This is a genomic window from Marinococcus sp. LNHM4E3-1, from assembly GCF_056034405.1.
Window position 1 is genome coordinate 113442 of sequence record NZ_JBQLID010000005.1, and the last position, 56978, is coordinate 170419.

At 48.5% G+C, this 56978-nt stretch carries 60 protein-coding genes and 5 tRNA genes (2 of these 65 cut by a window edge); 53 read left to right on the forward strand and 12 right to left on the reverse strand.

The window, feature by feature from the left end:
* From dnaJ to ACTRXI_RS07305, 25 genes are all read left to right on the forward strand, one after another.
* On the forward strand, positions 1-993 hold the 3' portion of the coding sequence (gene dnaJ, locus ACTRXI_RS07185) for a molecular chaperone DnaJ (RefSeq protein ID WP_322525752.1). The gene continues 132 nt to the left of window position 1, outside the view; 993 of the gene's 1125 nt are visible here — the last part of the coding sequence; the start codon falls outside the window, past its left edge; the stop codon is at positions 991-993.
* A gap of 18 nt (positions 994-1011) precedes the next feature.
* A complete protein-coding gene (prmA, locus tag ACTRXI_RS07190; protein ID WP_474261771.1) occupies positions 1012-1956 on the forward strand; it encodes a 50S ribosomal protein L11 methyltransferase in 945 nt (314 codons plus the stop codon).
* A gap of 11 nt (positions 1957-1967) precedes the next feature.
* On the forward strand, positions 1968-2723 hold the full coding sequence (locus tag ACTRXI_RS07195) for an RsmE family RNA methyltransferase (RefSeq protein ID WP_474261772.1): 756 nt from the start codon (positions 1968-1970) through the stop codon (positions 2721-2723).
* The gene (gene mtaB, locus ACTRXI_RS07200; protein WP_322525755.1) at positions 2723-4057 is read left to right on the forward strand and encodes a tRNA (N(6)-L-threonylcarbamoyladenosine(37)-C(2))-methylthiotransferase MtaB; all 1335 of its coding nucleotides are present in this window, start codon (positions 2723-2725) and stop codon (positions 4055-4057) included. Before ACTRXI_RS07195 ends, mtaB begins: the two co-directional genes overlap by 1 nt.
* Before the next feature lie 28 nt (positions 4058-4085).
* A complete protein-coding gene (gene deoC / locus ACTRXI_RS07205) occupies positions 4086-4754 on the forward strand; it encodes a deoxyribose-phosphate aldolase (RefSeq protein ID WP_474261773.1) in 669 nt (222 codons plus the stop codon).
* A gap of 130 nt (positions 4755-4884) precedes the next feature.
* Entirely contained in the window at positions 4885-5058 is a 174-nt protein-coding gene (gene rpsU, locus ACTRXI_RS07210; RefSeq protein ID WP_022794945.1) for a 30S ribosomal protein S21, read from the forward strand.
* Positions 5059-5078: 20 nt separating this feature from the next.
* A complete protein-coding gene (locus tag ACTRXI_RS07215; protein WP_022794946.1) occupies positions 5079-5525 on the forward strand; it encodes a GatB/YqeY domain-containing protein in 447 nt (148 codons plus the stop codon).
* Between the two features lie 172 nt (positions 5526-5697).
* Positions 5698-7050 (forward strand): NfeD family protein, encoded by a 1353-nt coding sequence (locus ACTRXI_RS07220; protein ID WP_474261774.1) that lies wholly within the window; start codon positions 5698-5700, stop codon positions 7048-7050.
* A gap of 1 nt (position 7051) precedes the next feature.
* Entirely contained in the window at positions 7052-8062 is a 1011-nt protein-coding gene (gene floA / locus ACTRXI_RS07225; RefSeq protein ID WP_022794948.1) for a flotillin-like protein FloA, read from the forward strand.
* Between the two features lie 34 nt (positions 8063-8096).
* Positions 8097-8723 carry a hypothetical protein gene (locus ACTRXI_RS07230; RefSeq protein ID WP_474261775.1) on the forward strand — a complete coding sequence of 209 codons (627 nt, stop codon included), beginning with the start codon at positions 8097-8099 and terminating at the stop codon, positions 8721-8723.
* A 159-nt stretch (positions 8724-8882) separates the two neighbouring features.
* Positions 8883-9887, forward strand: coding sequence for a PhoH family protein (locus ACTRXI_RS07235; RefSeq protein WP_322525760.1), 1005 nt, complete (start codon positions 8883-8885; stop codon positions 9885-9887).
* A gap of 16 nt (positions 9888-9903) precedes the next feature.
* Positions 9904-10365 (forward strand): rRNA maturation RNase YbeY, encoded by a 462-nt coding sequence (ybeY, locus tag ACTRXI_RS07240; RefSeq protein ID WP_474261776.1) that lies wholly within the window; start codon positions 9904-9906, stop codon positions 10363-10365.
* Positions 10349-10732: a diacylglycerol kinase family protein gene (locus ACTRXI_RS07245; RefSeq protein WP_474261876.1), complete on the forward strand. Its 384-nt coding sequence runs from the start codon at positions 10349-10351 to the stop codon at positions 10730-10732. Before ybeY ends, ACTRXI_RS07245 begins: the two co-directional genes overlap by 17 nt.
* A gap of 16 nt (positions 10733-10748) precedes the next feature.
* Positions 10749-11144 carry a cytidine deaminase gene (locus ACTRXI_RS07250; RefSeq protein WP_474261777.1) on the forward strand — a complete coding sequence of 132 codons (396 nt, stop codon included), beginning with the start codon at positions 10749-10751 and terminating at the stop codon, positions 11142-11144.
* Positions 11145-11173: 29 nt separating this feature from the next.
* Positions 11174-12076, forward strand: a complete 903-nt coding sequence (gene era / locus ACTRXI_RS07255; protein WP_091611883.1) for a GTPase Era — start codon at positions 11174-11176, stop codon at positions 12074-12076.
* Positions 12077-12103: 27 nt separating this feature from the next.
* On the forward strand, positions 12104-12853 hold the full coding sequence (gene recO, locus ACTRXI_RS07260; protein WP_474261778.1) for a DNA repair protein RecO: 750 nt from the start codon (positions 12104-12106) through the stop codon (positions 12851-12853).
* A gap of 299 nt (positions 12854-13152) precedes the next feature.
* Positions 13153-14043: a glycine--tRNA ligase subunit alpha gene (gene glyQ, locus ACTRXI_RS07265; protein ID WP_474261877.1), complete on the forward strand. Its 891-nt coding sequence runs from the start codon at positions 13153-13155 to the stop codon at positions 14041-14043.
* Entirely contained in the window at positions 14033-16117 is a 2085-nt protein-coding gene (gene glyS, locus ACTRXI_RS07270; protein WP_474261779.1) for a glycine--tRNA ligase subunit beta, read from the forward strand. The genes glyQ and glyS overlap by 11 nt, the downstream gene beginning before the upstream one ends.
* Before the next feature lie 44 nt (positions 16118-16161).
* Positions 16162-16794: a transcriptional regulator CcpN gene (gene ccpN / locus ACTRXI_RS07275; protein WP_322525943.1), complete on the forward strand. Its 633-nt coding sequence runs from the start codon at positions 16162-16164 to the stop codon at positions 16792-16794.
* A gap of 15 nt (positions 16795-16809) precedes the next feature.
* Complete coding sequence (locus tag ACTRXI_RS07280; protein WP_322525764.1) at positions 16810-17625, forward strand: pyruvate, water dikinase regulatory protein; 816 nt, start codon at positions 16810-16812, stop codon at positions 17623-17625.
* A gap of 12 nt (positions 17626-17637) precedes the next feature.
* On the forward strand, positions 17638-18105 hold the full coding sequence (locus ACTRXI_RS07285; RefSeq protein WP_474261780.1) for a DUF188 domain-containing protein: 468 nt from the start codon (positions 17638-17640) through the stop codon (positions 18103-18105).
* Between the two features lie 24 nt (positions 18106-18129).
* The gene (gene dnaG, locus ACTRXI_RS07290; RefSeq protein WP_474261781.1) at positions 18130-19956 is read left to right on the forward strand and encodes a DNA primase; all 1827 of its coding nucleotides are present in this window, start codon (positions 18130-18132) and stop codon (positions 19954-19956) included.
* Positions 19957-20178: 222 nt separating this feature from the next.
* Positions 20179-21294, forward strand: coding sequence for an RNA polymerase sigma factor RpoD (gene rpoD, locus ACTRXI_RS07295; RefSeq protein WP_022794962.1), 1116 nt, complete (start codon positions 20179-20181; stop codon positions 21292-21294).
* A gap of 85 nt (positions 21295-21379) precedes the next feature.
* Entirely contained in the window at positions 21380-22099 is a 720-nt protein-coding gene (locus ACTRXI_RS07300; RefSeq protein ID WP_474261782.1) for a tRNA (adenine(22)-N(1))-methyltransferase, read from the forward strand.
* On the forward strand, positions 22096-23205 hold the full coding sequence (locus ACTRXI_RS07305) for a Nif3-like dinuclear metal center hexameric protein (RefSeq protein WP_474261783.1): 1110 nt from the start codon (positions 22096-22098) through the stop codon (positions 23203-23205). The genes ACTRXI_RS07300 and ACTRXI_RS07305 overlap by 4 nt, the downstream gene beginning before the upstream one ends.
* 38 nt (positions 23206-23243) lie before the next feature.
* Here the strand turns inward: ACTRXI_RS07305 and ACTRXI_RS07310 are convergent, their stop codons facing one another.
* A complete protein-coding gene (locus ACTRXI_RS07310; protein ID WP_474261784.1) occupies positions 23244-24188 on the reverse strand; it encodes a 4-hydroxy-3-methylbut-2-enyl diphosphate reductase in 945 nt (314 codons plus the stop codon).
* A 248-nt stretch (positions 24189-24436) separates the two neighbouring features.
* Here ACTRXI_RS07310 and ACTRXI_RS07315 point away from each other — a divergent pair, with 248 nt between their 5' ends.
* Positions 24437-25735, forward strand: coding sequence for a DEAD/DEAH box helicase (locus ACTRXI_RS07315; RefSeq protein ID WP_474261785.1), 1299 nt, complete (start codon positions 24437-24439; stop codon positions 25733-25735).
* 11 nt (positions 25736-25746) lie between these two features.
* Positions 25747-26649 (forward strand): deoxyribonuclease IV, encoded by a 903-nt coding sequence (locus tag ACTRXI_RS07320; protein ID WP_474261786.1) that lies wholly within the window; start codon positions 25747-25749, stop codon positions 26647-26649.
* A 126-nt stretch (positions 26650-26775) separates the two neighbouring features.
* Here the strand turns inward: ACTRXI_RS07320 and ACTRXI_RS07325 are convergent, their stop codons facing one another.
* Positions 26776-28884 carry an RNA degradosome polyphosphate kinase gene (locus ACTRXI_RS07325; RefSeq protein WP_474261787.1) on the reverse strand — a complete coding sequence of 703 codons (2109 nt, stop codon included), beginning with the start codon at positions 28882-28884 and terminating at the stop codon, positions 26776-26778.
* Positions 28885-28980: 96 nt separating this feature from the next.
* On the reverse strand, positions 28981-30558 hold the full coding sequence (gene ppx / locus ACTRXI_RS07330) for an exopolyphosphatase (RefSeq protein WP_474261788.1): 1578 nt from the start codon (positions 30556-30558) through the stop codon (positions 28981-28983).
* A 192-nt stretch (positions 30559-30750) separates the two neighbouring features.
* Between ppx and ACTRXI_RS07335 the strand changes: the two genes are divergently transcribed.
* Genes ACTRXI_RS07335 through ACTRXI_RS07350 form a run of 4 tightly spaced genes read left to right on the forward strand, consistent with a single transcriptional unit; the run spans position 30751 to position 33735 of the window.
* A complete protein-coding gene (locus tag ACTRXI_RS07335; RefSeq protein ID WP_474261790.1) occupies positions 30751-31527 on the forward strand; it encodes a metal ABC transporter ATP-binding protein in 777 nt (258 codons plus the stop codon).
* Positions 31527-32405 (forward strand): metal ABC transporter permease, encoded by an 879-nt coding sequence (locus ACTRXI_RS07340; protein WP_474261791.1) that lies wholly within the window; start codon positions 31527-31529, stop codon positions 32403-32405. The genes ACTRXI_RS07335 and ACTRXI_RS07340 overlap by 1 nt, the downstream gene beginning before the upstream one ends.
* 48 nt (positions 32406-32453) lie before the next feature.
* On the forward strand, positions 32454-33314 hold the full coding sequence (locus ACTRXI_RS07345; protein WP_474261792.1) for a metal ABC transporter permease: 861 nt from the start codon (positions 32454-32456) through the stop codon (positions 33312-33314).
* On the forward strand, positions 33292-33735 hold the full coding sequence (locus ACTRXI_RS07350; protein ID WP_462868963.1) for a Fur family transcriptional regulator: 444 nt from the start codon (positions 33292-33294) through the stop codon (positions 33733-33735). The genes ACTRXI_RS07345 and ACTRXI_RS07350 overlap by 23 nt, the downstream gene beginning before the upstream one ends.
* A 76-nt stretch (positions 33736-33811) precedes the next feature.
* Here the strand turns inward: ACTRXI_RS07350 and ispG are convergent, their stop codons facing one another.
* Positions 33812-34939: a flavodoxin-dependent (E)-4-hydroxy-3-methylbut-2-enyl-diphosphate synthase gene (gene ispG, locus ACTRXI_RS07355; protein WP_079476828.1), complete on the reverse strand. Its 1128-nt coding sequence runs from the start codon at positions 34937-34939 to the stop codon at positions 33812-33814.
* Positions 34940-35254: 315 nt separating this feature from the next.
* On the opposite strand from ispG, the gene ACTRXI_RS07360 reads away from it, so the two are divergent.
* The 20 genes from ACTRXI_RS07360 (at position 35255) to ACTRXI_RS07455 (ending at position 50642) form a co-directional block, all read left to right on the forward strand.
* Entirely contained in the window at positions 35255-36154 is a 900-nt protein-coding gene (locus tag ACTRXI_RS07360) for a DUF1002 domain-containing protein (protein ID WP_474261793.1), read from the forward strand.
* A gap of 194 nt (positions 36155-36348) precedes the next feature.
* On the forward strand, positions 36349-36996 hold the full coding sequence (locus ACTRXI_RS07365; RefSeq protein ID WP_474261795.1) for an NfeD family protein: 648 nt from the start codon (positions 36349-36351) through the stop codon (positions 36994-36996).
* Between the two features lie 193 nt (positions 36997-37189).
* A complete protein-coding gene (locus ACTRXI_RS07370) occupies positions 37190-38821 on the forward strand; it encodes a Na/Pi cotransporter family protein (protein ID WP_474261796.1) in 1632 nt (543 codons plus the stop codon).
* Between the two features lie 94 nt (positions 38822-38915).
* Positions 38916-39398 carry a DUF456 domain-containing protein gene (locus ACTRXI_RS07375; RefSeq protein ID WP_474261797.1) on the forward strand — a complete coding sequence of 161 codons (483 nt, stop codon included), beginning with the start codon at positions 38916-38918 and terminating at the stop codon, positions 39396-39398.
* Positions 39399-39476: 78 nt separating this feature from the next.
* Positions 39477-39551, forward strand: a tRNA-Asn gene (locus tag ACTRXI_RS07380).
* 1 nt (position 39552) lies between these two features.
* Positions 39553-39629 (forward strand) — tRNA-Met (locus ACTRXI_RS07385).
* Positions 39630-39650: 21 nt separating this feature from the next.
* Positions 39651-39726, forward strand: a tRNA-His gene (locus tag ACTRXI_RS07390).
* A gap of 24 nt (positions 39727-39750) precedes the next feature.
* A tRNA-Ile gene (locus ACTRXI_RS07395) sits at positions 39751-39827 on the forward strand.
* 30 nt (positions 39828-39857) lie between these two features.
* Positions 39858-39950 (forward strand) — tRNA-Ser (locus ACTRXI_RS07400).
* A gap of 361 nt (positions 39951-40311) precedes the next feature.
* Positions 40312-40923: a superoxide dismutase gene (locus tag ACTRXI_RS07405; protein WP_091611828.1), complete on the forward strand. Its 612-nt coding sequence runs from the start codon at positions 40312-40314 to the stop codon at positions 40921-40923.
* A 142-nt stretch (positions 40924-41065) separates the two neighbouring features.
* On the forward strand, positions 41066-43192 hold the full coding sequence (locus tag ACTRXI_RS07410) for a peptidoglycan D,D-transpeptidase FtsI family protein (RefSeq protein ID WP_474261798.1): 2127 nt from the start codon (positions 41066-41068) through the stop codon (positions 43190-43192).
* A 184-nt stretch (positions 43193-43376) separates the two neighbouring features.
* Positions 43377-43526 (forward strand): 50S ribosomal protein L33, encoded by a 150-nt coding sequence (rpmG, locus tag ACTRXI_RS07415; protein WP_298787882.1) that lies wholly within the window; start codon positions 43377-43379, stop codon positions 43524-43526.
* Between the two features lie 83 nt (positions 43527-43609).
* Complete coding sequence (locus tag ACTRXI_RS07420; protein WP_474261799.1) at positions 43610-44173, forward strand: 5-formyltetrahydrofolate cyclo-ligase; 564 nt, start codon at positions 43610-43612, stop codon at positions 44171-44173.
* A complete protein-coding gene (locus ACTRXI_RS07425; protein WP_474261800.1) occupies positions 44163-44933 on the forward strand; it encodes a DUF92 domain-containing protein in 771 nt (256 codons plus the stop codon). Before ACTRXI_RS07420 ends, ACTRXI_RS07425 begins: the two co-directional genes overlap by 11 nt.
* Positions 44934-44988: 55 nt before the next feature.
* Positions 44989-45744: an HAD family hydrolase gene (locus tag ACTRXI_RS07430; RefSeq protein ID WP_474261801.1), complete on the forward strand. Its 756-nt coding sequence runs from the start codon at positions 44989-44991 to the stop codon at positions 45742-45744.
* Entirely contained in the window at positions 45737-46918 is a 1182-nt protein-coding gene (locus ACTRXI_RS07435) for a rhomboid family intramembrane serine protease (RefSeq protein WP_474261802.1), read from the forward strand. The genes ACTRXI_RS07430 and ACTRXI_RS07435 overlap by 8 nt, the downstream gene beginning before the upstream one ends.
* A 60-nt stretch (positions 46919-46978) precedes the next feature.
* Positions 46979-47179, forward strand: a complete 201-nt coding sequence (locus ACTRXI_RS07440) for a YqgQ family protein (RefSeq protein WP_298787873.1) — start codon at positions 46979-46981, stop codon at positions 47177-47179.
* 4 nt (positions 47180-47183) lie between these two features.
* Positions 47184-48155, forward strand: a complete 972-nt coding sequence (locus ACTRXI_RS07445) for an ROK family glucokinase (protein WP_474261803.1) — start codon at positions 47184-47186, stop codon at positions 48153-48155.
* A gap of 36 nt (positions 48156-48191) precedes the next feature.
* Positions 48192-49610, forward strand: a complete 1419-nt coding sequence (aspA, locus tag ACTRXI_RS07450) for an aspartate ammonia-lyase (RefSeq protein WP_474261804.1) — start codon at positions 48192-48194, stop codon at positions 49608-49610.
* Between the two features lie 9 nt (positions 49611-49619).
* Positions 49620-50642: an MTH1187 family thiamine-binding protein gene (locus ACTRXI_RS07455; RefSeq protein ID WP_474261806.1), complete on the forward strand. Its 1023-nt coding sequence runs from the start codon at positions 49620-49622 to the stop codon at positions 50640-50642.
* Between the two features lie 37 nt (positions 50643-50679).
* Here the strand turns inward: ACTRXI_RS07455 and ACTRXI_RS07460 are convergent, their stop codons facing one another.
* From ACTRXI_RS07460 to comGA, 8 genes are read right to left on the reverse strand one after another with little or no spacing between them, the layout of a single operon-like run.
* Positions 50680-51096: a hypothetical protein gene (locus tag ACTRXI_RS07460; RefSeq protein WP_474261881.1), complete on the reverse strand. Its 417-nt coding sequence runs from the start codon at positions 51094-51096 to the stop codon at positions 50680-50682.
* On the reverse strand, positions 51029-51541 hold the full coding sequence (locus tag ACTRXI_RS07465; protein ID WP_474261807.1) for a competence type IV pilus minor pilin ComGF: 513 nt from the start codon (positions 51539-51541) through the stop codon (positions 51029-51031). Before ACTRXI_RS07465 ends, ACTRXI_RS07460 begins: the two co-directional genes overlap by 68 nt.
* On the reverse strand, positions 51444-51770 hold the full coding sequence (locus ACTRXI_RS07470; protein ID WP_474261808.1) for a hypothetical protein: 327 nt from the start codon (positions 51768-51770) through the stop codon (positions 51444-51446). Before ACTRXI_RS07470 ends, ACTRXI_RS07465 begins: the two co-directional genes overlap by 98 nt.
* Positions 51754-52206, reverse strand: coding sequence for a competence type IV pilus minor pilin ComGD (gene comGD / locus ACTRXI_RS07475; protein ID WP_474261809.1), 453 nt, complete (start codon positions 52204-52206; stop codon positions 51754-51756). Before comGD ends, ACTRXI_RS07470 begins: the two co-directional genes overlap by 17 nt.
* Complete coding sequence (comGC, locus tag ACTRXI_RS07480; RefSeq protein ID WP_091611794.1) at positions 52206-52505, reverse strand: competence type IV pilus major pilin ComGC; 300 nt, start codon at positions 52503-52505, stop codon at positions 52206-52208. The genes comGD and comGC overlap by 1 nt, the downstream gene beginning before the upstream one ends.
* Complete coding sequence (locus tag ACTRXI_RS07485; protein ID WP_474261811.1) at positions 52498-52650, reverse strand: hypothetical protein; 153 nt, start codon at positions 52648-52650, stop codon at positions 52498-52500. Before ACTRXI_RS07485 ends, comGC begins: the two co-directional genes overlap by 8 nt.
* 15 nt (positions 52651-52665) lie before the next feature.
* Positions 52666-53706, reverse strand: coding sequence for a competence type IV pilus assembly protein ComGB (gene comGB, locus ACTRXI_RS07490; RefSeq protein WP_474261813.1), 1041 nt, complete (start codon positions 53704-53706; stop codon positions 52666-52668).
* Positions 53703-54707 (reverse strand): competence type IV pilus ATPase ComGA, encoded by a 1005-nt coding sequence (comGA, locus tag ACTRXI_RS07495; RefSeq protein WP_474261814.1) that lies wholly within the window; start codon positions 54705-54707, stop codon positions 53703-53705. Before comGA ends, comGB begins: the two co-directional genes overlap by 4 nt.
* Positions 54708-55014: 307 nt before the next feature.
* Here comGA and ACTRXI_RS07500 point away from each other — a divergent pair, with 307 nt between their 5' ends.
* On the forward strand, positions 55015-56868 hold the full coding sequence (locus ACTRXI_RS07500; RefSeq protein ID WP_474261815.1) for an assimilatory sulfite reductase (NADPH) flavoprotein subunit: 1854 nt from the start codon (positions 55015-55017) through the stop codon (positions 56866-56868).
* Positions 56869-56895: 27 nt separating this feature from the next.
* On the forward strand, positions 56896-56978 hold the beginning of the coding sequence (cysI, locus tag ACTRXI_RS07505) for an assimilatory sulfite reductase (NADPH) hemoprotein subunit (RefSeq protein ID WP_474261816.1). The gene runs 1636 nt beyond the window's last position; 83 of the gene's 1719 nt are visible here — the first part of the coding sequence; it begins with the start codon at positions 56896-56898; its stop codon lies beyond the right edge, outside the window.

Consider the following 56978-nt stretch of genomic DNA (forward strand, 5'->3'; position numbering starts at 1 on the left):
AAATTTATTGAAATCAAAGATGCCTATGATACATTAAGCGATCCCCAGAAGCGTTCGAATTACGATCGTTTCGGCCATGAAGATCCAAACCAGGGCTTTGGCGGCGGCGGAGCCGGAGCAGGCGGCTTCGGCGGCGGCTTTGGCGACATTTTCGATATGTTTTTCGGCGGCGGTGCTTCAAGAGATCCAAATGCTCCACGGCAGGGGGCGGATCTGCAGTATACGATGACGCTCACCTTTAAGGAAGCAGCCTTCGGCAAAGATACAGAGATCGAAATTCCAAAAGAAGAAAATTGTGAAACGTGCGGCGGCGACGGCGCAAAGCCAGGCACAGAAAAAAGAACGTGCCGCCAGTGCGGCGGGCAGGGTCAGATGAACGTAGAACAGAATACGCCGTTTGGCCGTGTCGTGAACCGTCGTGTGTGTGACCGCTGCAGCGGCTCAGGCGTTGAAGTCGAAGAAAAATGTCCTACATGTAACGGAAACGGCCGCATCCGCCGGAACAAAAAGATCAATATTCATATTCCGGAGGGCGTCGACCACGGCCAGCAGATCCGCGTGAGCGGTCAGGGCGAGCCGGGTGCAAATGGTGGACCACCGGGCGACCTGTTTGTCGTTTTCAACGTACAGCCGCATGAATTCTTTGAACGTGACGGAGATGACGTCTACTGCGAAATGCCGCTGACATTTGTTCAGGTAACGCTTGGCGATGAAATTGAAGTGCCGACACTGCGAGGTAAAGTTAAATTGAAAATACCGGCTGGCACCCAATCGGGAACAAAATTCCGTCTCCGGAATAAAGGCATTAATAACGTCCACGGACGCGGCCAGGGCGATCAGCATGTGAAAGTCCAGGTAGTGACACCGAAGAAACTGACGGACCGGCAGAAGGAACTGCTGCGGGAATTCGCAGAAATCAGCGGCGATGAAGAAACCGATGAACAGCACGGAAATTTCTTTGACCGTGTGAAACGGGCGTTTCGCGGAGAGTAAAAAGGGAGGAGCAGACATATGAATTGGATTGAAATTTCTGTCCATACTACCCAGGAGGCCATTGACCCTGTATCGTTTGTGCTTCAGGAAGCAGGAGCAAGCGGGGTCGTGATTGAAGATTCGGCCGACCTGGAGCGGGAATGGGAAGAGGCAGAAGACGAATGGTTCATGCTTTCTGAAGATAATTATCCGGATGAAGGCACGCTTGTGAAAGCCTATCTTCCGATGACAAGCTACGTCACCGATACTGTGGAGGAAATTAAGCAATCCATTAATGAACTGCTCCTTTACGATATTGATTTAGGACGAAACCAGGTAGTGCTCAAAGAAATCGCCGAGGAAGACTGGGCAGAGGCCTGGAAAAAGTATTACAAGCCTGTCCAGATCACGAATAAAGTTACTATTGTGCCTTCCTGGGAAGAGTATGAAAAAAAGAGCGGGGAAAAAATCATTACGCTGGATCCGGGCATGGCGTTTGGCACCGGCACCCACCCGACAACCGTGCTCAGCATGCAGGCGCTTGAAGAGTACACACGTCCGGGTAATGCAGTGCTGGATGTCGGCACCGGGTCCGGCGTGCTCGCTATAGGGGCATGCTTATTCGAAGCAGGAGAAATTCTTGCGCTCGATCTTGATGAAGTAGCCGTCAGGAGTGCTGAAGAAAATATCAGCCGAAACGGGATGGCAGATAAAATCACCGTGGCCCAATCGGATCTGTTGGAATACCGGTCGATGCAGGCAGATATCATTGTGGCTAATATTTTGGCACCTATCATTATCCGCCTTGCAGAGGATGCGTTTAGTTCCCTTCAGCCGGATGGTGTGTTTATTACTTCAGGCATCATTGAAAGCAAACGTACGGATGTCGAACAGGCTCTGACGGAAGCGGGTTTTGTTATTGAAGATGTGCGGGCAGTCGAAGACTGGCTGTGCATTATCGCCCGCCGGCCGCAGACACTTTAAAGGAGAGGAATATGCAGCATTATTTTGTGGATCCCTCCTCCATACAGCATGAATATATACAAATCACGGGTAATGATGCAAAGCACATTGCCCGTGTTATGCGTATGGGCCCGGGAGAAAAAATTGTATGTAAAGACAATCAGGGACATGCCTTTGTGACTGAAATTGAAAGCGTGGAAGAAAAAAGTGTCCACGCAAAAATAATCAGCGAGTGGACAGGAGGAGCAGAGCTTCCTGTAAATATTATCGCTGCCCAGGCTCTGATTAAAGGAGAAAAAATGGACACTGTCGTGCAAAAAGCAACAGAGCTTGGAGCCTCGGCGATTTATTTTTATGAAGGGGACCATTCTGTGGTAAAATGGGATGCGAATAAACGGCAAAAGAAAATTGATCGTTTAAACCGAATTGCTAAAGAAGCAGCAGAGCAGTCAGAGCGGATGTATATACCGGAAATTGTTTATTTTCCCTCGGCACGTAAGGTTATAGAAAACACGGCTTCTGTCGGGAGCCGGATCGTTTTATCAGAAGCAGAAGCGAGAGCAGAACTGCCCGCAAAGCTTCCTGAGGTGTTTGCCGGGCATCCGGAAACGCTGCTTGCATTTATCGGGCCGGAGGGCGGATTTTCCCGTAGCGAGCTTGCCCTGTTTGAGGAACAGCACATTCCTGCGACGTCCCTGGGGAAGAGAATTGTTCGAAGCGAAACCGCTTCTTTGCTGCTGCTTGGAGCAGTGACATATTATTATGAAATTCAGGAGGGGAACATATAATGAGATCAGTGGCGTTTCATACTCTTGGCTGTAAAGTAAACCATTACGAAACGGAAGCCATATGGCAGCTGTTTAAAAACGACGGCTATGAAAAAAAGGAATTTGATCAGACCGCGGATGTCTATGTTATCAATACCTGTACGGTAACAAACACCGGAGATAAAAAAAGCCGCCAGGTAATCCGGCGCGCAGTACGTAAAAATCCGGAAGCCATTATATGCGTCACCGGCTGTTATGCCCAGACCTCTCCGGGAGAGATTATGGATATTCCCGGCGTCGATATTGTCGTTGGCACGCAGGACCGCAAAAAAATGCTCGACTATATTGAAGAGTACACGGTGTCCCGGGAACCAATTAACGGTGTAAGCAATATTATGAAAAACCGTGTGTACGAAGAACTCGATGTACCGGAGTTTACCGACCGTACGAGAGCGTCGCTGAAGATTCAGGAAGGGTGCAATAACTTCTGTACCTTCTGTATCATCCCGTGGGCCCGTGGTCTGCTCCGTTCGAGAAACCCGGAAGAGGTTATGCATCAGGCCGAACAGCTGGTTAACAAAGGCTACAAGGAACTGGTGCTGACAGGCATTCATACAGGAGGCTACGGTGAAGACCTGAAAGACTATAATCTCGCGGGGCTGCTCCGGGATCTTGAAACCATCGATGGGCTAAAACGGATCCGTATTTCTTCCATAGAAGCAAGTCAGATCACCGATGAAGTGATTGATGTGCTCCGCAGGTCAAACAAAGTAGTAAATCATCTGCACGTGCCGCTTCAGGCTGGCTCAAACACCGTGCTTAAAAGAATGAGAAGAAAATACAGTGTGGAATTTTATGCGGACCGCCTCGAAAAACTGCGCGAAGCGCTTCCGGAATGCGCCATCACCACAGATGTGATTGTAGGCTTCCCGGGGGAAACGAAAGAAGAATTTCAGCAGACGTACGACTTTATCCGGGACCAGCGTTTCTCAGAACTGCACGTGTTTCCATATTCGAAGAGAACCGGTACCCCGGCTGCTAAAATGAGCGATCAGGTTGAGGATGAAGAAAAAAATGACCGGGTGCACCGTCTGATTGAACTATCCAATCAACTGGCAAAAGAATATGCTTCGCGTTTTGAAAATGAAGTCGTGGAAGTAATTCCGGAAGAAGAAGATAAAGAAAAACCAGGTTACTTTGTCGGCTACTCGACAAATTATATAAAGGTACGTTTCCCTGCGAACCCGGAATGGCGTGGTGAAATTGTGCGCGTGAAAATTACGAATGCAGGCTATCCATTGAATGAAGGGGAATTTGTACGCGTGCTTGACCATGATACAGCAACGCTTGTATAACTATAACAGCTAAACTGGAGGAGAAAGTATGGCAGATCTCGCGCAATATATTGATCACACACTGCTGAAGCCGGAAACCACATTTGAAGATATAAAACGTATCACAGCGGAAGCGAAAGACAATCATTTCAAATCTGTCTGCATTAATCCGGCGATGGTGCCTTTTGCAGCGGAAGAGCTAAAAGGCTCCGGCGTGCTTGTCTGTACAGTGATCGGTTTTCCACTCGGTGCCACAAATCCGGAAACAAAAGCATTTGAAGTGAAAAATGCCATCGCCAACGGAGCGAAGGAAGTTGATATGGTTATCAATATCGGCGCCTTAAAAAGCGGGGAAGACGATCTGGTCCGCGCGGACATTGAAGCGGTCGTGCAGGCTGCAAATCAGGAGGCACTGGTGAAAGTGATAATAGAAACAGCGCTGTTAACTGATGAAGAGAAGAAGAAGGCCTGCAGTCTTGCAGTTGAAGCTGGAGCGGATTTTGTAAAAACATCCACCGGGTTTAACGGAGGAGGAGCAACGATCGAAGATGTGCGTCTGATGAAAGAGACGGTGGGCGACCGTGCCGGCGTAAAAGCGAGCGGCGGGGTCAAAGACCGTCAGACTGCTCTTGCATTAATTGAAGCCGGAGCGTCCAGGCTCGGTGCAAGCTCTGGCGTGAAAATACTGCAGGGTGAAACCTCAAGCGAAAACTACTAACAATCTCTGCCTGCCAGCTCGTTGATTTTTTGGCACAGATGCTTTATACTATTTACCAAATGGCTAGTATTTGAGTAATAGTCTTTATTCATATATTAGTTAGATTGGTTGTTCGGAGGGAGGGAATCACATGGCAGAGACAAGAAAGAAAAAGAATGAAGATATTGATGCCGCTCTTCGCCGTTTTAAGCGTAGCCTTTCCAAAGAAGGAACAATGGCTGAAGTGAAAAAACGCAAACACTACGAAAAACCTAGTGTTCGTCGTAAGAAGAAAAGCGAAGAAGCTAGAAAACGTAAGTTTTAAGTAAAGAAGGTGCTGCATCCTTGGAACTCATGGACCGTTTAAGCAGTGACATGAAGTCAGCAATGAAAAACAAGGAAAAACAGCGTTTAAATGTTATCAGAGGCCTGCGGGCTTCGATGCAGAATGAAGCTATCAAGCTCAATAAAGAGCTTGATGAAAGCGAAGCAACAGCGGTTTTAAACCGCGAAATGAAACAAAGAAAAGATTCCCTCCATGAGTTTGAAAACGCAGGACGGGAAGATTTAGCAGAACAGACCAGGTTTGAAATGGACGTCATATCTGAATATCTTCCTGCTCCTTTATCGAATGAAGAATTGGAATCCATTGTGAAAGAAACTATTCAGGAGGAGAATGCCTCTTCGATGAAAGATATGGGAACAGTGATGTCTGCGGTGATGCCTAAAATCAGTGGAAAAGCGGACGGTTCCCAGGTAAATCAATTAGTGAAAAAGCATTTATCTTCTTGATAATAAGAAAGCTAGAGATCGAATCAGGGTTCAGTTCCGGTTCGGTCTCTTTTTTTAAAACATATGCCAGTCTTCCTCCCGAAATAAACGGGAAAAAATTGAAACGCTTTTATCTTTATCCTCGTACATAAGAGTATAGACATATAACTAATGAACGGGAGGGGGGATAGAGGTGGAGCAGAGAAAAAACAGATGGCTGTCCGTTCTTCTTGCCATACTTTTCATGACAGCCGCCTGGCTTCCGGCATCTGTACAGGGGGCCGGTGAAAATCAGACCGTATATGTTATCCCGGTTGAACAGACCGTTGAACAGGGAATGGCTGCATTTTTGGAACGATCGGTGGAAGAAGCGGAAGAAGCTGATGCCGACAGGATTATTTTTGAACTGGACACGCCCGGAGGCGCGGTGGATGCCGCAGGTGAGATTGCCTCGATTATCAATGGTACATCTATTCCAACTACCGCATATGTAACGGACCAGGCTATGTCAGCAGGAGCGTTTCTGGCTTTGAGCGCTGACGAAATTGCCATGGCGCCTGAAACAGAAATGGGAGCAGCCCAGGTTATTGACGGCTCGGGCAATGCAGCATCTGACAAGGCTCAGTCAGCCTGGGTGTCTAATATGGTCAATGCAGCTGAATCCAATGACAGAGATCCAGTGTATGCAGAAGCAATGGCTGACCCTGGAGTTGAACTGCCGGATTATCGTGCCGGAGAAGGTGAACTGTTAACGCTTACGGCGTCGGAAGCAGCTTCTGAAGAAGTGGGCTATGCAGAATACATTGCCGACAGCAGAGATGATCTTCTCAGTCAGATGAACCTGGGCGATGCTGCAGTGGAAGAAGCAGATATCAGCGCAGCTGAGCAGATCGCAAGATGGGTGACCAGTCCGTATGTGATTCCTATTTTATTGAGCGTCGGCATGATCGGCCTAATACTTGAAGTATTTTCACCGGGATTTGGAATTTTTGGAGGCATCGGTCTCGCATCCTTAGGACTATTCTTTTTCGGTCATATGATTGCCGGGTTTGCCGGCTTCGAAGGACTGCTGCTGTTTGGCGTCGGTTTAATATTACTGCTGATAGAATTCTTTGTTCCTGGTTTTGGAATTTTTGGTATATTAGGTATAGGGGCAGTCGTTGGCAGCCTGTTTATGTCGTCGTTTTCTGTTTCCGTTATGGCGATCTCCGTCGTTCTGGCAGCAGTAGCTGCCATCATCGCAGCAGTAGTTATGGTGGTCGGGTTCGGAAAACGGGGGCCAATGAAAAAGCTGGTGCTTCAGGATACGTTTTCTTCGAAGGAAGGATATGTGTCAAATGAAGGAAGAACGGACTTATTAGGCAGAGAAGGAACGGCATTGACTCCGCTGCATCCGACCGGTGCAGTAGATATTGACGGGGAAAAAATCGATGTCGTTTCAGACGGCCGCTATCTCGACCGCGGAGACGCTGTGCAGGTAGTGCGTGTAGAAGGCACGCGTGTTGTAGTAAAGCCATACTCTAACAAAGAAAGAAGGGAATCATGACATGGGAATTGATATAGGTCTCGTTATTGTATTAGCTATTATTTTAATAGCGCTCGTCATTTTATTCACTTTTGTACCAGTTGCGCTTTGGATTTCGGCGCTTGCTGCAGGGGTGAAAGTAGGTATTTTCCAGCTGGTCGGTATGCGGCTCCGGAGGGTTATTCCGTCGAGAGTAGTAAACCCGATGATCAAGGCAGAAAAAGCTGGTCTTGATATTGAACTGAACAAGCTCGAAGGCCACTATCTGGCTGGCGGTAACGTGGACCGGGTGGTCAATGCACTAATCGCCGCCCAGCGTGCAAATATTGAACTTACATTTGAACGTTGTGCCGCTATCGACCTTGCCGGCCGTGACGTATTGGAAGCTGTACAGATGAGTGTTAACCCGAAGGTTATTGAAACGCCGTTTATTGCCGGTGTCGCAATGGACGGTATCGAAGTGAAAGCAAAAGCAAGAATCACCGTACGCGCAAACATAGACCGTCTGGTCGGGGGTGCCGGTGAAGATACCGTTATCGCCCGTGTTGGTGAAGGTATTGTTTCGACGATCGGTTCTTCGCAGAATCATAAAAAAGTATTGGAAAACCCGGACAGCATCTCACAGACTGTTCTTTCCAAAGGGCTGGATTCAGGTACGGCTTTTGAGATTTTATCCATTGATATAGCCGATATTGACATTGGCAAAAACATTGGTGCAGAACTGCAGACAGACCAGGCGGAAGCAGATAAAAACATCGCCCAGGCGAAAGCCGAAGAACGTCGCGCCATGGCTGTTGCTCAGGAGCAGGAAATGAAAGCACGGGTAGAAGAAATGCGTGCGAAAGTTACCGAGTCCGAAGCAGAAGTGCCAATGGCAATGGCAGAAGCCCTGCGTTCCGGAAACCTTGGCGTCATGGATTATATGAATATCCAGAACGTTATGTCTGATACGGATATGCGTGAATCCATCAGTAAATCCGGTAAAGACGACGACCAAAACGGTCCATATAACCGCCCGCACACCGATAAATAAGGGACTTTGTCCGTAGAAGAAGGTGAATGAAGCGATGGAGCAGCTGTTTGAACTAGTTTTTGAAAATCTGTGGATTTTACTGCTGCTCTTCGGCGGTTTGATTACGTTTATGGGCCGGGGAGACAGCAGCCAGCAGCAGGACAGCGGTGACGGTGATTCAAGGCGGCGCGGGGCTTTCGGAAAACTCGAAGACATATTCGAAGAGTTTGAAAATGCCCGCAAAGAAAATACGCCGAACCGTCCTCAGAATGATCCTTCCGGAAGTCCCGGCAATCATCCAACGCGCCGGGTGCCGGAAGCTGAGGCAGAGCTGTACAAAGAAGAGACAGATAATCCACAGAATAAAAGCAGTGCTTTAAAAGAATACGAAAAACGCCGTGAAGAGCTTCAGCAGCAAAAGAAAAACGCAAGCCAGCGCCTTGAGCGTGCTTCGCGCCAGTCTGCTGAACGCGGAGGCGTTATGTCAGACGGGGAAATCGGCGGAGCGCGGAGAAATCCACGGTCGATAAATAAAAAAGAAGCAGCAAACGGACTCGTGTGGGCGGAGGTCCTCAGCCCGCCGGTCACGAGGCGCAGCGGTTATCCTTACCAGCGGCAGTCAACAATGTCACGTGAAAAAGTGACGCCGCACCGTTCCGCTAAAAAAAGCAGTAATGAGTGAGCCTGATCCTCGGATCAGGTTCTTTTTTTCCTGAAAATCGTAAAATGTCTGCTATTTTTTGCAACACCCTCAGCGTGGTGGTAGAGTAGAGTTAGCATACTAACGAAAAAACTGATAACAGCAAGGATATGATATTATACTCAAGGAGACTGAGCTATATTGACCGAAAAGAAAACGTTAGAATTACAAGTGAATGAAATGAACGACATACAGCAGCTGTTTGGTCCAAACGATGTGCACATTGAGCGGCTTGAAGAAAAGCTGGACGTTTCGATTATTACCCGGGGCGGCTCGCTGATCGTAGAAGGAAACGAAAAGCAGGCAGCGCTAGTCGAAGAAGTGATTGAAGCTTTGGCGAGGCTGCTGAAAAAACGGGTGCGGATTTCAGAACGGGACGTTGTCTATGCCGCGCAGCTTGCCGAGGAAGGAAAGCTTGAAAAGCTTGAAGATCTTTTCCAGGAGCAGATTGCTGTAAATGCTGAAGGCAAGCCAGTGATGATTAAAACCTTGGGGCAAAAGGAATATATTGATCAGATCCGTCGTAAAGATATGATATTTGGCGTTGGCCCGGCTGGTACAGGCAAAACCTATCTGGCGGTCGTAATGGCGATAAATGCTTTAAAAGAGGGGCGGGTGAAGCGGATTGTACTAACCCGTCCGGCGGTGGAGGCTGGAGAAAGCCTCGGATTTCTTCCGGGAGACCTGAAAGAAAAGGTGGATCCATATCTGCGTCCGCTGTATGACGCCCTGCATAATATCTTTGGAGCGGAGCATACACAGCGGTTAATGGAGAGAGGGACGATCGAAGTAGCTCCCCTCGCGTATATGAGAGGCCGGACGCTGGACGATGCTTTTGTTATTCTCGATGAAGCCCAGAACACCACGAAAGAACAAATCAAGATGTTTTTAACACGGCTCGGCTTTGGTTCAAAAATGATCGTTAACGGGGACCTCACCCAGATTGATCTTCCCAAAGGCCAGCAGTCAGGGCTGAAGGTGGCGGCACGCATTTTAAAAAACATCGATCATATTGGGTTCGTTTACCTTGAAGCCACGGATGTCGTACGGCATACACTCGTGCAGCAGATTCTTGATGCTTACGAACAGGAGGAAGGCGATCCAAAGCGTACGCTGAACCGGCCGGACAAACCAACAAACAACTAGTCAGGGGTGGACAGGTGTGAGTATTGAAGTAGATATGGTGGATGAAACGGAACGAGTAGAACCGAAGCACTGGGAGCTGGTGAAAAACATCCTGCAGTTCGCATGTGAAAAAGAAGGAGTCGTAGACGGCTCGGAGGTCTCTGTAAGTTTTGTGGATAATGAAATGATTCAGGCGGTCAACAGAGAATACAGGGAGATCGACCGGCCGACTGATGTAATTTCATTTGCCCTGAATGACGACGAAATTCAGCCCCAGGCTGAAGGCATACCGAACCTGCTCGGAGACATTATTATCAGCGTTCCCAAGGCGCAGGAGCAGGCCGGGGAATACGGTCACTCGTTTGAAAGAGAACTGGGCTTTTTGGCCGTTCACGGCCTGCTTCATTTGCTTGGATACGATCATATGGACAAAGAGGAAGAAGATAAAATGTTTTCGCGTCAGGAAAGGATTCTTGAAGCGTATGGATTACCGCGATAAATCGGTGCCTAAACGCTGGAAGGACGGCTTTATATTTGCTGGAAAAGGTATCCTCCTTGCCTTCCGGGAAGAGCGTCATATGCGCTTTCACGTCTTTTTCGGTCTGGCAGCCGTTCTTTTGGGATGGGTGTGCGGCATCGCTTTATGGCAGTGGGCCGTTCTTTTGCTGGCAATTGCCGGCATGCTTGTGCTCGAAATGGTTAATTCAGCGCTGGAGCGCCTGGTAAATTTAGTATCGCCGGAATGGAATAAAACCGCGGGAGATGTCAAAGACATTGCTGCCGGTGCGGTACTCATTTACGCTGTATTTGCTGTCATCATCGGTGTAATGATTTTTATGCCTTCCATATGGGAATGGCTGAACTGACAAAGGGGGAAGAACATTGGCTATAGAAAACGAACTGCTTGAACGGGCTAAACAGGCAAGAGAGCAGGCGTACGTCCCGTATTCCAAATTTCCGGTAGGAGCGGTTTTTGTAGGAGAGGACGACGAGTGGTACGAAGGGTGTAATATTGAGAACTCGTCGTACGGATTAAGCAACTGTGCAGAACGGACAGCCGTGTTCAGCGCGTTGCGTACGGGCATACGAAGCGGGAAAATGGTAGCTGTCATCGCTGATACGAAAGGGCCGGTCGCTCCATGTGGCGCCTGTCGGCAGGTGCTTTCTGAGTTTCTGCCGAAGGATGCCCGGATTGTATTGGGTAACCTGCAGGGTGAAATGAAAGTAACAACGATGGAAGAACTGCTCCCGGGAGCATTCGGCCCGGAAGATTTATAGTATGAAAGCAGGAAAGAAGAGGGAAAATAATGAGTGAATCGTATCATTCCGGATTTGCCGCTTTAATCGGGCGTCCCAATGCGGGAAAATCCACATTAATGAATCAGGTGCTTGGCCAAAAGATTGCGATCATGAGTGATAAAGCACAAACAACAAGAAATAAAATCCAGGGCGTTTACACGACGGAAGACTCCCAGATTGTTTTTATCGATACCCCTGGCATTCACAAGCCAAAGCACAAGCTGGGCGATTTTATGGTTCGTGCGGCTCTGCAGACGCTGAACGACGTTGATATCATTTTATATCTGATCGATGCGTCAGAGTCATACGGCCCCGGCGAGGAATATATTATCGAAAAACTGAAGCGGACAGACACGCCGGTATTTTTAATCGTTAATAAGATCGATAAAGTTCATCCCGACGAACTGCTCAAAGTGATTGCCAGCTATTCCGAACGGTATGATTTTGCCGAGGTAGTACCGGTTTCTGCGTTGAACGGCAATAATGTGACGACGCTTCTCGAAGAGCTTACCAAATATCTCGAGGAAGGCCCGCAGTTTTATCCGGAAGATCAGGTCACTGATCACCCGGAACGGTTTATCGTGAGTGAACTGATACGTGAAAAAGCACTGCAGCTTACTCGCGAAGAAGTTCCGCATTCGCTAGCCGTTGTTATCGATGAAATGAAAGAACGGGAAAACGGGGCGGTGTATGTGGCAGCTACGATTGTTGTCGAACGCCCGACCCAAAAAGGCATCATTATCGGTAAGCAGGGCTCAATGCTCAAGGAAATCGGACAGCGGGCCCGGGCAGATATTGAGTCGATGCTCGGCTCGAAGGTGTTCGTGGAGCTTTGGGTGAAGGTGGAAAAGGACTGGAGAAACAGCGCATATCTGCTTCGTGAGAACGGGTACCGCGAAGACGAATATTAAGAAATCGCCTGGGAGCGGAGGAACAGCATGATTCAGAAAACAGAAGGAATTGTTTTGCGGACTGCTTCCTACGGGGAATCCAATGTAGTGTTAACGGTTTATACAAGAGAGCACGGGAAAATGGCGATGATGGCCAAAGGGGCAAAGAAGCCAAGCAGCCGTCTGCGCTCGATCTCCCAGCCGTTTGTCTATGGAACGTTTGTGTACTATCCGGGCAAAGGAATGAGAACGCTCAGTCAGGGAGACGTAACGGATTCATTTCGCAGCGTGCGTGAAGACATCGTTCTTACTTCCTACGCTTCCTATTTGTCCGAACTTCTTGATAAAGTTACCGTGGATCAGGAGCGAAATCCTTATCTATTTGAGCTGTTTTGGCAGCTTCTGCGGCGTATCGATGAAGGCGAGGATGCCGAAGTGCTTATCCGTCTGTTTGAAGTGAAAATGACCGCAGTGGCAGGAATCCAGCCCGTGATCGACCGCTGTGTGAACTGCGGGCGGCAGGAGGGAACATTTCATTTTTCCATCCGCGAAGCGGGCTTTCTCTGCCATCTTTGCTGGGAGATCGATCCGTACCGTTTCCGCATTCAGCCGAAAACGGTGAGGCTTTTGCGGACGTTTTTCTACATTGATGTGCACCGGGTAGGCTCTGTTTCTGTATCGGCCGAAACGAAAAAAGAGCTGAAGGATGTGCTGAACAGCTATTATGATGCTTATGCAGGTATTTATTTAAAGGCAAGGCGTTTTCTGGAACAGATGGAAAAGTGGAACGTTGAATGAGTGCTTGACACACTCGTAAATGTTAAGTACTATTTCAATACAATCATAATGATGCGCAGGGAAAGAAAGTAGTAGCAATCTTCTTCAGTTTTAGCGAGTGCAGGATAGTGAAAGCTGCACGCTGACCGGTTGTGAAGGCGTTCTGGAGCGTAGAATGGATAAAGCGGCTTTTCGGCTGTAATGCCGAAATAGCAAGTAGGGTGGAACCGCGGTAATAACCGTCCCTATACCTGAGTGACAGGTATAGGGGCTTTTTTAATGAAAATAACCGAAAAACAAAAGGGGTGTTTAACATGGCAATGAATATTCAGGAAATGATTTTAACATTGCAGAACTACTGGGCGGACCAGAATTGCATTATTATGCAGGCCTACGATGTGGAAAAAGGAGCGGGGACGATGAACCCGATGACATTTCTGCGCAGTATCGGACCAGAGCCGTGGAACGCAGCATATGTAGAACCGTCAAGACGGCCGGGCGACGGACGCTACGGGGAGAATCCGAACCGTTTGTATCAGCATCATCAGTTTCAGGTAGTCATGAAGCCTTCGCCGGACAACATCCAGGAGCTGTATTTAAAAAGCCTGGAAGCCATCGGTATTGACCCGCTTGCCCATGATATCCGCTTTGTGGAGGACAACTGGGAGGCTCCGACGCTGAGTGCCTGGGGCCTTGGATGGGAAGTCTGGATCGACGGCATGGAAATTACCCAGTTTACGTATTTCCAGCATGTTGGCGGCATGGATGCCCACCCGGTGACAGCTGAAATTACATACGGCATTGAACGGCTGGCGTCGTATATTCAGGATAAGGAAAACGTATTTGACCTGGAATGGGTGCAGGGCGTTTCATACGGAGATATGTTTTTGCAGGCGGAATACGAGCATTCAAAGTATTCGTTTGAAATTGCGGATAAAGAGCTTCTTTTGAATCAGTTTGCCGCAAGTGAAAAGGAAGCAGAGCGGGCTATTGAGGAAAAGCTGGTGCTCCCTGCCTACGACCACGTGCTGAAATGCTCGCATTTGTTTAACCTGCTCGATGCCCGCGGGGCGATTTCAGTGACGGAGAGAACCGGATATATTGCACGTGTGCGCAATCTGGCAAGAAAGTGCGGAAAAGCGTATTACGACGAACGGGAAAAACTAGGATTTCCGCTACGGAAGCAGGAGGCGATGAACGATGACAACTAATCATTTTTTACTCGAAATCGGCGTGGAAGAAATGCCCGCCCGCTTTGTGGAGGGTGCGGTCAAGCAGCTGAAGGAAAAAACGGAAACCTGGCTGCAGGAGCAGCGGCTCAGCTATAGTACTGTTCACATGTTTTCTACTCCGAGACGGCTAGCGCTCCGGATTGAAGACCTGGCTGATTATCAGGAGGATATGGTCGAAGAGGCCCGTGGACCGGCCAAAAAGATCGCACTCACAGAAGACGGGGAATGGAGCAAGGCTGCTTTAGGCTTTGCCAGAGGCCAGCAGGTCGATACAAAGGATCTGTACTTTAAAGAGGTGAAAGGCACTGAGTACATTTTTGTGGAAAAAGAACACAAGGGCCGGCCGACCTCAGAGCTGCTGCAGGAGATGGAAACAATTATTACGTCTCTCGCTTTTCCGAAAAATATGCGCTGGGGAAGTCACGAACTCCGCTTTGTGCGCCCGGTTCAATGGCTCGTGGCGTTGTACGGAGAGACAGTGATCCCATTTACGATTACAGACCGCACAGCCGGCAATATTTCTTACGGACACCGGTTTTTGGGGGATGCCATTACTATTCATAAGCCGGAAACATACGAGCAGCAGCTGAAAGAGGAGTATGTGATTGCGGATGCGTCTGAAAGATCAGAATTGATTCGCAGCCAGATCGAAGAGATTGAAGCGGAAAACAGCTGGCACATTCCGATAGATGATGAGCTGCTTGCCGAAGTGAATCAGCTCGTGGAATACCCGACCGCACTGCACGGCTCATTCGATGAAGCGTATTTGGACATTCCGCGGGAGGTGCTCGTTACATCCATGAAAGAACACCAGCGGTATTTTCCGGTAGAAAATGATGAAGGCAGTCTCCTTTCGTATTTCATTACAGTACGAAACGGTAATGCTGAGCACCTTGACCAGGTCCGGAAAGGAAATGAGAAGGTACTCCGGGCGCGTCTGGCTGATGCCCAGTTTTTCTATGACGAAGATCAGAAAATGTCGCCGGAGGAAGCGGTGGAGAAATTAAACCACGTAATTTATCAGGAAAATCTGGGTACAGTCGGTGAAAAGGTAATGAGAGTGGAGGCTGTCAGCACCCGACTCGCAGAATACCTGCAGCTGGACAGCACGAAGGTGCAAAATGTTAAGCGTGCCGCTCATATTTCCAAATTTGACCTCGTAACGTTAATGGTGGACGAGTTCACTGAGCTCCAGGGGATTATGGGAAGAGAATATGCCCGGATGGCAGGAGAAAACACCGCAGTTGCCGAAGCTATTGCAGAACATTATAAACCAAAGTCCGCCGGAGATGCTCTCCCGGAAAATGTCGAAGGCGCGGTTATCAGCGTGGTGGATAAAATGGACACTATTGTTTCGAGCTTTGGTGTAGGGATGGTGCCGACCGGGTCCCAGGACCCTCACGGGCTGAGAAGACAGGCAGCAGGTATTGTCCAGACAATCACCGGGCACCGGTTTCCGCTCACAGTTCAGCAGCTGATCGTTCTGGTGATGGATGAAATCAAAGAGCGTTCTCTTCTTCAGCGGGAAGAAGCGGATGTTCTGAAGGATCTCGAAGAATTCTTTACCCAGCGTGTCCGCCAAAAGCTGCTTGATGAGGGTGTCCGCCATGATATTGCGGATGCTGTGCTGCTTCATCTTGGCGAAAGAATTGATGTAGTGACAGAAAAAGCTGGATTTATTCAAGCGCGTGCTGAAGAAATAGACTTCAAAGAAACGGTGGAAGCACTCAGCCGGGTGACCAATATCGCAAAAAACACAGACCGTGGTTCGGATATTCAAACAGAGCTGTTCGAGGCTGAAGAGGAAAGAGAGCTTTACGAAAAAAGCAAAACCTTAAATCAGCAGCTCGATAAAACGCTTGGGCAGGCGGATGTCGCCGGTGCGTATCAAGCGCTACAGGCAGTTACGCCGGCGATTAACGCCTACTTTGATCATGTTATGGTTATGGCTGAAGACGAACAGGTAAAGCAGAACAGACTGCAGCAGATGGCACTGTTATCCAGGGAAATTGAACGGTTCGCCCGCTTTCGGAGCATTGTTTTTTCATCGTAAAGCAATGCGTCCGTGCGAAGCGCCGATGAAGGTGGGGAGTCACTATCGAATTAACAGAGCGTCAGGAAACCATCCTGCAGATTGTTAAAGACAACGGGCCGATCACCGGGGAGCATATCGCAGACAGGCTTTCACTGACGAGAGCCACTCTGCGCCCGGATCTGGCCATTCTCACAATGTCAGGATTTTTAGAAGCAAGACCAAGAGTAGGATATTATTATACTGGAAAAACAGACACCGAAGAACTGAATAATCAGCTGCAGAAGTTAACCGTCAAACATTATCAGTCGATCGCAGTGGTCGTCTCGGAATCAGACAGTGTGTACGATGCTATCTGCACCATGTTCCTTGAAGATGTCGGCACTCTCTTTGTGGTGGATAAACAAGGCTATCTGGCCGGCGTCCTTTCAAGAAAAGATCTGCTGCGGGCGAGTCTCGGCCGCCAGGATACGGAAGCAATCCCTGTAAGTATTATTATGACAAGGATGCCCAACATCACGATCTGCAAAAAGGAAGATTTGGTCGTTTATGCAGCAACCAAGCTGATCGAGCGTCAGATTGACGCTCTGCCGGTAGTAAAAGACGCCGGCGATGGAAAGTATGAAGTGGTCGGCAGGGTCACGAAAACAAATATAACTAAAGTATTGGTGGATCTGGCCAATAACCAATTATTTTAACCCGAGGAGGCAGACATGACCACAAAACAAGAGCGTCCAGTAGTATATGTAGTGTCCGATTCGGTAGGAGAAACGGCTGAACTGGTAGTAAAAGCCGCTGCGAGTCAGTTCGGGGAAGACGGAATGGAAGTACGCCGTATTCCGTACGTTGAAGACGAGGGCACGGTGGAAGAGGTCATTCAGCTTGCCAAGGAAGCCAGGGCAATGATTGCGTTCACGCTGGTGATCCCAGAGATCAATCAGTACCTCCGGGAGCACGCGGAAGAAGCCGGGGTAGACACCGTTGACATTATGGGCCCGGTACTCGATAAAATGGTGACGCTCACGAACCAGCAGCCAAGATATGAGCCTGGTCTCGTATATCGTCTGGACGAAGACTATTTCCGTAAGGTGGAGGCAATCGAATTTGCGGTCAAATATGATGACGGGCGTGACCCGCGGGGCATTGTCCGGGCAGACATTGTGCTGATCGGCGTTTCGCGAACCTCAAAAACGCCTCTTTCCCAGTATCTGGCCCATAAACGTCTGAAGGTGGCAAACGTGCCGCTGGTTCCGGAGGTGGATCCGCCGGAGGAATTGTTTAATATTCCTAGTGAAAAGTGCATCGGGCTTCGGATCAGCGCCGATAAATTGAACCGGATCCGTTCGGAACGCCTGAAGGCGCTTGGACTGAGACCGGAAGCAAACTATGCGAGTATGGAGCGTATCCAGGAAGAGCTCGACTACTCGGAAGCGCTGATGAATAAAATCGGCTGTACGGTGATTGATGTGTCCAACAAAGCTGTGGAAGAAACAGCCAATATTATCTCCAATATGTTTCAGCAGCGCTAGGAGAGAATCAGCATGACGAAAAAGGAACCCACAGTGTATGTGGACGCTGACGCATGCCCGCATAAAGAAACGATCGACACGTGGGGAGCGGGCAAAAGCATGCGGATCGTTTTTGTGGCGAGCAGCGCGCACGCCTCAAATAAAGTGTATGAAGCAGAAACCGTGATGGTGGAAAACGAGCCCGAAGCGGCGGATATGTATATTTGGAACCACGTCTCTGCCGGCGATCTGGTGATTGCCGATGATCATGGCCTGGCAGCAATTGCTCTTGAAAAAGGAGCGGCGGTTCTCTCTTTTCGGGGGAAGCGCTGGAAAAAGGGTGACGAAGAATGGCTGCTTGCCGGCCGGTATGCCGGCGTGCTGGCCAAACAGGGAAAGCACAGAGTTAAAGGGCCTAAAGCAATATCGCTTGAAGAACGCCAGCGTTTTTTTGAGGGCCTGGAGATCTTTGAAGCAGGCGGCAGTAAGTCCAAATGGTAATAGGCTCATCAGGGAGGAAACAAATTGGCAGCGTTTATTCCAGAAGAAAAAGTTGCTGAAATTCGGGAAAAAATCGATATTGTCGAAGTCATCAATGATTACGTACAGCTAAAAAAACAGGGCAGGCATTATCTCGGCCTGTGTCCTTTTCATGGGGAAAACACCCCGTCATTTTCTGTTTCGCCGGAGCGGCAGCTGTATCACTGTTTTGGCTGCGGCGCAGGCGGCAATGCCATAACTTTTTTGATGGAGCACGACGGCCTGACATTTGTGGAAGCTATTCAATCCCTTGCAGCCAAAACGGGTACCGAGTTGCCCGAGCTTGAAGATCAATACCCCGGCGAACGGGAACAGCACCAGGCTAAAAAAGATGCGCATCAAATGGCGGCCAAGTTTTATCATCATCTGCTGATGAATACAGAACAAGGGAAAGAAGCCTATGACTATTTAACGGCGCGGGGAATCAGTGAAGAGATTATTGAAGAGTTTCAGCTCGGCTATGCACCGGAGCGAAATAATATGCTTGTACAGCTGCTTGAAAAAAGAGATTATGACCTGGAAGAAATGGAAGAAGCCGGACTGATTCTCCGCCAGGAATCCAGCTGGCAGTGGAATGACCGTTTTCGCGGGCGGGTCATGTTTCCTATTCATAACCAGCGCGGGCAGGTTATCGCCTTTGGCGGCCGCGCACTCGGAGAAGGTGCGCCGAAATACTTAAATAGTCCGGAAACGCCCATCTTTTTAAAGCATGAAACGCTCTACTCGTTTTCCAAAGCCCGCCAGGCAGTCCGCAAACAGGATGAAGCCGTTCTGTTTGAAGGCTATATGGACGTTATTGCTGCCTGGAAAGCGGGAGTGAAAAACGGGGTTGCGGGTCTTGGCACGGCTTTCTCTAAACGACAGGCCGAGCAGATCCGAAAAGCAACAGACAAAGCGGTAATTGCTTATGACGGTGACAGCGCCGGACGGGCAGCGGCGTGGAAAACCGGAGATATTCTTGAAAAGCAGGACATCAATGTACGGGTGGCGCTGTTTCCGGCAGAGATGGACCCGGACGACTATATACAGGCGTACGGGGCAGAAGCATTCAAGGTACAATTGTCGGAGCGTGCGGTACCTTTTATGTCCTTTAAGGTTCAGGAGCTGCGTAAAAATAAAAACCTTCAAAATGAAGGAGACCGTCTTGCCTATATCGAAGAAGTACTCCGGGAAACATCTGTGATCAGCAGTGCTGTAGAACGTGAATTCTACATGAAGCAGCTGGCAGAAGAATTTGACCTGTCGATGGACGCTCTCCGGGAGGAAGAACGTAAAGTACAAAAAAAGGAACAGAAGGAAAAGGCAGCAAAGGCTCCTTCGTCTGTGGAAACAGGCAAACGGTGGCGGAGCGGAGCGCTTCCGAAAAAGCAGGTGTCGATGCGATCGGCCTATGAGAATGCTGAACGGTCGCTCCTCGCCTTTATGCTTCAGAACCGGGAGGTCGCCGGGGAGGTTAAAGAGCGTATTGGAGGAGAATTCAACATTGATGCCCATACAGCGCTTGCGGCATATTTATATGCTTATTATGACGACGGCCATGATCCTGATGTAAGCCGGTTTATGGAATACGTTGAAGAGCAGGAGCTTGTGAACCTGGTATCTGAGCTGATGCACCTTGACATTCCGGCAGAAATATCAGATAATGAAATGTCTGACTATGTTGAACAGATTAAAATTCGACCAAAACGGGAAGAATTACTGCAAAGGCAGAAACAGCTTAAAGACGCTGAAAGAAATGGTGATTCAGAAACAAATCAGCGACAGTTGCTGACAAGAATCATGGAATTGATGATGCAGCTGAAGAAAAACTAGCCTGAAGCAATTTGCTTGCGCTTTTCCTTTGTGGTTGATAAGATATGATCACGATAGAAGGAAAGCGTGCCAGTTTGATGTGCACGCTCTTTCTATGTGCCTGCCGTCCTTTCAACCAGCTAAGAAAATACCAGGAAAAGAAATCGTCGGCACAGACAATTGCGGGCATGTAAAGAGACAGGGTAGGATTCAAGGTGTGAAGCTTGGAAGGAGGGAGATCGAATGGCGGAAAAACCAAGCCGTCCGCTGGCGGAAGGTGAAATGTCGGTCGATCAGGTAAAAGAACAATTGCTCGAAACGGGCAAAAAACGTGGAACGTTAACGTATGCAGAAATAACAGAAAAACTCTCCAGTTACGACCAGGATTCTGAGCAAATGGATGAGTTTTTTGAATACCTTGGTGAACAAGGCGTTGATATTATCAACGAGGGAGAAGAAGTTCCAAGCATGGAACAGGTGGAAAAAGAAGACACCCTCGACTTGAATGATTTAAGCGTCCCTCCAGGCATTAAAATTAACGATCCAGTCCGGATGTATTTAAAAGAAATCGGCCGTGTGCCGCTTCTTTCTGCGGAAGAAGAAATTAATCTTGCCACTAAAATTGAAGAAGGCGACGAAGAAGCAAAACGCCGTCTCGCAGAGGCCAACCTTCGTCTGGTTGTTTCGATCGCAAAACGTTACGTCGGACGCGGCATGCTTTTCCTCGACTTAATTCAGGAAGGCAATATGGGTCTGATCAAAGCGGTGGAAAAGTTTGATCACAGCAAAGGGTTCAAGTTCAGTACGTACGCTACGTGGTGGATCCGCCAGGCAATCACCCGTGCTATTGCCGACCAGGCGAGAACGATCCGTATTCCGGTGCACATGGTGGAGACGATCAACAAGCTGATCCGCGTGCAGCGTCAGCTGCTGCAGGACCTTGGCCGTGAGCCGCTTCCGGAAGAAGTTGCCAAAGAAATGGATCTGACTCCGGATAAAGTAAGGGAGATTCTTAAAATCGCCCAGGAGCCGGTGTCGCTGGAAACTCCTATCGGTGAAGAAGATGACTCTCATCTTGGTGACTTTATTGAAGACCAGGAAGCGATGGCACCGTCGGATGCAGCTGCTTATGAACTGCTGAAAGAGCAGCTCGAAGATGTGCTTGATACGCTTACGGACCGCGAAGAAAACGTTCTCCGTCTCCGGTTTGGCCTTGATGACGGACGCACCCGCACCCTCGAAGAAGTGGGTAAAGTGTTTGGCGTCACAAGAGAGCGTATCCGTCAGATTGAAGCCAAAGCGTTAAGAAAGCTTCGTCACCCGAGCCGCAGCAAACGATTAAAAGATTTCATGGACTAATGAATTCATCATAGATACAAGGGGACGCATGCTTTAAATAAGCAGGTGTCCCCTTTTTTATTTTACATAGAAGAGAGAGGAAAACATGAAAAAAGCTGTATTGCCGGACAGACTGGCAGTTATCGTGGAACAAATTGACCAGGGAGCGGTGGTCGCAGATATTGGCACGGACCACGGGCTGGTTCCGGTCGAAGCAGTGGTGCACCGGGAGGCGGAGCATGCAGTAGCAGCTGATGTGAATGCAGGTCCGCTCCAGGCTGCATCAGACTACATTGCCTCCTGTGGATTAACAGATAAAATTGATACCCGCCTCGGGAGTGGACTCACTGTCCTGAGAGAAACTGATCGTATTGATACAGTAGTTATCGCGGGAATGGGCGGCACGCTGATCAAAGAGATTTTAGAGGAGGGAAAGACACATCTCCGCCCGGTGCAGAAGCTGATCCTGCAGCCTAACATCTCCGCGGGCCGAATTCGCCAGTGGCTGTTTGACAATGGCTGGAAGCTTACCGATGAGCGAATCCTGAAGGAGGACCGCCATGTGTATGAAGTACTGACGGCAGTGCCGGGGGAAGCGGAAGCGCCGTACCGGGAAAACCAGGAGCCGTTTGAAAAACAGCTGTTGTTCGGTCCGTATTTGCTCAAGGAGCGGAACAATGCTTTTAAGGATAAATGGATGAGGGAAAAAGATAACTGGCAGCAGATTTTACAACAGCTGGCAAACGCCGTTCCGACAGAACAGACAACGGCAAAGAAGCAAAAATTAAACCAATACATTGCATGGGCTGAGGAGGTTATTACATGAATACTGTACGTGACGTTATCCGGTTATTTGAAGAATGGGCACCGCCATCGCTTGCTGTGGAAGGCGACCGGGTGGGCCTGATGATCGGGGACTGGAACCAGCCGGTCACAAAGGTGCTTACCACCCTTGATGTATCCGAAGAGGTGGTGGATGAAGCTGTCAAAACAGGGGCGGAGTTAATCATTGCCCACCACCCGCTGCTGTTTCGTCCAATAACGTCGCTCGATGTGTCAAATGGACAGGGGCCGGTAATTGAAAAGTGCATTAAGCATGATTTAACCGTCTATGCCGCGCACACAAACCTCGATATTGCTCCCGGGGGTGTGAATGACATGATGGCAGAGGCGCTCGGTTTAACGAACACGGAGGTGCTGGCTGCGACAGGTGAAGACGAGCTGTATAAGCTAGTGGCCTTTGTACCGGAGTCCCACGCTGAAGAAGTAAGAAAGGCAGTGGGGGATGCGGGGGCCGGCTATATCGGCGGATACAGTCATTGCACATTTTCTGCTTCGGGTACTGGCACGTTTATCCCCGGCGAGGACACAAATCCTTTTTTAGGCGAGCAGGGAAAGATGGAGTTCGCGGACGAAAAGCGGATGGAAACGATTGTACCGGCCTCTCTCCGGCAAACTGTAGAAGCCGCTTTGACCGCTGCTCATCCGTATGAAGAACCGGCTTATGATGTGTATCCGCTCGCTATTCCTGGTGAGCCTTACGGGCTTGGGAGAGTGGGAGAGCTCCCGGAGGAAATGACGCTTGAAGCGTTTGTGGAGCAGGTGAAAAAAAGCTATGACGTACCGTTTGTCCGCGTGGTGGATGGAAAAACCGAGCGGGTTAAACGCGTGGCCCTGCTCGGGGGCGACGGCAACAAATACTGGAAGCAGGCGCTTTCCAGGCAGGCGGATGTGTACATTACCGGCGATATTTATTTCCATACAGCCCAGGACGCGGCGATGGATGGCCTTACGATGATAGATCCCGGCCATCACGTGGAAAAAATTATGAAAAAAGGCGTGCAGAAGGAAATGCAGCACCGCAGCCAGGGCCGGCTGCAGGTGGAATGGCTGGCTTCTGCTTTGTCTACCGAACCGTTTCGGCTGGCATAATAGAAAAAATCCCTCCGCGGTCAAGCGGAGGGATTTGTTTATGATTTTGCTTTGATTTTTGGGAGGATTTTTGATTTATCGATATGAGATTCGGTATCCCATGTGGATGAATCGTTTGGATCGTACTGGTCGATAAACAGGATGACTTCCTTTGTGATTAACGTTGGTGTGGAAGCACCTGCTGTCACACCTACAGAGTTGACATTTTCAAGCCAGCTTAAATCCAGCTCGGTTAAGTTGCTGATCCGGTAAGCTGTTGTGCCCGCGACCTGTTCAGACACCTGGGCAAGCCGGTTGGAGTTGTTGCTTTTCGGGTCGCCGACAACGAGAACGAGATCTACATCCTTCGCCTGTTCAGCTACCGCTTCCTGGCGTACCTGGGTGGCGTTGCAGATTTCATTATGGATTTCTGCATGCGGATAAATTTCTCTCGCCCGGTCCATAATGTCGGAAACGTCCCACTGGCTCATGGTCGTCTGGTTAGTCATGATAATCCGTTCCGACTTAATGTTTAAGCTTTCAAGATCGTCGAGCGTTTCCACTAAATGCACAATGTCCGGAGCGACACCGACAGCGCCTTCCGGCTCCGGGTGTCCCTTCTTGCCGACATAGATAAATTCATAGCCCTGGTCCCGTTTTTCCCGTATTAAGTCGTGCGTGACGGTAACATCGGGGCAGGTGGCATCAATGGTGGTCAGTCCTTTTTCTTCAGCGAGTTGGCGTACTTCTGGAGAAACGCCGTGAGCTGTATATACGACTGTCCCTTTATCTACCTGCCGGAGTATTTCAAGCCGGTTGGGCCCGTCGAGGGAAATGACACCTTCTTCTTCAAATGCGTCAGTCACGTGCTTATTGTGTACGATCATGCCTAAAATATAGATTGGACGCGGAAGCTCCTGGTTACCGGCGGCTTTTTTCGCCATTACCATCGCATCGACAACGCCGTAGCAGTATCCACGTGGTGAAATTTTTGTTACTTCCATAAAGGCCTCCTGTTTCATAATTTGAACCGTGAGGTCTTGCGTGTACGCGCTGACTTTACGTATGCAGTCATGTAAAACGATTCTGGATTCATTATACTACCTAAGTGTCTGGTTGAAAAGAAAGGACGGCTGAAGGGATGTATTCCTTTAATATTTTGTGAACAGAAGCAGAGGAGAAGCTATGGTTTCTATTTTAACTATGATAAAATATGGAGATGCAAAAAATGCGTAAATGAAAAGAGAGTTAGGTGAACAGCGTGGAAAACCGCTTTAAACAATACAATATTCCGGCATATGCCCTCAGGCTGCTGGATAAAAAACGAATTCAAAAACCAACGGATATTCAGGAACGGCTGATGCCCGCTGCGATTAATGGCAAGGATGTTATCGGCCAGTCGCAGACCGGATCAGGGAAAACACTTGCGTATCTGCTGCCAATTCTGAGCAGAATCGACACCTCCAAAGCGGAAGTGCAGGCAGTCATTACAGCGCCTACCCGGGAGCTCGCCGGCCAGATTTTCGGTGTTCTGAAGGAAATTACGGATGAAGATGAAACCTCTTCGGTACGTGCCAAGCAGGTATCCGGGGGAACGGACCGCTCCAGAGTGATGGAGCAGCTCCGTAACCCACCGCACATTATTGTGGCCACGCCAGGGCGGCTGAAGGACATGGTCGGAGAAAATGTTATCAATGTACACACGGTCAGCATGCTTGTCATTGACGAAGCAGACCAGATGCTTGATATGGGCTTCCTGGAAGAAATTGATCCGGTGGCCGGAAAAATGGCAGATAACCTGCAGATGATGGTATTTTCGGCAACAGTACCGGAAAGCCTGCAGCCGTTTCTCCGCAAATATATGAACAATCCCAAGCATGTGCACGTAAAGCCGGAGCATGCGACGCCAAAAGAAATGACGCATTACGGCATCGCGCTCAGACACCGCAGCCGTCTTGATGTGACAATGGAGCTTGTGGACCGGCTGCAGCCATTTCTCGCTATCATATTTGCAAGTACGAAAGAGGAAGCGGACGAACTAGCCGGAGAAATGTTCAAAAAACAATACCCGGTAGAAGTGCTGCACGGCGGTCTGCCTTCGCGGCAGCGTAAACAGGTTATGAAACGGATTCAAAATCTTGAGGTTCAGTATCTGGTAGCTACCGACCTTGCTGCCCGCGGTATGGATATTCCGGGTATTTCCCACATTATTAACTACAGCCTGCCGAAGGAACTGGAATACTTTATTCACCGGACGGGCCGTGCCGGGAGAGCCGGACTGACAGGAGAGTCATACACTCTGATGGGAGAAGACGACCGGAAAGCCGTTCTTTCTCTTCAAAAGCAGGGTATCCGCTTCACGTTCATGGACTTTCGCAAAGGAACATGGACCGAGCTCTCCAAGCCGCTGTTTGCCTCCAAGCAGACAAAACGGAAGCCTGCGCCTGCTCCTGACGCCATGCCGGTGAAAAAACCGAAAAAAGTGAAGCCGGGCTATAAGAAAAAAGCGATGGCAGACCAGACGGCGTCCCGCCGCCGCAAACGAAAATAACAACTGAGGTGATGACTGTGCTTTTAGGCTCGCATGTATCGATGAACGGGAAAAAAATGCTTCTTGGTTCAAGTGAAGAAGCGGCTTCGTATGGAGCGACAGCGATGATGATTTATACAGGAGCGCCGCAGAATACCCGGCGCAAACCTATTGAAGAATTAAATATCGAAGACGGGCACGCCCACATGAAAGAAAACGGCATTGAAGAGGTAGTGGTTCATGCGCCTTATATTATCAATATCGGCAATACGACCAAGCCGGAAACATTTCAGCTTGGTGTGGATTTTCTGCGCAATGAAATCAGCAGATCCGAGTCGCTCGGGGCAAAGCAGATTGTTCTTCACCCGGGGGCGCACGTCGGGGCCGGTACAGAAGCAGGCATTAAAAAAATTATCGAGGGCTTAAATGAGGTTATTTATCCGGACCAGAAGGTGCAGATCGCGCTTGAAACAATGGCGGGCAAAGGCTCGGAGTGCGGAATAAGCTTTGAAGAGCTTTCGGAGATTATCAGTGGAGTAACTCACAACGATAAGCTGAGTGTCTGCTTTGATACATGCCACACGCATGATGCAGGCTACGATATCGTAGGGGATCTGGACGGCGTGCTGGAGTCGTTCGACCATTATGTCGGCCTCGACCGGCTGAAGGTGCTTCATATTAATGACAGTAAAAACGAACGCGGGGCAGGCAAAGACCGCCACGAAAATATTGGTTACGGCTATATCGGCTACAGTACGTTAGCAGAAATTGTGCATCACGAGGCGTTTGCTTCTGTGCCGAAAATACTGGAAACACCTTATGTCGGCACAGACAAAAAAAACAAAAAACCACCGTATAAGCACGAAATTGCGATGCTCAGACAAAAAGAATGGAAGCCGAACTGGCGGGATGAATTAATGCCAGCAGAGGTGTAAATGTCTTCTGCATGAATGCGCCTCACGCATTCATGCTCTTTTATTTCTGGAAGCTCAGGAAAAGAAACCAGAAACAAGGACAGCAACAAGCACGCCCCGCATGTATTCATGCGGGGCGTGCTTGTTTTATTCGTTGTTCATATCAAGAAATCTCGATGCCCACTCAAACAATACCAGCTGGCTGTTAACGGCGGGCTCTCCGGGCGCAGGCTCAACGTAATGATAATAACCGCTGCTGTCCTGCTCCCTTGCCTTCACATTATCCTGCAGGATCAGCTCCAAAATGGCATTGAGCCGCTTTTTTAAAATAGGTTCGTAGACAGGAAACATGATTTCGATTCGTTTTTCCATGTTTCTTGTCATCCAGTCAGCCGAGGACAAATAATAGTCGTCACGGGCGCTGTTGGCAAAATAAAAAATACGGGTATGCTCAAGGAAACGCCCGACGATGCTGCGGACGGTGATGCTTTCGCTCACTCCGGGGATGCCTGGCTTCAGGCAGCAGATACCACGAACAATAAGTTCAATGCGGACACCGGCCCGGGAAGCTTCATACAGTTTAATAATGAGTTCTTTATCTGTTAACGAATTCATTTTGGCGATAATATGCCCGCTTCCGTCCTGGCGATGGCAGTCAATCTCCCGTTGGATCAAATGAATCAGCTCCTCGCGTATTCCTTCCGGAGAAGTGCTGATTTCATTCCAGTACGGCTGCTGGGAAAAGCCGCTTAAATGATTAAAAAAGTTAGTGGCGTCCTCACCGAAGGAGGGACGGGTCGTAATCATGCCCATATCGGTGTACACTTTAGCGGTGGAATCGTTGTAGTTGCCGGTGCCAAGATGCACATACCTCTTGATGCCATCTGCTGTCTTCTTGACGATCAGCACAATTTTACTGTGGGTTTTTAGTGATGTAATCCCGTAAATGACGTGAACGCCGGATTTCTCAAGGGTTTTCGCCCACTGGATATTATTTTCTTCATCAAAGCGTGCCTTCAGCTCGACGAGGACCGTCACCTGTTTCCCCTGTTCCGCCGCTCTTGCCAGTGCGGCAATAATGGGGGAGTCCCCGCTGACCCGGTAGAGAGTCTGCTTAATCGCTAAAACGTCCGGATCGTCGGCCGCTGTGGAAATAAAGTCGATAACGGGCTGGAACGATTCATAAGGATGGTGAAGTAAAATGTCCCGGTCATCGGAAGCATTAAACACATCGGACTCAGTAATCAAATCCTCCGGCGGCTGGGGAATAAGCGTCTCATACACAAGATGCTCCCATTCCGGGGCAAGCTCCTCACAGAGCGGAAATAAGAAAGTTAAATCGATCGGCCCCTTCAGTGTATAAACGTCGTCTGGGTGAATCTCGAGAGCTTCGAGCAGAAACTCAAGAATATAGTCATCCATCATGCCATGCTGGCATTCCAAACGAACAGCGGCGCCCCATTTGCGTTTTTTTAATTCCTTTTCAATCTCCCGGAGGAGATCGCGGGCACCCTCCTCATGAATGGTTAAATCCGCGTTGCGGGTGATCCGGAACGGAGAAGCACTTAAGACAGTAAACCCCTTGAAGAGCATATGGATAAATTCTGCCAGTACCTGTTCAAGCAAAATATACTCCCGGCTGCCGTCGGATGACGGAAGCACAAGGAAGCGGGGGAGCACCCCGGGTACCTGGACAATGGCAATGCTTTCTTTTTCATCACCGGCTTCTTTCTGGAGCCGGACGGCCAGGTTCAGGGACTTGTTTAAAAGCATGGGAAACGGGCGGTAGGCATCCACAGCCATCGGTGTGAGAACCGGCATAATACTCGCCATGAAATACTCCTGGATATATTGATACTGGCCGCTGTCTAATTCAAGCGTCGAAAGAAAGCGGATGTTTTCCGAGGCTAACAGCGGAACAGCCGTTTCCGTAAAAAAATGATCCTGCAGCCGCACGAGCTCTGAATTTTTTTCGGTGATGGCCGAGAGCTGCTGCTTCGGCGTGAGCCCAGCTTTGTTTTCAGGTTTATTGAACCCTGCTTTTACCTGATCTTTTAACCCTGCGACCCGGACCATGAAAAATTCATCCAGGTTGGAGCTGAAAATGCCTAAAAAACGCAGGCGTTCAAGGAGCGGATTGGTCTCGTCGAGGGCTTCTTCGAGCACCCGCTCATTAAACGCAAGCCAGCTGATCTCACGGTTGTTATAATATGCCGGATTTTCAAGGTCAATATGTGTCTGAGTCATTTCGGTCATTGTAGAATCCGCCTTTCTTTACACCCTGGTCACTCCTGGGCCAATTGTATCAACGAAATGTTAAGCGCATGTAAAGATTCACGAAAAAAGCATTGTTCAGCTGGAAAAAGCAGAAACCGGCGACTGTTCGTGGAAGTGAAGCACAATCTCGCGGTTGATCATTTTTTCCAGGTGTTTTTTATACTTATCTGCTTTGGCTTCTTCAAAAGTGGAATGCATCCCCTCGCGGCAGTATATATGGAAATGAAGCTCTTTGCCTTCTTTTTCAATGCCAAGCCCCGAAACGATATTGCGGCGCGTACGGTTAAGCGAATAAGAGAATTTTAAAATGCTGCCAAGAAATTCCAGCCGTTTCAGGCTGTTTTTCTGCATATACGGCCGGAACGGTTTCGAAAACTGTTTAAACATCGATTTAGATTTGAAGGAAGACACAAGTGACATGGCGATCCGCTCTTCATGCGTAATGCCATCGATGGAACGGTTGGTTAAAATATAGAAGGTGTGCTGGCTGCTTGCCTCCGAGCTGATGTACTCCCCGATATAAAGAACCTGGGCCGCGCGGTTCAGCAGGCGGTGGTTGTCTTCATGCAGATAGGATTTTGGAATATACGGCTCCAGGCTGTTGTACATGGAAGAAGCAATGTTTCCGACTTCATCCACATAGTCCGGGTTAATCTCGAATTCCCGGTTCAGCTGGTAAAAGCTTTCCTCGATCACGTCCGGAAAATGGGGATATATTTTATCCCGGAGCAGCTCTTCAAACAACAGTCCGTCGCGGAGGCCCTTGTTGCTGATTAAATAGTAGGAGGCATCGATATGCTTATAAAGCTGGGAAATAATCCGCACCGCCGGAATAATGACGTCCGCCCGGTCTTTGGAAAGCCCTTCGATGTTTTCGCGTTCTGATAAGCTTGATTTTTCAAGAAGCTCCATTGTTTCAGCGATATCGTCACCGCTCATGGAATACTGATGCAGGCCGGCCAGCGGATAATTGATGGAAGCCTGGTGCACCAGCACCATGTTCCGGGAACTTCCGCCGATACCGACGACCGGAAGATTTTCCCCTTCTTCTCGCAGCCAGGACACTTTTTGAAATTGTTTTTCGATCCATTTATTCATCTGCTTCAGGTTGCTCGAAGTGATTTTGTCATCGTTTGGAAGAAACTTCTGCTTTAATGTCAGAGCGCCGAAGGGGAAGCTGTGGGTGCGCACGAGTTCCCTGTTTTTAAACATGGTTACCTCTGTACTGCCGCCCCCGATATCAATGGTAATTCCCTCCGAAAGGCTGGTGGAATTCACTACGGCAAGATACCCATAGGAGGCTTCTTCTTCCCCGGAAAGAACGCGGATGGGAAAATCGATGCGTTCTTCAATATACTGCAAAACCTCTTCGCGGTTGGAGGCACCCCGCACAGCTGCGGTGGCTACAGCATGAATAGTCTGAACGTCGTGAAAACGGAGAACTTCTTCAAACTGCTGCAGGGTATGCAGCAAAATATCTCTCCCCTCTTCGGTGAGTGCGTTCTGGTCGTCGATATGGTTGCTCAGGCGGGCGACGATTTTTAAGTTATGAAGCTCGCGGTACCCGCGCTTTTCGTCCACTTCATTAATTACCAGGCGGATCGAGTTGGAACCTATATCAATAACGGCGACTTTTTCTTTCGCTTGAAACATTCTCATCATTCCTTAGAAATGGATTTGATTTCGTTTAACTGCTTTACTACTAACTATCATACAAAGAATAACCATGAATTGTATACACGATTAAGCAAAGAAGATTTACAGAAGCAAAAAGGTTTTGTATACTTTTCCTATCAATAAATCGTAACGATTCTTAATTGTTTTTGGAAAGAAGGAGGCTTCCCGGTGGAAGATTCAACAAATACGCTGCTTGAAGTGAATCATCTTTCGTTTCGCTACGAGTCAGAGCTCGTGCTGGACGATATCAATATGAATATAAATCGCGGAGATTTCGTAGGTCTGGTCGGGCCGAACGGCTCGGGAAAATCTACGCTCGTCCGGATTCTTTTAGGGCTGCACAAGCATTACAGAGGAGAAGTACGATGGTTTGGAACGCCCGTACGCCAATTTCATCAATGGCCGAAGATCGGCTATGTTTCTCAAAAAGCGAATCGTTTTAATGCCGGCTTCCCGGTGACCGTGTATGAAGTCGTAGCTATGGGACTTTACGGTAAAAAGGGGCTGCTTCGTTTTTTGAATCGTAAAGACAAGCAGCGTATTCACGAAGCGCTCGAGCAGGTGGATATGCTCGGCTATAAAAAGAAGAATATGGGCCGGCTTTCCGGGGGGCAGCAGCAGCGGGTGTTTATTGCACGTGCCCTTGTGAGCGACCCGGAGGTGCTGATTTTGGACGAACCGACCGTCGGGGTGGATGCTGCATCCGCTCAGGCATTTTATGAACGGCTGAGCCACTGGAACAGAGAGAAGGGTATTACTCTTATCCTTGTTACCCATGATGTAGGAGCGATGACCAAATACGTGACAAAAGTAGCCTGCCTGAACCAGCAGCTTCATTTTCACGGAACGACACGGGAATTTGAAGAAAGTGATCTTGCCGGCGCTTACGGACACGATGTGCATATTATCCACCATGAGCATGATCACCATGCAGGAGGAGCCTGATGATTTTTCTGGAATTTGATTTTTTAAGATATGCGCTCATCATCGGTCTCATGATCGGCGTGGTTGCTCCGGCTGCAGGTGTGTTCGTGGTAGTCAGAAAAACGCCGATGATCGCCGATGCGATGTCGCATACAGCGCTGACCGGCATCGCCTTTCATCTTTGGCTCGCTTCATTCTGGGTATGGCTCAGCGAATGGAACCCGCTTTATACCGGTATTTTATTTACGTTCATCGTATCGTTTGTGATTGAGTATCTGCGTCGGCGTTTTCAAACGTTTCAGGAGCTTTCCATACCGGTAGTGATGGCTTCAGCCATTGGGCTCGGAGTCGTTTTTATTTCTCTGGCGGATGGCTTTAATAATGATTTGTTTAACTATTTATTTGGAAGCATTCTTACAGTGAATGCTTCAGACGCAGTGGTGATTGGTGCTATTTCTGCCGTGTCGCTCCTGTTGTTTCTGCTGTTTTATAAAGAATTATTATTCCTGGCTTTCGATGAAGAGCAGGCTGCCGTAAACGGGATCCCGGTGCAGAGAGTGAATTTATTATTTGCCGGTATCGCAGCGGTCATAGTTGCTTCTTCCATATCTATTTTGGGAGTGCTGCTCGTCTCCGCTTTAATTACCCTGCCGGCAGCAGCGGCGCTCCGGGTTGCTTCCACCTTCAAGAGCATGTTTTTATACGCGGTGCTTTTCGGGGAAACAGCCGTTCTGGCCGGCTTTTTTGCTTCATATTATTATGATCTGAGCTCAGGCGGCACAATCGCAGTCATTTCATTTCTTATATGGACATTCGTTGTACTGGCTGAAAAAGCCACTGGGCGAATACGTCAGCGTCCGTGGGAAGAGACGAAATGGACGGACAAAGCAAATCAATAGCACAGAAAAGCAATCCTTGTGTAAAATAAAGAATAGAGAGTGACGGCTATGTTTGATATTAATTTTGTGGAACGAAGCATTATAGCAGCGGTGCTGATCGGCCTGACAGCCCCTTTGATCGGCTCGTTTTTAGTCGTGCGCCGGTCCTCGCTGATAGCAGATTCCCTCGCTCACGTTACTCTTGCTGGAGTGACGGCAGGAGTGCTCGCCGGTAATCTGCAGGCTTTTTGGGATATCAATCCGTTATACAGCGGCTTTTTATTTGCATTTGCCGGCTCGTTGATCATTGAACGGGTACGTCACACATACGGGGGCTTTCAGGAGCTTGCCGCCCCGATCTTAATGGCGGCAGCGGTAGGACTGAGCGCCGTATTTATGTCTATATCCGCTGACGGGGTGACGGAGTGGTACGGCTATCTGTTTGGAAGTGTAGTCTCCGTACAGATGGAAGATCTTTGGTTTATCGGAGTAATGACAATTGCTGCCCTCGGGCTGCTTGCAGCGTTTGGCAGAGAATTGATGTTTCTTTCCTTCGATGAAGAAATGGCGGCTGCTGCCGGAATACCAGTTAAGATGTTCAATGTACTGCTTGCTGTACTGCTTGCGATTGTTATTTCTGCATCGATGCAGGTGGTCGGCGTGCTGCTTGCCGGAGCGCTGATTACGCTGCCGGCAGCGGCCGCAATGCAGTGGGCCTCCGGCTTTAAACGAATGCTTCTGATTGCTGTTATTATCGGAGAAGCCTCTGTGGCGGCCGGTGTGACTGGATCCATATTTCTTGGCATTGCGTCGGGAGGCGGCACTGTAGTGACCGCTGCTTTTATACTTTTTGCCACTTTAGTTCTCAGAGCATGGATCAACTGGAAAAGAAACAGGAGGCTTAAATATGAACGTCACCAAAGCGCTTAATATTATGAAGGATCAGGGATTTAAATATACAGCCAAGCGTGAAGAACTGCTCCAGCTTTTTTCAGATGAAAAACGCTATTTGACAGCGAAGGAAGTACTGCATTCCCTGCAGAAAAATTATCCGGGAATGAGTGTGGATACTGTCTATCGCAACCTCTCCATATTCGAGGAAATGGATATTCTCGAGATGACAGAGCTTGAAGGAGAAATGCATTTTCGTTTTTCCTGTTCAACAACGGCCCATCATCACCACCTTATCTGTCTCGAGTGCGGAAAAACGAGAGAAATTGAGACGTGCCCGATGGACTGGCTGAATGAAAACGTTGACGGCGGCTTTGAAGTGACCGGGCATAAGTTTGAAATTTACGGACTTTGTGCCGAATGCAAAAAAGCGAAACAAAAGGAAGCAGCACCGGCATAACCATAGGTGCTGCAGCAATAACAGGTGAAACAAAAAAGCTCCGCCCTTAATGGGTGGAGCTTTTTGCGTCGAGAGCTTAATTTGTCAGTTCTTTTTCTTTAGCTTCCCGTTCTTTTTCTGCTTCTTTGGCATAGTGCTCTTCAGCAATTTTATCAACTTCGATCTTTAGCTCTTCCACCATGGTTTCTTCCGGAACCTTCCGGATGATTTCTCCGTGGCGGAATAGAAGACCTTCGCCTTTTGCACCGGCAATACCGATATCGGCTTCTCGTGCTTCGCCGGGGCCGTTAACAGCGCAGCCGAGCACGGCTACTTTAATCGGAGCTTTAATGGTGGAAATATATTCTTCCACGTCATTGGCGATGCTGATCAAATCGATTTCAATACGTCCGCAGGTAGGACATGAGATAAGTGTAGCTGCGTTGGATGCGAGGCCGAATGTTTTCAGCAGTTCGCGTCCCACTTTTACTTCCTCTACCGGATCGGCACTGAGAGAAATACGCAGTGTGCTTCCGATTCCTTTACTTAGAATAGCTCCGAGTCCGGCAGAACTTTTGACTGTGCCTGCGAATTGAGTGCCTGATTCAGTAATCCCCAGGTGAAGTGGGTAGCTGAATGCCTGAGCCGCTTTTTCATAAGCTTCAATAGCCAGGTGGACGTCTGAAGCTTTCATCGAAACGATGATATCGTAAAAGCCGAGCTCTTCAAGGATAGAAATATGGTAGAGAGCACTCTCGACCATTCCGTCTGCAGTTGGGTATCCGTATTTATCAAGGATCCGTTTTTCGAGGGAGCCGGCGTTTACACCAATACGGATTGGAATGCCTTTGGCTTTGGCGGCCTCAACAACCTCTTCCACTTTTTCCCGTTTCCCGATATTGCCCGGATTGATCCGGATTTTATCAGCGCCGCCTTCAATAGCTTTCAAGGCCATATTATAGTCGAAGTGGATATCGACAACGAGCGGAATATTGATGCGCTGTTTAATTTTCGGAATTGCTTCAGCATCCTTCATTTGTGGGCATGCGACGCGGACAATCTGGCATCCGGCCTCTTCAAGGCGGTGAATTTCTGCGACGGTCGCTTCCACATCGTGAGTTTTTGTTGTGGTCATGCTTTGTACTACTACTTCATTACTGCCACCGATCGTCACATTACCTACTTTGACTGCTCGGGTTTCGCTGCGGTGGGTTATTTGGCTCATGTATCCATTCGCCCCTTTATATTGGTGAATTTATTTCGTGCCTCGTCTAGTGCAACAACAATAGTTAATAGTGGTCTATAACACATCGTAATTGTATCAGTGGGTGTGTACTCTTGGCAAGCAGTTGCTTCCAGAGAGCGGAAATCGGAAGTGTAAAAGACGGTATTTTGTAAAATGATGAGAAACTAACGAAAGAATGCGGGTGATGTAACTTTTTCCCCGGGCTTACGACTATAGATGCGACGAATATAAAAATATTGGTCATCAAAGTACGGGATTGGAAATGAAAGGGCATAAGAAGGAGAGTTGAACATAATGAAGTGGTGGCAGCAGACATTAGCAGCCGGGGTAGTTACGTTAGGGGTTCTTGGGGTAAGTCAGCAGGCGTCAGCGGACGCTGCAGCTGGGGATGTAACAGTGACACTCGGCCAGGATCTGTCTTCAGATCAAAGAAGTTCTCTGCTTGAAGAGATGGATGTGACTGAAGGGGAAGTACCGGTTGTAGAGGTCACAAATGAAGAAGAGTACCAGTATCTTGGAGATTATTTAAGCAGCTCTGAAATTGGCTCGCGCGCGTTATCTTCTGCAAGGATTACTGCAGCTGAAGACGGAGAAGGCATCGATATTGAAACGAACAAAATAGATACAGTTACAGAAGGAATGTATGCAAACGCGCTGGCAACAGCGGGTGTGGAGGATGCAGAGGTTTACGTGACAGCTCCGTTTGAGGTATCCGGAACGGCAGCACTGACCGGGATCTTAAAAGCCTACGAACAGCAGAACAATGTTAATATATCCGAGGATCAAAAACAGGTGGCAAACGAAGAGATTGCCAAAACTTCTGAGCTTGGCGAAGATATCGGCAAAGAAGAAGCAACAACACTGATTACACAGATTAAGCAGGAAATAAACAATACGGAGATTAATAATACGGAAGATATCCGGGTCATTGTGCAAAATGTGTCAGGCGATATGAATATTGAACTGAGCGAAGAGCAGACAGATGAGCTCGTTTCCTTATTTGACCGGATGCAGAATTTAAATATCGACTGGTCGCAGATGGAGAGTCAGCTTGATAAAGCTTCGGAAAACATCGACAGCTTTGTAAACAGTGAAGATACGCAGAATTTCCTTTCGCGCATCGTTGCTTTCCTCGAACAAATGCTTGATTCCGTGCAGGGGTGGTTTAACAGCGACTCTGAAGAATCAGCATAATATTAGTAAAAAGAGAAGAGGCCGCGGGGCCTCTTTTTTATGCGAAGAAGACGCTTACAGCTGACAACTGGCAGGAAGAAGAGTTACAATAATTGTGAAACGATTACGGGTGTTTACGCGTATATATGATTACCAAGCTTTTACGAGTCGTATTAGTCAGTGATTACAGAAGTTTATGGAAGGGAGTATATACAATGGAATGGTTAGCGAACCCGAGTGTCGGCTTTATTGTCGTTTTTCTTGGAACGATGTTTTTAATCTCAGAGTTTCTAGTTAAGTCCAAAAGCTTATTTTTTATTCTGGGAACAGCCTTTATGGTCTTATTCTTTTCCTATCATCTTGAAGGGGCAGCCGGTATCTGGGTGCTTGTATTATATGCAGCCGGTCTTGGGCTGATCCTGCTTGACGGGAAGCTTATTGGAGACGGAACTGTCTCTATTGTAGGTCTTTTGCTAATGGGAGTATCGATCGCTGTGCCGACTCCTACTATCATATACGGAGTACTCGTTATTTTCGGCTTTTTGGCCGGAGCCATTTCAGCGATGTTTTTCCTGAAGGTTTTTCCCCGCCGGGATCTATGGTCGAAGCTGATGCTTAAGGACAGTTTGACAAGCGAACAGGGCTATAACTCTATAAATCAGACGTATGAAGGACTGGTCGGCAAAACGGGGACCACCGTTACTCCTTTCCGCCCGACAGGTACGATTGATATTGAGGGAGAGCGTTACAGTGCTACCAGCGGCGATCAGTGGCTGAATGCTGAAGAAGAAATAGAGGTAACATCTGTGGATGGGACGCGCATCCGTGTCAAGCGTCTTGAGACAGCTGTAAAAGAACAGTAATTACCATATTAATGGTTAATAATGAAAAAAGAGGAAGCTGCGGCTTGCTCTTTTTTTACGGAAAAAAACAAAAGCTAAATAACTTTGGGAAAAAGTAATATTTCCTTTACAAACCATTCAATTTACTTTAAAAATAGATTGGGTGTGGCAAAAAAGGACAGAATACATAAAGTGATTAAGGGGATGAGGGAGTTTGGATATTCAAACGCTGATATTTACGTTTCTCGGCGGCCTGGGGATTTTCCTGTTCGGGATCAAATACATGGGCGACGGCCTGCAGAAGATCGCGGGCGACAAGCTGCGGGACCTGCTCGATAAATTTACGACCAACCCGTTCATGGGCGTGCTGGTCGGGATCATCGTCACCATCCTGATCCAGACGAGCACCGGCACCACCGTGCTCGTCGTCGGCCTGGTCAGCGCCGGGTTCATGACGCTGCGCCAGGCGATCGGGGTGATCATGGGGGCCAACATCGGCACGACGGCCACCGCCTTTATCATCGGGATCAAAATCGAGGAGTTCGCCCTGCCGATCCTGTTTGCGGGGACGATCCTGATCTTCTTCTTTAAAAACAAAAAAGTCAGCAACATCGGCCAGTCGGTGTTCGGGTTCGGGGCCATCTTTTTCGGGCTGACGCTGATGGGCGACGGGGTCGCCCCGCTCGAAGACCTGCCGGCCTTCCGGGAGCTGACGATCAGCATGAGCGAGAACCCGCTGCTCGGCCTGGCGATCGGGATCATTTTCACGATCGGGCTGCAGAGCTCGTCGGCGACGATCGGGCTGCTGCAGGAGCTCTACAACCAGGGGGCGATGCCGCTTGACGCGGCGCTGCCGGTGCTGTTCGGCGACAACATCGGGACGACCATCACCGCGGTGCTCGCCGCGATCGGGGCGTCGGTGGCGGCCAAGCGGGCGGCGCTCACCCACGTGATCTTCAACCTGATCGGGGCCACCATCATCCTGATCCTGCTTGTGCCGTACACGCTGTTTATCGGCAACCTGCAGGAATGGCTGAACCTGAACCCGCCGATGACGATCGCGTTTGCGCACGGCATTTTCAACGTCTCCAACACTTTGATCCAGCTGCCGTTTGTCGGAGCGCTGGCGTACCTGGTCACCAAGCTGGTGCCGGGCAAAGGGGACGAAATCGAATACAAAGCCAAGCACCTCGATCCGGCCTTTATCCAGCAGTCCCCGGCCATCGCGCTCGACCAGGCGAAGCTGGAGACGCTCAGGATGGCGGAATATGCAGGTAAAGGCCTCCAGAAGAGCGAAAGTTACCTGGAGACCAAAAATAAAAAGGACGCGGAAAACATCGTCCGGTACGAAGAAGCGATCAACAACCTGGACAAAAATATTACGGATTATTTGATCGGTATTTCCGCCCGCTCTTTGTCTAAAGAAAATTCGCGGAAACACTCAGTTGTGATGGATACTGTCCGCGACATTGAACGTGTCGGCGATCACATGGAAAATGTGATGGAGCTCGTAGACTATCAGCTCACCAATAAAGTGACGCTTTCAGAAGAAGCGTACAAAGACTTAAATGAAATGTTCACGCTGACGATCAGCACGTTTAACCGTGCTGTCGAAGCACTTGAAAAAGATGATTATGAGATTGCCCAGCAGGTTGCCAGACAGGAAGAAGATATCGATAAGATGGAGCGGAAGCTGCGTAAAAAACACATCCTGCGCCTGAATGAAGGCAGATGCTCTGGTTCTGCCGGTATCGTGTTTGTCGACATGATCAGTAATTTAGAGCGTATCGGCGACCATTCTGTGAATATTGCCGAAACGGTACTGGATGACCGGGAGGTTTCATAAGAAAAAGAAGGAGGCGATCCTCCTTCTTTTTTATTGATTATATAGAGAGAAAAGCGGCTATAGAATAATCATACATCTGCAAAGGGAGGTACGTATGGAACTGATATGGTATTTACTGGGGATTGCCTGCTACACACTGGCGCTTGTCGCGGTTGTTTATCCGATTCTGCCGGGTGGTATTTTTCACGCAGCTGCTGCCCTTATGTTTGCACTGGGCTACGGGTTTGCAGATATCGGTGTAGTCTACTGGGTGATTCAGGCAGTTATTGCGGTGCTGCTGTTTGTAATTGATTACGCGGCTAATTATTATGGTATCCAGCGGAGTGGAGGTACGAAATACGGCATCTGGGGGAGCCTGATCGGTCTGGTTGTCGGCCCGTTTATCATTCCGGTCGCCGGCATTCTGATTGGCGCACTTGCCGGAGCTGTTATTGGAGAGTTAATCGGAGGCCAGAAATCGTGGAAGCAGCTTGGTAAAATTGGCGTAGGATCTGTCGGCGGGTTTGTCGCAAGCGTTGTTATAAAGGGCGGTATATTGCTAGTGAATGCCATTTATATTATAATAATTCTTGTTTAAAGAAATACAAAAATCTGTTTGACGCGTTTTTAAGGAAATGATATAGTAATTACTGTCGTAAAAACGGCAGTAACACATTCCGCAGTAGCTCAGTGGTAGAGCAATCGGCTGTTAACCGATTGGTCGCAGGTTCGAATCCTGCCTGCGGAGCCATGGCGGCGTAGCTCAGCTGGCTAGAGCGTACGGTTCATACCCGTGAGGTCGGGGGTTCGATCCCCTCCGCCGCTACCAATATATTTACATACTCATACGGCGGTTGTGGCGAAGTGGTTAACGCACCGGATTGTGGTTCCGGCATTCGTGGGTTCAATTCCCATCAACCGCCCCATTTTTTTGTCTGCAATGCTTTTAAGGACCCTTAGCTCAGTTGGTTAGAGCAGACGGCTCATAACCGTCCGGTCGTAGGTTCGAGTCCTACAGGGTCCACCACTTTAAGAAGCAGTGGGTAAATATGCATCTGGAGGAATACCCAAGTACGGCTGAAGGGGACGGTCTCGAAAACCGTTAGGAGCTTTACGGCTCGCGAGGGTTCGAATCCCTCTTCCTCCGCCATTATTATGTTAAATACTCATTTTTATATAACTGGACAGCTAACTTTTCCGCAAAGGCCGGAGAAGTTTTTTTATTTTGAAGACAGCTCTGGGCGGGACGTGGCAAATCGGGAATATAGACGCTTTTGAGGGGCTGGTTTTTCCATGTGCAGCGAAAGCTGGTTAGATTTTTATGTTTAAAGAAGAAGTATAAGGGAATAATCAACCTTGGCAGGCTTTCTAGTTGATTACAGCAGAAAGCCGATTTGAAAAATAAGAATTGTTTTGGTAAAGTGAAAGTAGACTAAGTGTAATTTTGTATACTAAATTAACGCAAAGTCACTTTAAACAAATCACCAGAACTTTCAAGGAGGGCATTTTGTATGAGTACACATCAACTACCAGATCTACCTTATGCACCAAACGCATTGGAGCCTCATATTGATGAGCAGACAATGAATATTCACCATGATAAACACCACAACACGTATGTGACAAAATTAAATTCAGCCTTGGAAAATCACAGCGATCTTCAAAACAAGAGCGTTGATGAACTGATCAGCGATTTGAACGCTGTACCTGAAGATATCCGTACCGCAGTAAGAAATAACGGCGGCGGCCACTCCAACCACTCCATCTTCTGGAAGCTTCTCAGCCCTAATGGCGGCGGCGAACCAAAAGGCGAAGTGGCAGATGCCATTAAGAGCAAATGGGGAAGCTTTGACAAGTTCAAAGAAGAATTCGGCGCAACAGCAGTTGGACGTTTTGGTTCCGGCTGGGCTTGGCTCGTATTAAACAACGGCGAGCTTGAGCTTATGGATACGCTCAACCAGGATTCACCGATCATGGAAGGTAAAACTCCACTTCTCGGCCTTGATGTCTGGGAGCACGCGTATTACCTGAAGTATCAAAACCGTCGTCCGGATTATGTAGCAGCATTCTGGAATGTTGTAAACTGGGACGAAGTTGAAAAGAACTATCAGGCAGCTAAATAATATATTTAAAGAGTCCGTTCCCGCTTTCCGGGAACGGATTTTTTCTGTTTAGGAAGAGAGCAGAAGTTCGGCAGCGGCTTTTTTCTATGCTATACTTAACTGGAAACAAGCAAACTTACATATATTAAGAGAGGGATTGCGTGTGGCTTCCAGAAAAAATAAAAAACCTTCCATTCCTTTTCGGCTGAACGTACTTTTTTTCGCTGTTTTTATATTGTTTTCAATATTGATCCTGCGGCTTGGATACGTACAGATCGTTGAAGGTGATACGTATGAAGAGGACGTGAATGAAACGGCCTCCACATCGGCGAGCCGGGTCGATGCTCCGCGCGGAATTATGTACGACCGCAATGGAACCGAGCTGGTGGATAATAATCTTATTCTGACTTTAACGTATACGAACCAGAGAAGCTATGAGGATGAAGAACGCCTCCAGACGGCTGAAGAACTGGCTGAACTGATTGAATTTGATGAAGAGGAAACAGACCGTGAGAGCATGCCGGAAAGAAATTTGCAGGACTACTGGCTGTTAACGCGTGAAAGTGAAGCGGAGGAGCTTGTCTCAGACAAAGAAGAAGAGCGCCTTATGGAAAACGATAAAGATCCATATGAAGTACAGCTCGACCGGATTACTGATGAACAATTGAATGATATCAGTGACGAAGAGCTGGAAGTTGTAGCCATCTGGAGTGAAATGATTTCGGGTTACTATGACTCGCCGCAGCGTGTTAAACGGGATTTGACAGAAGAAGAGGCCACGGCCATCAGCGCCCGTCTCGATGAACTTGATGGCGTGGATGTAACGAGAGACTTCCGGCGTGACTATCAGTATACGCAGGCCTTCCAGAGCCTTTACGGGAAGGTGGGGTCTATCCCTGAAGAAACCGTATCCGAGTTTCTTGCTAAAGGATATCAGCGCTCCGACGAGGTTGGCCAGAGCTTTCTCGAGGAATACTATGAAGACACGCTGAGAGGCAAAAAGGGAACTGTCAGCGGTGAGGATGATGACGCCGAGGAGACGAATAACGGAAGCCGTGGCAATGACCTCGTGTTGTCGATTGACATGGATCTGCAGCAGGAAGTACAGACGATACTTGATAATCAGATGGGGCAGTCGGAAGGGTCGTTTCCAAACGATCAGCAGGCCTATGTGACTGCAATCGATCCGAATACAGGGGAAATACTTGCTATGAACGGTTATGATGATCAACTCGGGAACGTAACGAATACGTACGAGATGGGGTCGACAATCAAACCGGCAACAGGCATGATCGGCCTCCAAGAGGAAGTTATCACGGAAGATACAAAAATTAATGACAGGCCGATTGACCTTCCAGGCCCAGGAGGAGAAGTCGAATCTTCTCACGAAATCGGCACAATAGATATTGTCGGTGCTATCCAGGAATCATCCAACATATTTATGTCCGAAATTGCGATGCGGCTGATGGACTATGAGTATGGAAGCGGCGATGGTTTCAACGATCAAAAGGTGGACGAGGCATATGCGACAATGAGAGACTATTATCATCAGTTCGGGCTTGGGGTGGAAACCAGCATCGATCTGCCATCAGAAGCTACTGGTTTAAATGCTGGGAGGCAGGTGCCAGGCAGCTTGTTGTTCTTCTCCTTCGGCCAGCTTGACACGTACACACCGCTGCAGCTGGCGCAGTATTCCGCGACTATTGCTTCCGACGGTAAACGGATGGAGCCTCACCTCGTGAAAGAAATTCGTGAACCAAACCGTAATACGGATGAAATGGGTGCAGTGCTTCACCAGTTTGAACCAGAAATGCTGAACCGGGTTAATATTGACAAAGAATACTTTGATATTGCCCAGGAAGGTATGTACGATGTGGTAAACACGGATTTGGGAACCGCGGACAGCTATTTCACGGACGTAAATATGGAAATTGCCGGGAAAACAGGGACGGCCCAGCGCAGTGTCCGCAGAGAAAGCGACAATGAAGTGGTAGAGGTAAACAACCAGACCTTTATCGCCTACGGGCCGTATGAAGACCCGGAGATAGCGATTGCGGTAGTCGTTCCTAACGCTTATTCGAGTGATGAGGGTGGACGCTCGGGTATCGCCAACAGCATTGCCGCTGATACGATGCAGGCATATGTGAATCTTAAGGAAGAACGTCCGGGAGCCGGAAACAGCGAAGACGAAGCTGAAGGTGAAAATGAAGAAGAGGGCGAAACCACGGACGACAATGAAGAAAACGCAGGAGACGAAGAAAACTCCGGCGGCGACGGGGAAGAACAGTAATCCTGCTGGAATAAAAGACTGCAGCAAGTTGTTTTGTTCTTAACACTTTTTACTGATTTGCCGCTTTTACAAAAAATATTCTTAACTTTCCTGAGAAAAACTAACATCACAGACTTGAAGCACAAATAGGAATCTGATAGTATTACTAAGTATGAAAAATGTACGAAAGTAGGGAGGGAATCACATGCGTGTACAAGTAACGCTTGCCTGCACAGAGACTGGTGACCGTAATTACATCACCAGCAAAAATAAACGCACAAACCCTGAGCGTATTGAGTTGAACAAATATTCTCCTCGTTTAGGAAAGCACACTCTTCATCGCGAAACGAAATAAGCAGCAGGAGATTACATCTCCCAGCTGCTTTTTCTTTTGTCTTTAAAGCATGGTCCAATGAAAAGACATGGGAGGGCAAATAATTGAATAAACATATGCTCCGGCAGCAGGTAAACAGCGCCTATCAAAATCTTTCCGGAAGTGATCGCTTGGCGGCAGAAAAAAAGATTTATGAGTACTTATTCCAATGGAGCGGATGGAAACAGGCGGAGACGATTGCTGTAACTGTTTCGCTCAAAAATGAAATAAATACCGGGCCGATTATTGAAACGGGATGGCAGCAGGGAAAGCGGATGTGTGTACCTAAAATTGAACCTGAGCAACGCGGAATGGATTTTTATGAAATACAGGAATTCGGTGAGCTCGAGCGCTCGATCGGACAGATATATGAGCCTAAAAAAAGTGTCTGTCCCCTGGTGCCTCCGGAGCAGCTGGATCTTGTTCTTGTGCCTGGTCTTGTATTTAACAGGCAGGGCTACCGCGTTGGGTTCGGGGGCGGATACTATGACCGCTTTTTAAACCGGGCGGATTTTGCTACGGCCTCCCTGATTCATCCTTTTCAGCTTCAGGAGCGTATTCCGGTGGAAGCGCACGACGTGCCGGTCCAAACCCTTATCAGCAGCGAAGGCCTCATTCATGTGGGGTGAAACGGCACTCGGTTTAGTATTCGTGCTGTTTTTAATGATGATTTGGCAAAAAGGATCATTAACGTTTACCGCAACGGTATCAGCCGGAGTGCTCGGCACGCTTATATACACATGGACAGGGTGGCTGGGGGCAGCAGCGCTGCTTACTTTTTTTGTAAGTTCGACAGCTCTGTCACGTTTGAATAAACAGGAAAAGGAACAGCGGGACAATGGGCAGGTATGGGCGAATGGAGGACCGATGCTTATATTTGCTGCTTTGTCCAGCGCCGCTTCGTGGGAAGGGTTTTTAGCTGCTGCTGCAGGTGCAGCGGCGGCAGCAAATGCGGATACGTGGGCGTCAGAGCTTGGCCGCCGGTTTGGAGGCCGGCCGTTTCACGTGCGCAGCCGAAAACGAATAGAAAACGGTTTTTCCGGAGCGGTTTCCGGAGCAGGAACGCTGGGAGCTTTTGGCGGTGCTTTGCTTGTGGGAGGGGTAGTTTATTTTATTTCTTCAGAGCCGAATGTCTTTATGCTTATTGCTGTAAGTGCTGCTGGCGTATGTGGCTGCTTTATTGATACATTTCTCGGAGCCTATACAGAACGGATGAATCGCTGCAGCGTATGTGGGTCCTATACGGAAGCTGCAGTCCATCATGGAAGGAAAACCATTCACGCCTCGGGCATTTCATGGATGACAAACAACGCTGTGAATGCGTTAAGCTCCTTTGGAGGCGGTGTGGTGGTTGTGGTGCTGTACATTGTTTCTTTCTTTTCCTTTTGATTTCGCCTTTAGCGGGAGGTTGCTATAATAGAAGGAAGAAAGGTGGCACAAGTACATGCGCTGGACAACGATTTGTTTCGATCTGGACAATACCCTCTACGATCACGAAAAAGCTTTTCAAAAAACAATCAAAGCTGTGTTTGTTTCCATCAGACAGCAGATGAATAAAGAAGCTCCGTTCGTTCATGAAGATAAGTGGTTCGAGGTGTTTAAATATCACTGTGATTTGTTTTGGCGGGAATACGAGGAAGGCACTCTTACGCAGGAGCAGTACCGGGTAAAGCGGTATGCAGAAACGATGCACGTGTTTGGGCTCCCGGCGTCACGCCGGGAAGCACTCGAGTTTCATCAGGAGTATGAGCAGCGGCTGCCGGAATTCAGCGAACTGTTTGAGAGTGTACCTGGTTTGTTGGAATCGCTCACAAAAAGCAGCGTCCGCCTCGGTATTATTACAAATGGGTCAGAGAAACTGCAGAAAGAAAAGTTTTATCAGCTTGAGCTTGATCGCTGGATCGACCACCGTCATCTTTTTATTTCTGAAATGTCCGAAGCTCCGAAGCCGAAAGCGGCAATTTTTGATGAAGCGCTGCAGCTTATGGATAGCCGGAAAAAACGGGCGCTGTTTGTCGGTGACTCGTGGGCCCATGATATAAGGGGAGCGGAAAATGCAGGATGGGAAGCTATCTATGTGAACACCCGCGGGGAGAAAGCAGGACCTTCGGCAAATACAGTAAAAGAGTTTAGCGAATTCAATCAGGCAGCCTCATATTTAAGAGAAATAGTGGAAGAAGGACGGCGTTCGGATGTCTAAACGGGAAGCTCACCAGTTTTGGAAATTTACAGAGCAGCTTATGGAGGAAGAATCCTTCCGCCTGATTGACGTCGGTCCGGACCGGAAGCGCGTATGGCTTCAGGGGGATGTGGACGGACAGCCCTGGATTGTGCGCATGGCACGGGTGGAATATGAGCGTCTCGGGCGGCTGGAAGAAGACAGGCATGAAGCGGAAAAAAGCTTTCACGGGTGGAAACGGCGACTCGCCTTAAGGAAAGCAAAATTTGCGAACGTATATATTACTTCTTATCCTCCGGCAGATATGACAGAGCCGATGGAGAGCGGAGACCGCGAAGCCCGCTCCTTTTTGTTCGCCGATGACAACGGGCGGGGCCTGGCGGATGCGCCCCCTTCTGTCAGTACGTATCTAAAAACCAATGAATGGGCATGGGGCGGCCTGGAAGAAGAGCTCGAACCCGAAGAGCATGAACAAAGAGCCTCCTTTTACCGCCGGCAGGCGGAAAAAAAGCAGAGGGAGCTTGAAGAGCAGGACATGTCCTTTTTTTCAAGCGGGAAGCCGATTGTGACCTATATTGTGCTGGCACTGCTTGCCATGATTTTTTTAGTTCTGGAGCAATCGGGAAGCAGTATGAACGTCAACACTCTCATCGAGCTTGGAGCGAAATACAATCCGGGAATTGTAGACGGAGAATGGTGGCGCCTGGTTACTGCTATGTTCCTTCATATCGGTTTTCTGCATTTGTTTATGAACAGCCTGGCGTTGTTTTTTATTGGCGGCATCACAGAACGTATTTACGGCACAACGCGCTTTATTATCATTTATTTTGCCGCAGGTGTATTTGCATCGACGGTCAGCTTTGCTATGAATGAACAGGTGTCAGCCGGAGCCAGTGGTGCTATCTTTGGCTGTTTCGGGGCCCTTTTATATCTGGGACTTGCCCATCAACGGCTGTTTTTCCGTACACTTGGCATGAACGTGCTTGTCATACTCGGGATTAACCTGATATTTGGGTTTACCGTGCAGGCAGTGGATAACGGGGCCCATATTGGCGGTCTTGTCGGTGGATTTATAGCCTCCGTTCTTGTGCATCTTCCGGGACACCGATGGCAGTTTGTGCGTGTAGGAGCGTTTGCGTTTTTTGTTTTGGCGTTTGCCATCTTTTTTGCGATCGGTATGTACCGGTGGAATTAATCAAAATACGTAGTAGAAAAACGCCTTTCGCTTGCTATAATGAAAGGAAGCAGGATAACTATGGAATCCATGACAGAAATCCGGATGTGGCTGCGCACGGTCGGGGCCTTCATCTATACGAAAAATCGTTTAATGGATTTAGACTTAATGGAAGAAGAAATCAGAGAAGCCTATAAAAACGGACTTTTGGATGTCAGGATGTATCAGACTGCTTTATTAACGATAAAAAGAGAACGACGAATCGAGCAGGAAAAGGGGTAGACAAATGGCTGAAAATTACGTGATCGGAATCGATATCGGCGGCACCGCGGTAAAAATGGCGCTTTTTGACCAGGACGGGGGCATGCAGCATAAATGGAGCATCACGACCAGCAAGGAAGAAAACGGAAAATACGTGCTCGATGAAATTGCCGCATCGATCGAGCATGAACTGAATGAAAAGCAAATTCCACTGACGAAAATCGCCGGCGCCGGTGCGGGGCTTCCCGGCTTTATCGACATAGAAAATGGCATTATCGAATTCGCAACAAACATAGGGTGGAAGGATTACCCGGTCGCTCGTATTCTCGAAGAAAAGCTCGGTTTTCCCGTGGCGCTCGATAACGATGCCAATCTTGCAGCGGCGGGCGAATACTGGAAAGGGGCCGGGACAGACGTCCGGGATATGATTTTTATCACGCTCGGCACGGGCGTCGGAGGAGGAATTGTGCTTAACGGGGATTTGGTGAACGGCAAAGATAATATGGCTGGGGAAATCGGCCATATTACCGTGAAACCGGAGGGAGGCCGGCTTTGTAACTGCGGCAAACGCGGCTGTCTGGAAACCATCTCTTCAGCAACAGGCATGGTGCGCGGAGCCCTGGAGCATATCGACGAAGCCGAAGGTTCTCCGATTTATGATGTGCACCAGCGTGGGGAAGAGATTACGACTAAGGATTTGTTCGCTTATGCCACATCCGCTGACCCGTATTGTGCCGGCGTGATTGACCACGCCATGTATTACCTGGGACTTGCCGTCGGCAATATGGCCAACACCCTGAATCCGGAGCGAATCGTGATCGGCGGCGGTGTGGCTGCTGCCGGAGATGACTTACTGCAGACGCTGCGCGCTCATTTTGATATGTTTGCGCTCGACAAAGTCAAAAGAGGAACAGATTTTGTTATTGCCGATCTTGGGAACGACGCGGGGGTGGCAGGAGCCGCGTGGCTGGCTAAAAATCATTACTTGAACGGATAAAATAGAAAAAATGATCGTTAAAAAGGGGCTAAAAACATGGAAAACTACCGTGTGGAACGTGACTTTTTAGGAGAAAAGAGAGTACCTAAAGATGCTTATTACGGAATTCAGACACTGAGGGCAAAAGAAAACTTTCCAATAACCGGCTATCCGCCGCACACGGAATTGATTAAAGGATTCGGCTACGTAAAAAAAGCAGCGGCAACTGCCAACGCGGAAGTGGGCTTTTTGAATGAATCAATTGCTCAGGCGGTCACAGAAGCAGCAGACGAAGTGATCGAAGGTAAATTTGATGATCAATTTATCGTGGACTCTATTCAGGGAGGGGCGGGGACCTCCTTTAACATGAACGCAAACGAAGTTATTGCTAACCGCGCCATTGAATTACTGGGCGGTGAAAAAGGGGATTACCTTCGGGTGAGTCCGAATTCCCACGTAAACATGGCTCAGTCCACCAACGACTCATTTCCTACAGCTATTCACATTTCGGCTCTTCGTCTTTCACAGGGTCTTGTAACTGCGCTCGATAATTTGATCGAAGCGATGGGCGAAAAAGAAGAAGAGTTTGACAATGTTATCAAAATGGGACGTACGCATCTGCAGGACGCCGTGCCGATCCGCCTTGGTCAGGAATTTGGTGCCTACCGACGGGTGCTGACAAGAGACCTGCGCCGCATTAAGCGGTCAGTGGATCATTTGTATGAAATTAACCTCGGGGCCACAGCTGTGGGCACAGGGCTCAATGCGATGCCCGAATACATTGGCCGTGTAGCAGAAATTCTTGCTGAGCAGACAGGGATGCCATTTTACAGTGCCACTGACCTTGTGGACGCAACGCAAAATACGGATTCCTACACCGAACTGTCAGCGGCACTCAAAGTACATGCGATTAACCTGTCCAAGATGGCAAACGATCTCCGGCTGATGAGCTCCGGGCCCAGAACCGGCCTGAATGAAATTAACCTCCCGTCCCGACAGCCGGGTTCCTCCATTATGCCGGGGAAGGTGAACCCAGTCATGTGCGAACTAATTAATCAGATCTCATTTCAGGTCATTGGCAATGACCATACGATCAGCCATGCTTCGGAAGCCGGTCAGCTCGAACTGAATGTAATGGAGCCGGTGCTCGTATTTAATCTGCTTCAATCCCTTTCAGTGCTGCAGAATGGTCTGAAAGTGTTCCGGGAATTTACTATTGAAGGAATAACAGCCAATATTGAACACTGCCGGAGCATGGTAGAACGAAGCGTAGGCATTATTACAGCCATCAACCCGCACGTTGGGTATGAAACAGCTGCGAGAATCGCAAGAGAAGCGATTGAAACGGATCAGAGCGTACGCTCGATCTGCATCGAACGGGGAATATTGTCTGAAGAAGAACTCGATGAAATTTTAGATGCCAAGGAAATGACCAAGCCGGGGATCGCCGGTTCACGATTCATGTACGGCGAGTAACAGCCGTACATGAAAATTCGCGGGCTTTCCTATCAGCGCGGCGTGTTTTTCTTTGGAGCTTCTTTTATCAGCAGAGCCTATGTTGGCAGTGAAGGAAAGATACATGCCGAACTGCTTCCCCTTTCCATGCGGTCTTACTTAAAAGTGGCGGCAGTGGTTATAGGGGCGATGCCCGTCTGGTACAAGCTCACAGCTGCGGCCTGGCTCACAGCGGTCTTATTTCAACTGCTTCCTTTGTATTCGTTTTTACTATTTATCATGGGGACTCACTTTATTTTTCCGCAGCAGCTCAAAAAGTTTCACGGCGCAGAGCATAAGGTTTTCAGCTTTACCGGCGTCCCTAAAAAAAGCTCGTGGAAAAGAGTGGGGAGGGCATCGATCACAAACCGTCACTGCTCCACGAACATTGTTTTTATATACTTCGTTTTGTTTCTTGTCATGGCGTCTCCGGTTTACATTGTTTCTTCTCCGGGAAATGTTTTTATAGCTGTCAGCGCTTATATATCACTGGCAATGGCTTTTGCGGCAGAAGAAGTGCTCCAGCGGCATTTTGCCGGCAGCAGAAACACATGGCTGAAGCCTTCGTACTGGCTTCAACGAAATATTACATGTTCCGTGCCGGAGAAGGTACACGTTCAAACTGCGATTACAGCGTTTCGGATGCTTGCTGAACGTGAATTTCCGGGCCGGCTTGGAAGAAAACGAAAGGAGCAGTTATCTATGGCAATTGTTGATGTGACAGTCTCTCCTATAGACAAACAGGGAACCGGGATGTCGGACACAGTAGCAAAAATTCAGGACGTGCTTGAAAAACACAATCATAAAATTGATATTGAAATGACGCCAATGAGTACACTTCTCGAAGGAAATATTGACGATCTGCTTCAGGCCGTCAGAGAAATACACGAAATTCCTTTTGAAGAAGGCTATCAGCGTGTATCAACAAATATTCGCATTGACGACCGCCGTGATGCAGAAGGCAAGCAGATGAAAAAGAAAATGGAATCAGTACGGAATGCACGAAAGCAGTAACCAATACTGAAAGCCGGCAGAATTAACTCTGCCGGCTTTATCTATGTTCTGGGTAAGAAAGAGCTTCATAAACAGAGGCTTTCCAATCTGCGGGGTAAGTTACCTGCTTGGAAAATCCCAGGCGGTGACGGGCAGTGAATTTGATTTCGCCGCTCCTGGATTCTTTCCATTCGACGGTGCCATCCGGCATCGATACGGTGCCGGATTCAGAAGGTGCTTCAATATAAATATTTTCGGCATTCCGGATCATCCATTTTGCATCCAGGGATCCAAACTCCTCATTTTGCTGCAGAAGCTGAAGCTTCAAAAGTCCGGCAGCCAGTACCATAAACAAGAAAATGAATAAAAGAAAGAAAATAGTGGAGGGAAGAACAAAGCCTTCACGTTTACAAAGGGAAGAGCTTCTTCGTAGCTGCATGATAGGAAAGAAACGACTGAATATGCTGCCCATCATTTAAAATCACCTCCACGTCTGCGCCGTAGTCTCCTGTCTCTACAAAAAAAGCAGAAGCTCCCTGGAGCATAATTTCAAATCCTTCGTTATCCACCCGGCGTACGATCCGCCCGTTAGACATAAAATATTCGTACGTATTTTGTCTGGATTCAATATAAAACCGTTGCTTCTCATACGTTAATGACTGAGCAATTTGCATATCTTCTTCCATTTGCTGAACGAATAAACGTGCTTCGGTATCGGGAGCCGGGACATCAGTTAAAAGAAGGCTGCTGAATTTAGCAGCGGCCAGTGCCCACAGGCTGAACAGCAAAAGAGTTATAATCATTTCAGGAAGTGTGACCCCTTTATTGCTTCGGAAGGACGTAAACGCACTGTTTGTTCCGGCTCCCTTCGATCGAAGTACACACTTTGTATCCTTCCTCGTATTCTTTAATGTGAACATGAATCCTTCCTTTCGAATAGGAAGCAGCATTGACGGCGGGAGAGGCAGACTGGTGAATGCGCCCTGCTTCCTTTTCCATCACATACAGCTGCTCGTAGTACAGCTGCTGACTGCTCCAGGTCTGATAAGTCTGATGAAGAAGAGGGAGCATAAATAAAGTGACAGCGAACAGAAGCGAGAGGGCACTGACGGCTTCGATCAGCGTGAATCCATTACGAAGATGTCTCAACCCGGAGCCGCCCCCTTCCAATTTGAAATATAAACCGGTATGACCGTGACGGGCCGTGAAGGGCTACAGTACCAGCTTTTTTAATATTTCCTTTCTCCGTATAAGACAATGTATGGAACTGCAGCTTAGAGGCAGTAGGAGCAAAAAAGCCCTCGGGGATGTCACGCTGGATCAAAGGTTCACTGCGGTCGTTGCCTATAAGGGCGTAGTAGCCCTCATCTTCCTTCCAATCGAGACGGGTGGATATATGGTGAGTATAAGCATAGTGCTGGCTGTAAACGAGATCAGCCTGCAGCTGCTGGACGAAATGCTCTTCACGCGCGCTTTCATAGGCCGAAGAGAAATGAATAAATGGCACAGCAGCAAGCACACTAAACACAAGCAGTACTACGACAGCCTCAGGGAAGGTGTAGCCCTTCGAACTGAAAAGAGGCATTAGGATCCTTTACTTACGGCTCCGTTGTTATATACAAGCGGAGTGTTGTCCGGGCAGGTGGTCGTTTCAACATAGTCAGCTTCAACGAGATCCTGAAGAGAAGACGGCTCGCTGCCGTATTCAACTTCATAAGCAGCAGCCTGGGTTTCTAAAAGCTGGATGGTGGCGTCGCATCCTTTGGACTGGGCGACCTGGTTGTTTGTACCGATGTTCGGGATAGCAATTAAAAGAAGCACAGTAATAATGAGCAGTACAATCAGCATTTCCACCATAGTAAAACCTTTATTGTTTTTAAGCATATGTTTTTTCCTTTCTGGAAGAGCGGGATTGGCGAAGCATCTTTAATAAAGAAGCAATGTCTTCTTCTTTCTGCGTTTCAAGATCCGTCAAGCGTTTTTCAAGTACCGAGAGTCGTTCAGAAAAATAATCGTGAGGGGTTTGCATGGATGGTCACTCCTTTTACTGTATGGAAGTAATCATGTGATACATAGGTAAAAATACTGCAGCGAAAAGACTTAAAATCAGAATGCCGACTGAAAAGAAAAGAATAGGCTGGGCAGTCATGGTCATCCGCTGGATGTCTGTTTCGAGTTTATGCTGCGTCTGGCTGCTGTATTGCACAAGCACCTGGCCGAGCGCTCCAATAGACTGGCCGTACTGCACCGCCTGTCCGAGGCTTTCAAGGTACCATGACTGCCGGAATGTTTCCGGCAGAGGAGTCCCGGCAGCGAGCATCTGTTCAATACGCGCACCTTCTTCCTGTATTAACTGGGAATGCTTTTGATTTTTTAACACCAGACAGCTTTCGGAAAGAGACAATCCATTTAAGAGCAGGTAGCCGAACTGTTCGGCGAAAGAAGCGGTAGTTCTCATAGTAATAAAAGGATGGAGTAACGGCAGCCTGGTCCAAAAAAGAGTCCGATGAGAGGCAGGTTTCGGGCGGACAGCCAAAACATAAAATACTCCGAGGCCAGCGAGCAGAATAAAAACAAAGGCAAAGAAAAAAGGAGCGGCGGAAATCATTTTCATCACCATCCGGGTGTAAAAAGGGAGCTCCATGCTCAGCTGTTCAAACAGCTCGAGAAACTGGGGAAAAAGGTAGCGGACAAACACATAAGCGAGAATTATCAGCAGCCACAGAAGAAATAACGGGTAGTACAGAACTTTACGGAAGCTGCTCCAGGCCTCGAGGCGGCTCATATAATGATTACCCGCTGCAGTTAATCCTTCAGAGAGACGGCCGGACTGCTCCGCAAAATAAACAAAAGCAGCAATGTCCGAGGGGAAATGGTGTTCAAGTAAAAGCTCATGCAGCTCCCGGCCGCTGCGGAGATGTCTTCGTATGCTGCGCAGGGAAGCAGTGACGAAAGCGGGCTGTTCCCAGGAAAGCATCTGTATGGATTGATCCAGATGATATCCGCTGCCGAGCAGCTCGCCCAGCTGTTGAAGAAATAGTGCTTTAGCCTCCGGCTTCCAGCTTCTTTTTAACAGCTTGCTCATACCCTGGTCTCCGCAAAGGCTTCCTTGCCAAACAAGCCGAGCGCATAACCCCGCTTCAGCTGCTCATTTATCCGGGGTGACTCGAGTGGTTTATTGGAATCAAGCATGAAATGGATATCCTGTCGGGTGGAAAAATCAAATAGCGCTAAGCGTCCGGGGGTGGAAAGAGAAGTGGTGGAAATAAGCCGCTGGTGGGCAATGAAGGTGGTGGTTTCAAGGAGGTCCGTTTTTGAAAGGCCAAGGTCCAGCAGTCTGCGGAGGACCCCAAAGGTACTGCCAGCATGCAGCGTAGTGAGCACCAGATGGCCGGTAAGTGCTGCCCGCAGTGCCAGCTTTGCTGTTTCAGTGTCACGTATTTCTCCGATCATAATAACGTCTGGATCATGTCTCATAGAAGCCTTCAGAAGTGATGCATAGGTAAGCCCCGCTTTTTCGTTGACCTCGGTTTGAATGCAGCCGGGTATCCGGAGCTCTACAGGGTCTTCGATTGTAATAATGCGCTGCGTGTGGGAGGTGAGCAGGTGCTCGAGCATGGCGTAAAGGGTGGTGGATTTTCCAGACCCGGTGGCGCCAGTCAAAAGAACCAGTCCTTTACGGGAGGCAAGAACGTCTTCGAACGAGCGTGTAGTGGTGGAAGTTAAAAACAGCTGCGGGAGGGTGAATTGAAAAGTCTGCGGAAGCAGCCGGATAGAAAAGCTTTCCATACGTTCTGAAGGCATGGTGGAAAAACGGAGATGGACAGGGGGATGAAGCGAGCGGTAAGTAAGTGAACCATCCTGCGGACGCCTTCGTTCGCCGATATCCATACCGGCTCTGAACTTTAAGTGCGTAATAAGCCTGTGAGCAAAAGCCGAGGAATACGTATCTGAAAGCTCAAGGCGTCCATGGATACGAAAATAGAGAGAGGCTTTTGAATAAGACGGCAGCAGATGAATATCTGATGCGCCGGCGGCCGCTGCCTGATGGATCAATTGCCGTGTAAATGATTCGATGTTGGTCAAGGCCTCACCTTCTTTCTGAAAAGTAATTTTATTATATGGTAAAACAAAGGAATAATCTACCATTTTTTTCAATGTATTAATTTTTTAAGGAAAGCGTAACGGAAGCAGTGGTGTGATAAAATATAAAGGGCTTCGCAATATTCCGTCAGGAATTTAAAACCAACTTGACACATAAGAATTATACGGATAAAATTGACCATAATAAAATGACCAGTTTATATACATGGATAAAATAAAGCTAAAGAGAAAATTATTTTGTCCTTAGAACGATTAGATTGCAGTTAAATTTATTTGTGAGGTGGAGAGAGTGCAATTGCAGGTTACGAATAGTCCTTTTAGCCAGGAGCAGGTAGATTTACTGAACCAGCTCCTGCCGACATTAACAGAAAATCAGAAAATTTGGTTAAGCGGATATTTAGCTTCCCAGGCAGCTTCGGGTGCTGCGCCGGCAGCAGCTGAAGCGCCAGCTGTCCAGGAAGCAGCTGTACCCCAGACATCCCAGGCAGACGCGGCTTCCAAAGAAGTGACCATTTTATTTGGCTCCCAGACCGGTAACGGCCAAATGATTGCAGAAGACAGCTCAAGAAGACTGAAAGATCAGGGCTACAATGTAACTGTAAGTTCGATGGACGATTTTAAGACGAAAAACATGAAAAAGGTGGAAAACCTACTAGTCATCGTAAGTACGCATGGAGAAGGCGATCCTCCGGATAACGCTATTTCCTTCCATGAGTTTTTGAACGGGCGTAAGGCTCCGAAGCTCGAAGATGCACGTTTTTCCGTACTTGCGCTTGGAGACACCTCCTACGAATATTTCTGCCAGACAGGCAAGGATTTTGATCAGCGGCTAGAAGAGCTTGGAGGCACCCGTCTGTATCCAAGAGTAGACTGCGATGTTGATTTTGACGACGACGCCGAAGAATGGATCCAGGGTGTTCTTTCGAGCCTGAATGAGCTCCAGGAAGAAACGGTGCAGACGGCAGCAGCCCCTGCAGGAGCGGCCGCGCCAGCTGCCCCTGCCACGGAACAGCCGGCATATTCAAGAACTAATCCGTTCCGGGCGGAAATATTGGAAAATATTAATTTAAATGGCCGGGGCTCAGCAAAGGAAACCCGTCATGTAGAGCTTTCACTTGAAGGGTCAGGCCTGACTTTTGAGCCTGGGGACAGCCTCGGCATGTTCCCGGAAAATGATCCGCTTCTGGTTGACCAGCTGATTCGAGAAATGGACTGGAATCCGGAAGAAACAGTAGTATTAAACAAGCAGGGTGATATCCGGTCGCTTCGTGAAGCACTCCTCTCTCATTTTGAAATTACGGTTTTAACGAAACCGCTGCTTGAAAAAATGAGCAAGCTGACAAACAACGAAAAACTCCCGGAGCTTTTGGAAACAGAACAGGCGGATGACCTGCGCTCATACCTTGAAGGGCGTGACCTTCTGGATCTGTTGAAGGACTACGGGCCATGGCAGGGAGGAGCTGCAGACGTGGTCGGTAATTTACGGAAAATACCGCCGCGCCTGTACTCGATTGCAAGCAGCCCATCCGCCAATCCTGATGAAGTGCATTTAACCGTAGGGGCTGTCCGCTACGATGCGCATGGCAGACCACGTACAGGTGTCTGCTCCGGACAGTGTGCAGAACGTACGGAACCGGGAGATACGCTGCCTATTTATATTCAGCGCAACCCGAATTTCAAACTTCCGGATAATCCGTCTGCCCCTGTTATTATGGTAGGGCCGGGTACTGGCATTGCACCTTTCCGTTCATTTGTTGAAGAACGTGAAGAAGTGGAAGCGGACGGAAAATCGTGGCTGTTCTTCGGAGACCAGCATTTCCGGACGGACTTTTTGTATCAGACTGAATGGCAGCAATGGCTTGACGAGGGCTCTTTATCAAAAATGGATGTAGCCTTTTCACGGGATAACGAAGAAAAGGTATACGTCCAGCACCGGATTCTCGAAAATAGCGGAGAAGTTTATCAATGGCTGCAGGACGGGGCGTTTCTGTACATCTGTGGAGATGAAAAGCGGATGGCCCATGACGTTCATGAAGCCCTGGTAACGGTGCTTGAAAAAGAAGGAAATATGACACATGAAGAAGCTGAAGCGTACATGCTCGATCTGCAGCAGCAAAAACGCTACCAGCGTGATGTATATTAATAACTACCGGGGAGGAACCAAACGCATATGTCAGAATACAGCAGCTTAAAAAACATTCAGGATGCCCCGTTAGATGGAATGGAGCACTTGAAAAAAGACAGTAACTTCTT

Excerpts from the sequence above, each read along its gene's own strand:
- prmA (WP_474261771.1), top strand. The coding sequence starts at position 1,012 with ATGAATTGGATTGAAATTTCTGTCCATACTACCCAGGAGGCCATTGAC.
- ACTRXI_RS07195 (WP_474261772.1), top strand. The coding sequence starts at position 1,968 with ATGCAGCATTATTTTGTGGATCCCTCCTCCATACAGCATGAATATATA.
- mtaB (WP_322525755.1), top strand. The coding sequence starts at position 2,723 with ATGAGATCAGTGGCGTTTCATACTCTTGGCTGTAAAGTAAACCATTAC.
- deoC (WP_474261773.1), top strand. The coding sequence starts at position 4,086 with ATGGCAGATCTCGCGCAATATATTGATCACACACTGCTGAAGCCGGAA.
- rpsU (WP_022794945.1), top strand. The coding sequence starts at position 4,885 with ATGGCAGAGACAAGAAAGAAAAAGAATGAAGATATTGATGCCGCTCTT.
- floA (WP_022794948.1), top strand. The coding sequence starts at position 7,052 with ATGGGAATTGATATAGGTCTCGTTATTGTATTAGCTATTATTTTAATA.
- ACTRXI_RS07230 (WP_474261775.1), top strand. The coding sequence starts at position 8,097 with ATGGAGCAGCTGTTTGAACTAGTTTTTGAAAATCTGTGGATTTTACTG.
- ACTRXI_RS07245 (WP_474261876.1), top strand. The coding sequence starts at position 10,349 with ATGGATTACCGCGATAAATCGGTGCCTAAACGCTGGAAGGACGGCTTT.
- era (WP_091611883.1), top strand. The coding sequence starts at position 11,174 with ATGAGTGAATCGTATCATTCCGGATTTGCCGCTTTAATCGGGCGTCCC.
- recO (WP_474261778.1), top strand. The coding sequence starts at position 12,104 with ATGATTCAGAAAACAGAAGGAATTGTTTTGCGGACTGCTTCCTACGGG.
- glyQ (WP_474261877.1), top strand. The coding sequence starts at position 13,153 with ATGAATATTCAGGAAATGATTTTAACATTGCAGAACTACTGGGCGGAC.
- glyS (WP_474261779.1), top strand. The coding sequence starts at position 14,033 with ATGACAACTAATCATTTTTTACTCGAAATCGGCGTGGAAGAAATGCCC.
- ACTRXI_RS07280 (WP_322525764.1), top strand. The coding sequence starts at position 16,810 with ATGACCACAAAACAAGAGCGTCCAGTAGTATATGTAGTGTCCGATTCG.
- ACTRXI_RS07285 (WP_474261780.1), top strand. The coding sequence starts at position 17,638 with ATGACGAAAAAGGAACCCACAGTGTATGTGGACGCTGACGCATGCCCG.
- rpoD (WP_022794962.1), top strand. The coding sequence starts at position 20,179 with ATGGCGGAAAAACCAAGCCGTCCGCTGGCGGAAGGTGAAATGTCGGTC.
- ACTRXI_RS07300 (WP_474261782.1), top strand. The coding sequence starts at position 21,380 with ATGAAAAAAGCTGTATTGCCGGACAGACTGGCAGTTATCGTGGAACAA.
- ACTRXI_RS07305 (WP_474261783.1), top strand. The coding sequence starts at position 22,096 with ATGAATACTGTACGTGACGTTATCCGGTTATTTGAAGAATGGGCACCG.
- ACTRXI_RS07310 (WP_474261784.1), bottom strand. The coding sequence starts at position 24,188 with ATGGAAGTAACAAAAATTTCACCACGTGGATACTGCTACGGCGTTGTC.
- ACTRXI_RS07320 (WP_474261786.1), top strand. The coding sequence starts at position 25,747 with ATGACTGTGCTTTTAGGCTCGCATGTATCGATGAACGGGAAAAAAATG.
- ACTRXI_RS07325 (WP_474261787.1), bottom strand. The coding sequence starts at position 28,884 with ATGACCGAAATGACTCAGACACATATTGACCTTGAAAATCCGGCATAT.
- ppx (WP_474261788.1), bottom strand. The coding sequence starts at position 30,558 with ATGTTTCAAGCGAAAGAAAAAGTCGCCGTTATTGATATAGGTTCCAAC.
- ACTRXI_RS07340 (WP_474261791.1), top strand. The coding sequence starts at position 31,527 with ATGATTTTTCTGGAATTTGATTTTTTAAGATATGCGCTCATCATCGGT.
- ACTRXI_RS07345 (WP_474261792.1), top strand. The coding sequence starts at position 32,454 with ATGTTTGATATTAATTTTGTGGAACGAAGCATTATAGCAGCGGTGCTG.
- ACTRXI_RS07350 (WP_462868963.1), top strand. The coding sequence starts at position 33,292 with ATGAACGTCACCAAAGCGCTTAATATTATGAAGGATCAGGGATTTAAA.
- ispG (WP_079476828.1), bottom strand. The coding sequence starts at position 34,939 with ATGAGCCAAATAACCCACCGCAGCGAAACCCGAGCAGTCAAAGTAGGT.
- ACTRXI_RS07360 (WP_474261793.1), top strand. The coding sequence starts at position 35,255 with ATGAAGTGGTGGCAGCAGACATTAGCAGCCGGGGTAGTTACGTTAGGG.
- ACTRXI_RS07365 (WP_474261795.1), top strand. The coding sequence starts at position 36,349 with ATGGAATGGTTAGCGAACCCGAGTGTCGGCTTTATTGTCGTTTTTCTT.
- ACTRXI_RS07375 (WP_474261797.1), top strand. The coding sequence starts at position 38,916 with ATGGAACTGATATGGTATTTACTGGGGATTGCCTGCTACACACTGGCG.
- ACTRXI_RS07405 (WP_091611828.1), top strand. The coding sequence starts at position 40,312 with ATGAGTACACATCAACTACCAGATCTACCTTATGCACCAAACGCATTG.
- rpmG (WP_298787882.1), top strand. The coding sequence starts at position 43,377 with ATGCGTGTACAAGTAACGCTTGCCTGCACAGAGACTGGTGACCGTAAT.
- ACTRXI_RS07425 (WP_474261800.1), top strand. The coding sequence starts at position 44,163 with ATGTGGGGTGAAACGGCACTCGGTTTAGTATTCGTGCTGTTTTTAATG.
- ACTRXI_RS07430 (WP_474261801.1), top strand. The coding sequence starts at position 44,989 with ATGCGCTGGACAACGATTTGTTTCGATCTGGACAATACCCTCTACGAT.
- ACTRXI_RS07435 (WP_474261802.1), top strand. The coding sequence starts at position 45,737 with ATGTCTAAACGGGAAGCTCACCAGTTTTGGAAATTTACAGAGCAGCTT.
- ACTRXI_RS07440 (WP_298787873.1), top strand. The coding sequence starts at position 46,979 with ATGGAATCCATGACAGAAATCCGGATGTGGCTGCGCACGGTCGGGGCC.
- ACTRXI_RS07445 (WP_474261803.1), top strand. The coding sequence starts at position 47,184 with ATGGCTGAAAATTACGTGATCGGAATCGATATCGGCGGCACCGCGGTA.
- aspA (WP_474261804.1), top strand. The coding sequence starts at position 48,192 with ATGGAAAACTACCGTGTGGAACGTGACTTTTTAGGAGAAAAGAGAGTA.
- ACTRXI_RS07455 (WP_474261806.1), top strand. The coding sequence starts at position 49,620 with ATGAAAATTCGCGGGCTTTCCTATCAGCGCGGCGTGTTTTTCTTTGGA.
- ACTRXI_RS07460 (WP_474261881.1), bottom strand. The coding sequence starts at position 51,096 with ATGATGGGCAGCATATTCAGTCGTTTCTTTCCTATCATGCAGCTACGA.
- ACTRXI_RS07465 (WP_474261807.1), bottom strand. The coding sequence starts at position 51,541 with ATGTTCACATTAAAGAATACGAGGAAGGATACAAAGTGTGTACTTCGA.
- comGD (WP_474261809.1), bottom strand. The coding sequence starts at position 52,206 with ATGCCTCTTTTCAGTTCGAAGGGCTACACCTTCCCTGAGGCTGTCGTA.
- comGC (WP_091611794.1), bottom strand. The coding sequence starts at position 52,505 with ATGCTTAAAAACAATAAAGGTTTTACTATGGTGGAAATGCTGATTGTA.
- ACTRXI_RS07485 (WP_474261811.1), bottom strand. The coding sequence starts at position 52,650 with ATGCAAACCCCTCACGATTATTTTTCTGAACGACTCTCGGTACTTGAA.
- comGB (WP_474261813.1), bottom strand. The coding sequence starts at position 53,706 with ATGAGCAAGCTGTTAAAAAGAAGCTGGAAGCCGGAGGCTAAAGCACTA.